This window comes from Roseateles sp. GW835-FHT13E02 (assembly GCF_058794035.1).
In genome coordinates this window covers 57,672-111,404 of sequence record NZ_JBXAGJ010000020.1, presented here as the reverse complement: position 1 = coordinate 111,404, position 53,733 = coordinate 57,672, and the positions used below count along the sequence as shown (strand labels likewise).

At 67.7% G+C, this 53,733-nt stretch carries 53 protein-coding genes and 1 pseudogene (1 of these 54 cut by a window edge); 32 read left to right on the top strand and 22 right to left on the bottom strand.

What is annotated here, in order from left to right:
* Positions 1–22: 22 nt before the first annotated feature.
* The 10 genes and pseudogenes from AC1Q6P_RS18695 to AC1Q6P_RS18650 form a co-directional block, all read left to right on the top strand.
* Positions 23–118 (top strand): annotated as a pseudogene (locus tag AC1Q6P_RS18695) (recombination regulator RecX); the annotation flags it as partial.
* A 162-nt stretch (positions 119–280) separates the two neighbouring features.
* Complete coding sequence (locus tag AC1Q6P_RS18690; protein ID WP_492703289.1) at positions 281–661, top strand: regulatory protein RecX; 381 nt, start codon at positions 281–283, stop codon at positions 659–661.
* Positions 662–871: 210 nt separating this feature from the next.
* Positions 872–1,474 carry a DUF2889 domain-containing protein gene (locus AC1Q6P_RS18685; protein ID WP_492665380.1) on the top strand — a complete coding sequence of 201 codons (603 nt, stop codon included), beginning with the start codon at positions 872–874 and terminating at the stop codon, positions 1,472–1,474.
* A gap of 23 nt (positions 1,475–1,497) precedes the next feature.
* Complete coding sequence (sucC, locus tag AC1Q6P_RS18680) at positions 1,498–2,658, top strand: ADP-forming succinate--CoA ligase subunit beta (protein ID WP_102768587.1); 1,161 nt, start codon at positions 1,498–1,500, stop codon at positions 2,656–2,658.
* 31 nt (positions 2,659–2,689) lie between these two features.
* Positions 2,690–3,583, top strand: coding sequence for a succinate--CoA ligase subunit alpha (gene sucD, locus AC1Q6P_RS18675; protein WP_102768586.1), 894 nt, complete (start codon positions 2,690–2,692; stop codon positions 3,581–3,583).
* Positions 3,584–3,811: 228 nt separating this feature from the next.
* Complete coding sequence (locus AC1Q6P_RS18670; protein WP_102768585.1) at positions 3,812–4,546, top strand: TerC family protein; 735 nt, start codon at positions 3,812–3,814, stop codon at positions 4,544–4,546.
* A 35-nt stretch (positions 4,547–4,581) separates the two neighbouring features.
* Positions 4,582–5,667 (top strand): serine/threonine-protein kinase, encoded by a 1,086-nt coding sequence (locus tag AC1Q6P_RS18665; protein WP_492665381.1) that lies wholly within the window; start codon positions 4,582–4,584, stop codon positions 5,665–5,667.
* Positions 5,664–6,452, top strand: coding sequence for a Stp1/IreP family PP2C-type Ser/Thr phosphatase (locus AC1Q6P_RS18660; protein WP_102768583.1), 789 nt, complete (start codon positions 5,664–5,666; stop codon positions 6,450–6,452). Before AC1Q6P_RS18665 ends, AC1Q6P_RS18660 begins: the two co-directional genes overlap by 4 nt.
* 136 nt (positions 6,453–6,588) lie before the next feature.
* Positions 6,589–7,242 carry an FHA domain-containing protein gene (locus AC1Q6P_RS18655; protein WP_102768582.1) on the top strand — a complete coding sequence of 218 codons (654 nt, stop codon included), beginning with the start codon at positions 6,589–6,591 and terminating at the stop codon, positions 7,240–7,242.
* A gap of 272 nt (positions 7,243–7,514) precedes the next feature.
* Positions 7,515–8,888 carry a GGDEF domain-containing protein gene (locus AC1Q6P_RS18650; protein ID WP_492665382.1) on the top strand — a complete coding sequence of 458 codons (1,374 nt, stop codon included), beginning with the start codon at positions 7,515–7,517 and terminating at the stop codon, positions 8,886–8,888.
* A gap of 30 nt (positions 8,889–8,918) precedes the next feature.
* Here the strand turns inward: AC1Q6P_RS18650 and AC1Q6P_RS18645 are convergent, their stop codons facing one another.
* A complete protein-coding gene (locus AC1Q6P_RS18645; RefSeq protein WP_102768580.1) occupies positions 8,919–9,740 on the bottom strand; it encodes an HDOD domain-containing protein in 822 nt (273 codons plus the stop codon).
* A gap of 68 nt (positions 9,741–9,808) precedes the next feature.
* A complete protein-coding gene (locus tag AC1Q6P_RS18640; RefSeq protein WP_102768579.1) occupies positions 9,809–10,567 on the bottom strand; it encodes a sulfite exporter TauE/SafE family protein in 759 nt (252 codons plus the stop codon).
* A gap of 518 nt (positions 10,568–11,085) precedes the next feature.
* On the opposite strand from AC1Q6P_RS18640, the gene AC1Q6P_RS18635 reads away from it, so the two are divergent.
* Entirely contained in the window at positions 11,086–12,498 is a 1,413-nt protein-coding gene (locus AC1Q6P_RS18635) for a TIGR03790 family protein (protein WP_492665383.1), read from the top strand.
* A 90-nt stretch (positions 12,499–12,588) separates the two neighbouring features.
* Complete coding sequence (locus tag AC1Q6P_RS18630; RefSeq protein ID WP_271007949.1) at positions 12,589–14,514, top strand: B12-binding domain-containing radical SAM protein; 1,926 nt, start codon at positions 12,589–12,591, stop codon at positions 14,512–14,514.
* Here AC1Q6P_RS18630 and AC1Q6P_RS18625 read toward each other — a convergent pair.
* The 3 genes from AC1Q6P_RS18625 to AC1Q6P_RS18615 form a co-directional block, all read right to left on the bottom strand.
* Positions 14,497–15,144, bottom strand: coding sequence for a tRNA-uridine aminocarboxypropyltransferase (locus AC1Q6P_RS18625; protein WP_492665384.1), 648 nt, complete (start codon positions 15,142–15,144; stop codon positions 14,497–14,499). The genes AC1Q6P_RS18630 and AC1Q6P_RS18625 overlap by 18 nt on opposite strands.
* Before the next feature lie 58 nt (positions 15,145–15,202).
* Complete coding sequence (locus tag AC1Q6P_RS18620) at positions 15,203–15,817, bottom strand: hypothetical protein (RefSeq protein ID WP_492665385.1); 615 nt, start codon at positions 15,815–15,817, stop codon at positions 15,203–15,205.
* Positions 15,818–16,006: 189 nt separating this feature from the next.
* Positions 16,007–17,323 (bottom strand): hypothetical protein, encoded by a 1,317-nt coding sequence (locus tag AC1Q6P_RS18615; protein ID WP_492665386.1) that lies wholly within the window; start codon positions 17,321–17,323, stop codon positions 16,007–16,009.
* Positions 17,324–17,403: 80 nt separating this feature from the next.
* On the opposite strand from AC1Q6P_RS18615, the gene AC1Q6P_RS18610 reads away from it, so the two are divergent.
* The gene (locus AC1Q6P_RS18610) at positions 17,404–20,298 is read left to right on the top strand and encodes a DEAD/DEAH box helicase (RefSeq protein WP_492703286.1); all 2,895 of its coding nucleotides are present in this window, start codon (positions 17,404–17,406) and stop codon (positions 20,296–20,298) included.
* 179 nt (positions 20,299–20,477) lie between these two features.
* On the opposite strand, the gene AC1Q6P_RS18605 is transcribed toward AC1Q6P_RS18610, so the two are convergent.
* Positions 20,478–20,642 carry a hypothetical protein gene (locus AC1Q6P_RS18605; RefSeq protein ID WP_165794623.1) on the bottom strand — a complete coding sequence of 55 codons (165 nt, stop codon included), beginning with the start codon at positions 20,640–20,642 and terminating at the stop codon, positions 20,478–20,480.
* A 220-nt stretch (positions 20,643–20,862) separates the two neighbouring features.
* Here AC1Q6P_RS18605 and AC1Q6P_RS18600 point away from each other — a divergent pair, with 220 nt between their 5' ends.
* Together AC1Q6P_RS18600 and AC1Q6P_RS18595 are read left to right on the top strand one after the other, a co-directional pair.
* On the top strand, positions 20,863–21,243 hold the full coding sequence (locus AC1Q6P_RS18600) for a thioredoxin family protein (protein ID WP_492665387.1): 381 nt from the start codon (positions 20,863–20,865) through the stop codon (positions 21,241–21,243).
* Between the two features lie 71 nt (positions 21,244–21,314).
* Positions 21,315–22,700, top strand: a complete 1,386-nt coding sequence (locus AC1Q6P_RS18595) for a leucyl aminopeptidase family protein (RefSeq protein ID WP_492665388.1) — start codon at positions 21,315–21,317, stop codon at positions 22,698–22,700.
* Between the two features lie 15 nt (positions 22,701–22,715).
* On the opposite strand, the gene AC1Q6P_RS18590 is transcribed toward AC1Q6P_RS18595, so the two are convergent.
* Genes AC1Q6P_RS18590 through AC1Q6P_RS18575 form a run of 4 tightly spaced genes read right to left on the bottom strand, consistent with a single transcriptional unit; the run spans position 22,716 to position 26,852 of the window.
* Entirely contained in the window at positions 22,716–24,374 is a 1,659-nt protein-coding gene (locus AC1Q6P_RS18590; RefSeq protein ID WP_492665389.1) for a GMC family oxidoreductase, read from the bottom strand.
* Positions 24,375–24,393: 19 nt separating this feature from the next.
* Positions 24,394–25,035, bottom strand: a complete 642-nt coding sequence (locus AC1Q6P_RS18585; protein WP_102768571.1) for a MarC family protein — start codon at positions 25,033–25,035, stop codon at positions 24,394–24,396.
* A gap of 54 nt (positions 25,036–25,089) precedes the next feature.
* Positions 25,090–25,929, bottom strand: a complete 840-nt coding sequence (locus AC1Q6P_RS18580; RefSeq protein WP_492665444.1) for a helical backbone metal receptor — start codon at positions 25,927–25,929, stop codon at positions 25,090–25,092.
* 2 nt (positions 25,930–25,931) lie between these two features.
* On the bottom strand, positions 25,932–26,852 hold the full coding sequence (locus tag AC1Q6P_RS18575) for a hypothetical protein (protein ID WP_492665390.1): 921 nt from the start codon (positions 26,850–26,852) through the stop codon (positions 25,932–25,934).
* A 251-nt stretch (positions 26,853–27,103) separates the two neighbouring features.
* On the opposite strand from AC1Q6P_RS18575, the gene rbp reads away from it, so the two are divergent.
* On the top strand, positions 27,104–27,574 hold the full coding sequence (gene rbp, locus AC1Q6P_RS18570; RefSeq protein WP_102768568.1) for an RNA-binding regulator: 471 nt from the start codon (positions 27,104–27,106) through the stop codon (positions 27,572–27,574).
* Between the two features lie 179 nt (positions 27,575–27,753).
* On the opposite strand, the gene AC1Q6P_RS18565 is transcribed toward rbp, so the two are convergent.
* The 5 genes from AC1Q6P_RS18565 to AC1Q6P_RS18545 form a co-directional block, all read right to left on the bottom strand.
* Positions 27,754–30,060, bottom strand: coding sequence for a carbohydrate binding family 9 domain-containing protein (locus AC1Q6P_RS18565; protein ID WP_492665391.1), 2,307 nt, complete (start codon positions 30,058–30,060; stop codon positions 27,754–27,756).
* A gap of 182 nt (positions 30,061–30,242) precedes the next feature.
* Positions 30,243–31,016 (bottom strand): SDR family oxidoreductase, encoded by a 774-nt coding sequence (locus tag AC1Q6P_RS18560; protein ID WP_492665392.1) that lies wholly within the window; start codon positions 31,014–31,016, stop codon positions 30,243–30,245.
* On the bottom strand, positions 31,013–31,696 hold the full coding sequence (lptC, locus tag AC1Q6P_RS18555) for an LPS export ABC transporter periplasmic protein LptC (RefSeq protein WP_492665393.1): 684 nt from the start codon (positions 31,694–31,696) through the stop codon (positions 31,013–31,015). Before lptC ends, AC1Q6P_RS18560 begins: the two co-directional genes overlap by 4 nt.
* Positions 31,696–32,289: a KdsC family phosphatase gene (locus AC1Q6P_RS18550; RefSeq protein ID WP_492665394.1), complete on the bottom strand. Its 594-nt coding sequence runs from the start codon at positions 32,287–32,289 to the stop codon at positions 31,696–31,698. Before AC1Q6P_RS18550 ends, lptC begins: the two co-directional genes overlap by 1 nt.
* The gene (locus tag AC1Q6P_RS18545) at positions 32,289–33,278 is read right to left on the bottom strand and encodes a KpsF/GutQ family sugar-phosphate isomerase (protein WP_271007963.1); all 990 of its coding nucleotides are present in this window, start codon (positions 33,276–33,278) and stop codon (positions 32,289–32,291) included. The genes AC1Q6P_RS18550 and AC1Q6P_RS18545 overlap by 1 nt, the downstream gene beginning before the upstream one ends.
* 132 nt (positions 33,279–33,410) lie before the next feature.
* Between AC1Q6P_RS18545 and AC1Q6P_RS18540 the strand changes: the two genes are divergently transcribed.
* Positions 33,411–33,710 carry a YciI family protein gene (locus tag AC1Q6P_RS18540; protein ID WP_271007964.1) on the top strand — a complete coding sequence of 100 codons (300 nt, stop codon included), beginning with the start codon at positions 33,411–33,413 and terminating at the stop codon, positions 33,708–33,710.
* Between the two features lie 156 nt (positions 33,711–33,866).
* Here AC1Q6P_RS18540 and AC1Q6P_RS18535 read toward each other — a convergent pair whose 3' ends face one another.
* Positions 33,867–35,138 (bottom strand): Glu/Leu/Phe/Val family dehydrogenase, encoded by a 1,272-nt coding sequence (locus tag AC1Q6P_RS18535; RefSeq protein ID WP_492665395.1) that lies wholly within the window; start codon positions 35,136–35,138, stop codon positions 33,867–33,869.
* Between the two features lie 420 nt (positions 35,139–35,558).
* Here AC1Q6P_RS18535 and gspG point away from each other — a divergent pair, with 420 nt between their 5' ends.
* The 10 genes from gspG to AC1Q6P_RS18485 all read left to right on the top strand — a co-directional run bounded on the left by gspG (position 35,559) and on the right by AC1Q6P_RS18485 (position 45,225).
* Entirely contained in the window at positions 35,559–36,008 is a 450-nt protein-coding gene (gene gspG, locus AC1Q6P_RS18530) for a type II secretion system major pseudopilin GspG (RefSeq protein WP_171827256.1), read from the top strand.
* Positions 36,009–36,087: 79 nt separating this feature from the next.
* Positions 36,088–37,290, top strand: coding sequence for a type II secretion system F family protein (locus AC1Q6P_RS18525; RefSeq protein WP_492665396.1), 1,203 nt, complete (start codon positions 36,088–36,090; stop codon positions 37,288–37,290).
* Complete coding sequence (locus AC1Q6P_RS18520) at positions 37,287–38,828, top strand: GspE/PulE family protein (protein WP_492665397.1); 1,542 nt, start codon at positions 37,287–37,289, stop codon at positions 38,826–38,828. Before AC1Q6P_RS18525 ends, AC1Q6P_RS18520 begins: the two co-directional genes overlap by 4 nt.
* A complete protein-coding gene (locus AC1Q6P_RS18515; protein ID WP_492665398.1) occupies positions 38,821–40,308 on the top strand; it encodes a hypothetical protein in 1,488 nt (495 codons plus the stop codon). Before AC1Q6P_RS18520 ends, AC1Q6P_RS18515 begins: the two co-directional genes overlap by 8 nt.
* Positions 40,305–40,877, top strand: coding sequence for a hypothetical protein (locus AC1Q6P_RS18510; protein WP_492665399.1), 573 nt, complete (start codon positions 40,305–40,307; stop codon positions 40,875–40,877). The genes AC1Q6P_RS18515 and AC1Q6P_RS18510 overlap by 4 nt, the downstream gene beginning before the upstream one ends.
* On the top strand, positions 40,874–41,473 hold the full coding sequence (locus tag AC1Q6P_RS18505) for a hypothetical protein (RefSeq protein ID WP_492665400.1): 600 nt from the start codon (positions 40,874–40,876) through the stop codon (positions 41,471–41,473). Before AC1Q6P_RS18510 ends, AC1Q6P_RS18505 begins: the two co-directional genes overlap by 4 nt.
* Positions 41,470–43,716 carry a secretin GspD/PilQ domain-containing protein gene (locus AC1Q6P_RS18500; protein WP_171827250.1) on the top strand — a complete coding sequence of 749 codons (2,247 nt, stop codon included), beginning with the start codon at positions 41,470–41,472 and terminating at the stop codon, positions 43,714–43,716. Before AC1Q6P_RS18505 ends, AC1Q6P_RS18500 begins: the two co-directional genes overlap by 4 nt.
* A gap of 41 nt (positions 43,717–43,757) precedes the next feature.
* A complete protein-coding gene (locus AC1Q6P_RS18495) occupies positions 43,758–44,237 on the top strand; it encodes a type II secretion system protein (protein WP_223696689.1) in 480 nt (159 codons plus the stop codon).
* A gap of 12 nt (positions 44,238–44,249) precedes the next feature.
* A complete protein-coding gene (locus AC1Q6P_RS18490) occupies positions 44,250–44,657 on the top strand; it encodes a type II secretion system protein (protein ID WP_102768553.1) in 408 nt (135 codons plus the stop codon).
* A 31-nt stretch (positions 44,658–44,688) separates the two neighbouring features.
* Entirely contained in the window at positions 44,689–45,225 is a 537-nt protein-coding gene (locus AC1Q6P_RS18485; protein WP_492665401.1) for a type II secretion system protein, read from the top strand.
* A 25-nt stretch (positions 45,226–45,250) separates the two neighbouring features.
* Here AC1Q6P_RS18485 and AC1Q6P_RS18480 read toward each other — a convergent pair whose 3' ends face one another.
* Positions 45,251–45,703, bottom strand: coding sequence for a hypothetical protein (locus AC1Q6P_RS18480; protein ID WP_492665402.1), 453 nt, complete (start codon positions 45,701–45,703; stop codon positions 45,251–45,253).
* 75 nt (positions 45,704–45,778) lie between these two features.
* On the opposite strand from AC1Q6P_RS18480, the gene AC1Q6P_RS18475 reads away from it, so the two are divergent.
* On the top strand, positions 45,779–46,345 hold the full coding sequence (locus tag AC1Q6P_RS18475) for a CAP domain-containing protein (protein WP_492665403.1): 567 nt from the start codon (positions 45,779–45,781) through the stop codon (positions 46,343–46,345).
* Between the two features lie 16 nt (positions 46,346–46,361).
* Here the strand turns inward: AC1Q6P_RS18475 and AC1Q6P_RS18470 are convergent, their stop codons facing one another.
* From AC1Q6P_RS18470 to mnmA, 3 genes are all read right to left on the bottom strand, one after another.
* The gene (locus AC1Q6P_RS18470; protein ID WP_102768551.1) at positions 46,362–47,081 is read right to left on the bottom strand and encodes a response regulator; all 720 of its coding nucleotides are present in this window, start codon (positions 47,079–47,081) and stop codon (positions 46,362–46,364) included.
* A complete protein-coding gene (locus tag AC1Q6P_RS18465) occupies positions 47,078–48,388 on the bottom strand; it encodes a sensor histidine kinase (protein ID WP_102768550.1) in 1,311 nt (436 codons plus the stop codon). The genes AC1Q6P_RS18470 and AC1Q6P_RS18465 overlap by 4 nt, the downstream gene beginning before the upstream one ends.
* Positions 48,389–48,501: 113 nt before the next feature.
* The gene (gene mnmA, locus AC1Q6P_RS18460; protein ID WP_492665404.1) at positions 48,502–49,629 is read right to left on the bottom strand and encodes a tRNA 2-thiouridine(34) synthase MnmA; all 1,128 of its coding nucleotides are present in this window, start codon (positions 49,627–49,629) and stop codon (positions 48,502–48,504) included.
* A gap of 189 nt (positions 49,630–49,818) precedes the next feature.
* On the opposite strand from mnmA, the gene AC1Q6P_RS18455 reads away from it, so the two are divergent.
* Positions 49,819–50,694, top strand: coding sequence for a DUF535 family protein (locus AC1Q6P_RS18455; RefSeq protein ID WP_492665405.1), 876 nt, complete (start codon positions 49,819–49,821; stop codon positions 50,692–50,694).
* Positions 50,695–50,729: 35 nt separating this feature from the next.
* Here the strand turns inward: AC1Q6P_RS18455 and AC1Q6P_RS18450 are convergent, their stop codons facing one another.
* Together AC1Q6P_RS18450 and AC1Q6P_RS18445 are read right to left on the bottom strand one after the other, a co-directional pair.
* Positions 50,730–51,134 (bottom strand): hypothetical protein, encoded by a 405-nt coding sequence (locus tag AC1Q6P_RS18450; RefSeq protein WP_102768547.1) that lies wholly within the window; start codon positions 51,132–51,134, stop codon positions 50,730–50,732.
* A 16-nt stretch (positions 51,135–51,150) separates the two neighbouring features.
* Entirely contained in the window at positions 51,151–51,648 is a 498-nt protein-coding gene (locus AC1Q6P_RS18445; protein WP_492665406.1) for an NUDIX hydrolase, read from the bottom strand.
* 115 nt (positions 51,649–51,763) lie between these two features.
* On the opposite strand from AC1Q6P_RS18445, the gene AC1Q6P_RS18440 reads away from it, so the two are divergent.
* The 3 genes in view from AC1Q6P_RS18440 to AC1Q6P_RS18430 are tightly spaced (at most 12 nt apart) and all read left to right on the top strand, a layout consistent with a single transcriptional unit that may run on beyond the window.
* Positions 51,764–52,894 (top strand): Re/Si-specific NAD(P)(+) transhydrogenase subunit alpha, encoded by a 1,131-nt coding sequence (locus AC1Q6P_RS18440; RefSeq protein ID WP_492665407.1) that lies wholly within the window; start codon positions 51,764–51,766, stop codon positions 52,892–52,894.
* A 12-nt stretch (positions 52,895–52,906) separates the two neighbouring features.
* Complete coding sequence (locus AC1Q6P_RS18435; RefSeq protein WP_492665408.1) at positions 52,907–53,239, top strand: NAD(P) transhydrogenase subunit alpha part 2; 333 nt, start codon at positions 52,907–52,909, stop codon at positions 53,237–53,239.
* Positions 53,236–53,733: the start of an NAD(P)(+) transhydrogenase (Re/Si-specific) subunit beta gene (locus AC1Q6P_RS18430; RefSeq protein ID WP_492665409.1), read on the top strand. Its footprint extends 927 nt past the window's final position; only the first 498 of its 1,425 coding nucleotides appear in the window; it begins with the start codon at positions 53,236–53,238; its stop codon lies beyond the right edge, outside the window. The genes AC1Q6P_RS18435 and AC1Q6P_RS18430 overlap by 4 nt, the downstream gene beginning before the upstream one ends.

Genomic DNA, 53,733 nt, shown 5'->3' with positions numbered 1-53,733 from the left:
GCCCCGAACTTCAACTTTTCTCGTGAGTGCTGCCCAGCCCCTCTCTCTGAAGGCCCGGGCCATTGCCCTTTTGGCCCAGCGTGAGCATAGCCGCAGCGAGCTGCGGCGCAAGCTGCTGCGCATCGCCCGCGATCAGCGGGCTGCCGCTGCGCGCCAGTCGGCCTCGGCGAAGGAAAGCCTGTGCGGCGGCCCGGCCTGGTTCGAGCCGCTGTCGCCGGAGTCGCCCGAGCGCTTGAGCGCGCGCGAGCAAGACGAGGGTGGCGCGCGTGATATCTCCGAAGTGGGTGACTCGGAAGAACCCGCTGCCGCCATTGCCGCCGAGGTGGATGCCCTGCTGCTGTGGCTGCAGGAGCGAGGCTATCTCAGTGAGGAGCGCTTCGTCGATGCGCGCATCCATGCGCGGGCACGACGCTTCGGCAGCCAGCGCATCCAGCAGGAGCTGGCGCAGCACGGCGTGCAAATGAGCGCCGAACAGCGGGCCAGCCTCAAGGACAGCGAGCTGGCCCGAGCCCGAGAGGTCTGGCAGCGCAAGTTCGCCGGCCGCTGGCCTGAGGATGCCGCCATGCGCGCCAAGCAGACGCGTTTCCTGATCAGCCGGGGTTTTGGCAGCGAGGTGGTGCGCCGCGTCTTGCGCGGCCCGGCGGACGAGGACGAAAGCTGATCTCGACCGGCCGCCGCACCAGCCCTGCGTCCTTGATCCGGGTCAACCCTGAGTGAATTGTCACCTTGGGCGACCGCCGAACTGGCTGCGCGACAGCTTGGTGAAAGGCTTGGTGCAGTGCGACATGCTACATTCTCGCCCTGCGCAAATGCCCGGCGGGCGGCGGTTTCATGCCGTTAGATGCCGGTTTGCGAAGCCGTTTTGCCACCCATGTCTCTCTCATCCCCCACCTCCGAGCGCCGTTTGCTGCATCGCCGCGCCATCGATGTGCAGGTCTATGCACGCGATGATGGCCTCTATGAGGTCGAGGCTGGGTTGACCGACACCAAGACGCGCGACCTGCCTCTGGCCACGGGTCTGCGCCTGGCCGGTGACCCCATCCACGCCATGCAGCTCCTGCTGACGGTGGATGCCGAACTCAATGTGCTGGCAGCCCGCTCTGCCACCACCTGGATGCCTTACGCCGGCGTGTGCGACGAACATGGCGATGCCTACGGCCGCTTGGTCGGCCTAAACCTCATGAAGGGCTTCCGCCTGGGCCTCAAGGAGCGTCTGGCTGGCGTCAAGGGTTGCACGCACCTGACCGAGCTCTGCCAGATCCTGCCCACCGCCGTCATACAAGCCTTTGCAGGCCTGGTGCTGGATGTGCGTGAAGGCAGTGCTGAGGGCCTGCCGCCCTTCCAACTCGACCGCTGCCACGCCCTGCGACGCGATGGCGAGGTCGTTCGTACCCATTACCCTCGCTGGTACCGCAGTGCCGACGCAGCCTCACCGCTGGCCGCCGTCACCGCGATGCCCGCCTCCACTTCCTGACTTTCCTCACAAGCGAGACCCCTATGAAGATTCACGAGTACCAGGGCAAGGAAATCCTGCGCCAGTTCGGCGTGCCGGTGCCGCGCGGCATCCCGGCTTTCACGGTGCAAGAAGCCGTTGAAGCCGCTCAAAAGCTGGGCGGCCCGGTCTGGGTGGTCAAGGCGCAGATCCACGCCGGTGGCCGTGGCAAGGGCGGCGGCGTCAAGCTGGGCCGTTCGCTGGATGACGTGAAGTCGTTGTCCGAGCAGATCCTGGGCATGCAGCTGATCACGCACCAAACCGGCCCGGAAGGTCAAAAGGTGCGTCGCCTCTACATCGAAGAAGGCGCTGACATCAAGAACGAACTCTACGTCTCGCTGGTCACCGACCGCGGCACGCAGAAGGTGGCCTTCATCGCTTCCAGCGAAGGCGGCATGGACATCGAGGAAGTGGCCCACTCTACCCCCGAGAAGATCCTGACCGAGATGATCGACCCGCTGGTCGGCCTGACGGTCGAGCAAGCCAAGAAGATCGCCGGTGGCATCGGCCTGACGGGCCACTCGGTGGACCAAGCCGTCGACCTGTTCCAGAAGCTCTACAAGTGCTACATGGACACCGACGCGTCGCTGGTGGAAATCAACCCGCTGAACTGCGATTCCAAGGGCAATCTGATCGCCCTGGACGCCAAGTTCAACTTCGACGCCAACGCCCTGTTCCGTCATCCTGAAATCGTGGCCTACCGCGATCTGGACGAAGAAGATCCGGCCGAAGTGGAAGCCTCCAAGTTCGACCTGGCTTACATCAGCCTGGACGGCAATATCGGCTGCCTGGTGAACGGCGCCGGTCTGGCCATGTCGACCATGGACACCATCAAGCTGTTCGGCGGCGAGCCGGCCAACTTCCTGGACGTGGGCGGCGGCGCCACCGCCGAGAAGGTCACCGAAGCCTTCAAGATCATGCTGAAGAACCCTGAAGTGAAGGGCATCCTGGTCAACATCTTCGGCGGCATCATGAAGTGCGACACCATCGCCGAAGGCGTGATCACTGCCTGCAAGGCCGTGAACCTGTCCGTGCCGCTGGTCGTGCGCATGAAGGGCACCAACGAAGAGCTGGGCAAGAAGATGCTGGCCGAATCCGGCCTGCCCATCATCGCCGCCGACACCATGGCCGAAGCCGCGACCAAGATCGTCGCCGCTGTTGCCTGAGTCTGCCTAAGCCCACGCAAGGAAAAAAATCATGTCGATTTACATCAACAAAGACACCAAGGTCATCACCCAGGGCATCACCGGCAAGACCGGCCAGTTCCACACCCTGGGCTGCCAGGCCTATGCCAACGGCAAGAACGCCTTTGTGGCTGGCGTGAACCCCAAGAAGGCCGGCGAGAAGTTCTCGGACATCCCAATCTACGCCACGGTCAAGGAAGCGGCTGCGCAAACCGGCGCCACCGTGTCGGTGATCTATGTGCCGCCCGCAGGCGCCGCTGCTGCCATCTGGGAAGCCGTCGAAGCCGACCTGGACCTGGCCATCTGCATCACGGAAGGCATCCCCGTCCGTGACATGCTGGAAATCCGCAACAAGATGAAGGCCAAGGAAGCGGCCGGCGGCAAGAAGACCTTGCTGCTGGGCCCCAACTGCCCCGGCCTGATCACGCCCGATGAAATCAAGATCGGCATCATGCCCGGCCACATCCACCGCAAGGGCCGCATCGGCGTGGTCTCGCGCTCGGGCACGCTGACGTACGAAGCCGTGGCACAGCTGACCGAAATCGGCCTGGGCCAGTCCAGCGCCGTCGGTATCGGTGGCGATCCGATCAACGGCCTGAAGCACATCGACGTGATGAAGGCCTTCAACGACGATCCGGACACCGACGCCGTCATCATGATCGGTGAAATCGGTGGCCCGGACGAAGCTGAAGCCGCTCGCTGGTGCAAGCTGAACATGAAGAAGCCGGTGGTCGGTTTCATCGCTGGCGTGACCGCCCCTCCGGGCAAGCGCATGGGCCACGCAGGCGCACTGATCGCCGGTGGTGCCGACACGGCCGATGCCAAGCTCGCCATCATGGAAGAGTGCGGTTTCACCGTGACCCGCAACCCGTCGGAAATGGGCAAGCTGCTCAAGGGCCTGCTCTGATTCGCTGAGAGCTGGCCACGGCGGCCGGCCGGTGCCGAATGCGTAATTTCACGCATCGCGCCGGCCTCGCCTGGCACCAGACTGCACGCTCCGCCGTGCAGCCACGCAAAAAGGGGCAGCAGCCCCTTTTTTCATGCCTGCGTGCTTTGAACCATGCCTTCGCTATAGTGGGGCGCGACGCCGATGTCAGGCGTGCGCTCCCGGCAGGCAGCAACTGTTGAAACGAGTATGGACACCTTGACGAGTCCCGAATTCTGGTTGGCCGTCGGCCAGATCATCATGATCGACATCCTGCTGGGTGGCGACAACGCGGTGGTCATCGCCCTGGCTTGCCGCAAGCTGCCCGATGCGCAGCGCACCAAGGGCATCATCTGGGGCACCGCCGGCGCCATCGTGCTGCGCGTGGTGCTGATCTTCTTTGCCCTGACCCTGCTGCAGGTGCCGTACCTGAAGATTGTCGGCGCCGCCTTGCTGCTGTGGATCGGCATCAAGCTGCTGGTGCCGGAAGATGAAGACGAGCACGGCAACATCCAGGCCAGCGACAAGCTCTGGGCCGCCGTCAAGACGGTGATCGTGGCGGATTTCGTCATGAGCCTGGACAACGTGATCGCCATCGCCGGTGCGGCGCAAAGCAGCGGCGGCGACCACCAGATGCCGCTGGTGATCTTTGGTCTGCTGGTGTCCATCCCCATCATCGTCTGGGGCAGCCAACTGGTGATCAAGTTGATGGACCGCTTCCCGGCCGTCATCACCCTAGGCGCCATGCTGCTGGGCTGGATCGCGGGCACCATGGCCGTGGGTGACCCGGCCCTGAGCAGCTGGGTGCCGACCGTACCGGGCGCCAAGGAAGGCAGCAGCCAGGTGATGCCGGCTCTGCACTACGGTGCCGGCGTGGCGGGTGCGCTGCTGGTGTTGGCGCTGGGCCGCTGGATGGCCTCGCGGCAGAAGCCGGCCGAGGCCTGAGCGGCCGCCGCGTGCAAGAACACAGGTGAACGGGCATGGCAGGTTTCTGGAAACGGTGGCTGGGCAAGCCCGACACGGTGGATGGCGAAGCCTCGACGGTGCCCGAGGCCTACCCGACGCTCAGCCCGGCCGGACCGGGCCTGCAAGCCTATGAGCTGCAACGTGAGTTGGGGCGCGGCGCCATGGCCGTGGTGCACCTGGCACGCGAGCGCGCCAGCGGCCAGTTGGTGGCCATCAAGCGCCTGGCGCTGCAGCGCGAATTCGCCGCCGAAGACCTGATCGATGTGCGCCAGCGCTTCATGCGCGAGGCTCGTGCCGCCGGTCATCTGCAGCATCCTGACATCCTGCATGTGCTCGACGCCGGCGAGGCGGGCGCAGATGCCTGGATCGCGATGGAGTATGTCCAGGGCAAGGACCTCAGCCACTTCACCCGGCCGGGTCAGCTCCTGCCCTTGCGTGAGGTGCTGCACTTGGCGCGGCGCCTGGCGCTGGCCCTCGATTACGCGCATGGCCAGGGTGTCGTGCACCGCGACATCAAGCCCGCCAACGTGATGCTGGATCGCGAGCACGATGTCCTCAAGATCATGGACTTTGGCATCGCCCGCATTGCCGACGGCAGCCGCACCCGTACCGGCCTGGTTTTGGGCACGCCGTCCTTCATGTCGCCTGAGCAACTGGCCGGGCTCAAGGTGGACGGGCGCAGCGATCTCTATTCGCTCGGCGTCATGGTCTACCAGCTGCTGACCGGCCACCTGCCGCATCAATCGGATTCCATGGCCAAGCTGATGTACCAGATCGCCAACGAGCCGCCGCCCGATGTGCGCCACCATCGCCCCGGTCTGCCCGAGTCGCTCGCGCTGGTGCTGGCCCTGGCGCTGGAAAAGCGGCCCGAGTTGCGCTATGCCAGCGGCGCGCAGATGGCCCAGGATCTGGAGGCCGTGCTGCAGCAACTGCCGGCCACCGCGCCGGCGGCAGAGGCCGTTTCCGGGACGGAAGCCCCAGTGCCGGTGACGACGAAGCCCGAGTCGGGGACTGTCGACGCTTTTGCACAAACAGTCCGCTTGAATAAGGCGGAAGCAGGGCAAAATCCCCCCGCATCGCAACCAGACACAAAGCCATGACCCTGGAGTTCTTCAGCGCCACCGATGTCGGCCGCGCCCGCGACAACAACGAGGATTCGGTTGCTCTGGATGAGTCCGTGGGTCTGGCGGTGCTGGCCGATGGCATGGGGGGTTACAACGCCGGTGAAGTGGCGAGTCAGATGCTGACCGGCTTCATCCGAGCCGAGCTGGGTCGGTGGCTGAAAGAGGCCGGAGCCACGGCCAGCGTCGGCGATGTGCGTCGCGCCATGGACATCTGCGTGGACAACGCCAACCGCGCCATCTTCAATGCCGCCAACACCAACCCGCGTTATGCCGGCATGGGCACGACCCTGGTGCTGGGTGTGTTCCGGCCCGAGGGCTTGCTGCTGGGGCACGTCGGTGATTCACGCGCCTACCGCTTGCGCGGTGGCCAGCTGACCCAGATCAGCCGCGACCATTCCCTGCTGCAAGAGCAGCTCGACGCTGGCCTGCTGACGCCTGAAGAGGCAGTCTTCTCCAGCAACAAGAATCTGGTCACGCGCGCGGTCGGCGTAGAAGACGCTGTCATGCTGGAGTTGCACCAGCATGAAGTTCAACCTGGGGATCTCTACCTGTTCTGCTCGGACGGTCTGTCCGATATGCTGGACGACGATGCCCTGCGCCAGTTGTTGATAAACCACCCTTCGCTGTCCGAAGCGGCCCAAGCCTTGATAGATGGGGCCAATGACATGGGCGGCCGGGATAATATCGCGCTGGTGCTGGTTCGTGCCGAGGGCCGCGTGCGGTCGGAAGGGCGGGCCTGGTGGCCGTTTGGCAAGCGCTGATGGGCTGGTTTTCGGCCGTGAGGCCTGTCGCGACCGGTCGCCGACTCGGGCATCGTCTGTAGCAGTCACAACTCTTGCGGCGCACAGAGGGCTGCCGCCAACACAAGTAAGAAGACAACAGGATCGAGGTCAAAGCATGGGCAAGCTGGTGGTGTCGCTCGACGGCGTGGTGATCAAGGACGTGCAGATCACAAAGGACAAGACCACGCTCGGGCGCCGGCCCTACAACGATATCGTGATCGACAACCTCGCGGTCAGCGGTGAGCATGCCGTGCTGCAGATGGTGGGCGCCGATGTCTTCATCGAAGACCTCAATTCGACCAACGGCACCTACATCAACGGCAAGGCGATCAAGAAGCAGCTGCTGGCCAACAACGACATCGTCGAGATCGGCAAGTACAAGATCAAGTTCCTGCTCGAGGACAGCGGCGACTACGAAAAGACCATGATCCTGAAGCCTGGCTCGGGTGCGCCCAGCGGCTTCGGTCTGCCATCCAATTTCGGCTCCCTGCCCTCGGCCTCGGCGGCCGCACCAGCCACCATTCGGGTGCTCACCGGTGCCGCAGCCGGTCGTGAGGTCAGTCTGACCAAGGTGGTCACCACCGTCGGCAAGCCTGGCGTGCAGGTGGCCTCCATCACCAAGCGCCCCAGCGGTTATGTGTTCGCCCATGTGGAAGGTGCTGCACGGCCCAATGTCAATGGCGTGCCGCTGACCAGCGAGTCGGTCGCCCTCAAGAGCGGTGATGTGATCGAGTTGGCCGGCACGCAAATGCAGTTCGTGCAGGGCTGATCGCCCCGGCCGTCCCGGTTTCAGGCTTCAGAGCGCCACAAAGTTGGCCTGAATTGCCGGCAAATGGCGCCAAGCTGGGATTAACCCTGCTGTTGCGCCCGCCTTTGTGCGCAATGCGCCGTGCACAATCTGTCACACAGGCAGTCGCATGGGCATGGCACCGCTGCCTGGCCAAGATCATTGACTTGCAAACTGATCGCGTCTGCGCGGGCTGGATGCCGCCTGCGCCACGCCAGCGTATCGGGTGCCGCCCTTGCTTTCGAAAGGCCGCTGTGAGTTTCGATACGTCATCCGCTGCCGATCTGACCTTGCCGCATCGCCAGCCCCCGGGCACGTCCTTGCGGCGCCGCACGGTCTGGGTGGTCCTGCTGCTGAGCGTGTTTCTGGTGGGCGTGACGGATGCCATCCATCTGCGCCATCAGGCCCAGGCGCATGCCGCGGCCTTCGAGGCCGAACTGTTGGCCCTGCCCAAGGTCTACGGTCAAGCCCTCGCCAGCAGCATGGCTGAGCTCAGCGCGGGGGAGCGGCCGGGCGGTGCCACCCAGGTGTTGATCGACAAGCTCAAGGCGCGGCCTGGGGTGTTGTCGGTCGAGCTGAAGACTTCGAGCGGCGCGGTGCTTGCCAGTGGTGATGCCAGCCTGCGTGGTCAGGCCGATGTGCGTCAGATCGATTTCGAGCTCGGCCCGCCGGCCTCGGGCGGTGCCCTGGTGCAGGTGTTGGCGCAAGAAGAAGCGGCGCAACGGGCTTTCATGCGAGAGGCCTTGCCGGCCCTGCTTTTGCGCGATCTGGCGCTGGTGATGTTGTTGAGCCTGAGTCTGATGCTGGTGCTGGATCGCATGATGCTGCGGCCTTTGCGTCGACTGGCCGATCGCGCGGATGAGCTGGATCCGCTTGATGCACCGCAGGCTTTGAGCCATGCGGCCTTGGCCGAACAGCCGGCGGAGCTGGCGCGCGTCTCGCGCTCGCTGGCGCGGGTGCAGCAGGGCCTGTGGCTGCAATGGCAGGACGAAAGCCAGCGCGTCTCCCAATTGCAGCAGCAACTGCAGGCCCAGAGCCAGCAATTGCTGGCGGCACAGCAGGCTTTGGAGCAAAAGAACCGCGAACTGGGCAGTCTCAGCCGATCCGATGCCTTGACCGGTCTGGCCAATCGGCGCGAGTTCGACGAAGCCTTGCGACGCGAGTTCAAGCGCGCCCAGCGGCAGCGCGGCCAGCTGGCGCTGGCGGTGCTCGACCTCGACCATTTCAAGAGCTACAACGAACGCTACGGCGCAGCCGCGGGCGATCTGGTGTTGCAGCGTTTCGCGCAACTGCTCAGCGAGCGCTTCAAGCGTGACACCGATTTCGTGGCCCGCCTGGGTGGGGAAGAGTTTGTGGCCTTGCTGCCCGGCTTCGGCCTGGACGTCACGCAAGAGCTTTTGGAGCAGCTGCGCGAAGAGCTGCGTGCCCTGGCCCTGCCGCATGAGGGCGGTGTGAGTGGCCCGTGGCTGACGGTGAGCATCGGCCTGGCGGCCTACAGCCCGGCGCATCCCTATCTGAGCCCGCAAGCTTTGATGCAAGCGGCCGATGAGGCGCTCTACATCGCCAAGCATGCCGGTCGTGACCGGATCAGCCTGGCTTCATCCAGCAGCTTGGCCGAGCGCGTCTGATTTTCAAAGCCCGCCCCGGGGCTGGCGGGTTCAGCCGCGCTCGTGTTCCTTGGCAGTTTCCAGCTGCTCGGTGATGCGGCGGGCGGCGCGCAGCATCAGGGCTTCGTCCAGCGAGGCCTGAGGTGCGATTTCATGTGCCACGGTTTCCAATTGGGTCACGTCACTCAGCAGCACGCTGGCGATGGTTGAGATGGCACTGATGCCGCGCCGCTGCAGGGTGTCGGGCATTTGCAAGGTGGCTTGCACTTCGACATGGTGGCGCACACTCGCCACGGCCGCTGGCGCCAGGCCCCAGCTTTCGCACAGTGCCGCCCCGAGCGCATCGTGGCTGACGCCGAAGGCGGTGCGCTCCAACTGCACGAGCTCTGCATCAGATCCGGCCGCGCGCAGCATGGCGGGGTAATGCGACGGCGCATGCCGGTAGAGCACGGCCTTGCCGCATTCCTCGAACAAACCCGCGGAATGGGCGGCCCAAGGATCCACGCCCAGCATCTGGCCCATGCGACCCATCATCAGGCCGCGCTCGGCCGCGCGTTGCCAGACCGGTTCCAGCTCCGCAGCGGGCGGGAAAGCCGCGCGCAAGCCCATCTCAAACGTGATGGCGGAGACCTCGCGCAGCCCCAGATAGGTCAGCGCCTGCTGTACGGTTTGCACCCGGCCCCGCAAGCCGTAAAGCGAGGAATTGACCGCTTTGAGCACTGCGGCCGCCAGGGCCATATCGGTCTCCACCAGGGACGAGATGGCGTTCAGATCGATGTCCTCCTCGGACATCAGCATCGACAGCTGCACCAGTACTTCAGGCTGGGTGGGGATCTCGATGTCGAGTGTGCGCAAATTCGGATCGACTGGCATGGTGGGTGGTCCTTCCCTGTTTGGCCCCAATGGTAGCGGGACTGGCGCAGGGGCTGGTTACAAAAAGCTCAGCGAAAGAAGGCGTCCCAGGCCGTTTTCAGGATCAGGGCCGACACCACCAGCACGAACATCGAGCGCACAAAGCCGGCGCCACGCGCCAAGGCCATGCGGGTGCCGAACAGGCTGCCAATCACATTGGCCACGGCCATCACCAGAGCGACCTGCCACCAGATGTGGCCGGTGCTGCCAAACAACATCAAGGCAGCGGCGTTGGTGGCTGTATTCATCAGCTTGGCGGTGGCCGAGGCATGGAGAAAGTCGTAACCCAGCAAGCGCACGAACAGGAAGACGAAGAAGCTGCCGGTGCCAGGGCCGAAAAAGCCGTCATAGAAACCGATCAGCAGGGCAATAGCACCGGCGACCGCGGTTTCGCGCCAGCCCTGGTGCCGAGGCGCATGGTGCCGTCCCATGTCCTTTCGCACCAGGGTGTAGATCAAGACGGCCAACAGGATCACCGGCAAGGCGCGACGCAGGAAGCCGGGGTCAATCTGAGTGACCAGCCAGGCGCCGCCGAAGCCGCCCACCATGGCCAGGGCTGCTGCCGGTAGCAGGGCGGACCAGTTTAGCTGGACACGCTTGGCATATTGAAGCGTGGCCCAGGCAGTGCCCCAGATCGAGGCGCCTTTGTTGGTGCCGAACAAGGTGGCCGGCGCGGTTTGCGGATAAACGCTGAACAGGGCGGGCACCAGCACCAAGCCGCCTCCGCCCACCACCGCATCAATGAATCCAGCCAGGAGCGAGGCAAGGGCGACAGTCAGCAAATCCATGGAGAAGCGTTCGGAGCAGGGCGCGGCGGGGCCAGCGAGCGCGGCCACGAGAGCCGCAAATGAAACGGGCACCTGAAGTGGCTTCAGGTGCCCGTCGATTGTGACTGTGTCACTTTATACGTCGTGCTATCACTACAACTTGAGTTTGTCTCCTCAGCCCCGCCTGGCACCGTCCGTTCGCACGGCCTGTGCATCGAGTGATGCGAATGTAGGCAGCTGGCCCTGTGCACGCACTTGGGGTTTTTACGGGCATTTCGCACCAAGATAGTGAAGTAAGCGTGTGCACACTTTTGATGCCGGTGAGTTTTCACCGTCTCTGGGGCTGCGAATGCATGCCCCGGCCTGGGGCTGCCGGTCCTGCAAATATGGGGGCGCTCGGCACGCCAAAGAGCGCATGTGTGGCATTTCTGCACAGCATGCGGGTCGGCACTTGTAGATCCGGAAGGCGGAAAACGGTTTGCAATTCTTGTCTTCGAACCCGCAAGGCCTGTGAAAACATCCGGCCCATGAACGCTGTCGTGAGTCCACTCTCCAATCTTCTTTCTTGGCTGGGCCGCCGTGTGCGTTTCGGTCTGATGTGCGCCGTGCTGCTGAGCTTGCAAGCCTGTGGAGGAGGGGGCGGCGGCAGTAACAGCACAGGGAGCACACCCACGCCAGCGCCCAGTGCCACCAGCACCTATGGCCTCAGCCTGCCGCGCGCCGGCCTGGTGCCGGCCGATCTGGCCGTTCTGGTGGCTGAAGGCGATGCGCTCGGTGAATCCATTGCGGCCTACTACCTCAGCGCCCGTGGCGTGCCGGCCACCAACTTGATTCGCGTCAAGCTGCCCACCAAATCCGATGCCATTTCGGCCAGTGACTTCGCCACCCTCAAGGCTGAGATCGACGCCAAGCTGCCGTCAGGGATTCAGGCCTTGATGCTGACCTGGACCGCGCCGTCGCGCGTGGTGGGCACTTGTGCCATGGGCATCACCAGCGCTTTGGCGTTCGGCTATGACGCGAAGTCCTGTGTCTCGCCCGCCGGCAGCTGCCTCGCCACCCAGGCCTCGGCCTACTTCGACTCGGATTCCACCCAGCCTTGGACTGACCATCAGGTCCGGCCGGCCATGATGCTGGGCGCCCGCAGCCTGGAGGTCGCCAAGGCGCTGATTGACCGCGGCGTCAAGGCCGATGCCAGCCAGCCCTTGGGCGATGGGTATCTCCTGCGCACCAGTGACAATCTGCGCAGCACCCGTTGGAGTGACTTCAGCGCTTTGCCAGGCCTCTGGTCCGGCCGACTCAAGCTCAATTTCCTGGACAACTCGGCGGGCGGATCGCGTGACAGCGTGCAGGGCAGCAGCGGCGTTCTGTTCTATTTCACCGGCTTGGAGCTGACGCCGGGCTTGGCCACCAACACCTACCAACCCGGGGCGGTCGGAGACTCACTGACCTCGTACGGCGCACTCTTTCCCAACGGCGGGGGGCAAACCTCGGTCCTCGCCTGGCTCGACGCCGGCCTCACCGGCAGTTACGGCACGGTCGAGGAGCCCTGCAATTTCACGCAGAAGTTCTCCAAAGCCTCGGTGTTGATCGACCAGTACTACCGCGGCGCCACCTTGATCGAGGCGTACTGGAAGTCCGTGCAGCAGCCGGGCCAAGGCTTGTTCGTCGGCGAGCCACTGGCGCGACCGTTTGCCGACACCCCCAGCTTCAAGCTGGAGGGCAGCCAATACCTGATCAGCAGCCGCGCCCTGCGCCCGGGCGCGAGCTACAGCCTGGACTACCAGATCGGCGCTGCCGGCAGCTGGATCACCCTGGCCAGCTTCAAGCCCAGCAAGGCCGAAGTGCAGAACCTCAGCGCCCCCTTGCCGCCGGCCACAGCCACGGCCCTGCGCTGGCGCGGCCCCTGCCCGGCCCAGCCCAGCCAGCAATGCACTTTGGCGAGCAGCCCCTGATCCTGTGCTGCCTGCATTGCCTGTGATCGCCTGAGCGTACGGGCGGGAGGCCCGGCTGGCAAAATGGCACACCCTGCCGGCCCTGTCTTCATGTCCTCGACGCCTCCTCTCTCGCCCTCCAGCTTTCGCGTGTTGTCGCTCATCCCGCCGATGACGCAGCTGAACACGCCGTATCCGTCCACGGCTTACCTGACCGGCTTTCTGCGCTCGCGCCAGATCGATGCGGTGCAGGAGGACCTGGCCCTGGCCCTGATGTTGCAGCTGTTTTCGCGCGCCGGCTTGCTGGCCCTGCGCGAGCGCATCCAGGCTCTGGCGCCCGAGCAGCGCACGCCCATGGTCCAGGGCTTTGACGTCTACTTTGACCGTTATCTCTCGACCATCACGCCGACCATCGCGTTTCTGCAGGGGCGCGACCCGACCCTGGCGCACCGCATCAACAGCCGCGCCTTCCTGCCCGAGGGCCCGCGCTTTGATTCGCTCGATGTTTATGTCGACGAGGAAGGCGGCGACCCGCTTGCCTGGGCCTTCGGTGCCTTGGGCCTGCAGGACCGGGCGCGCCACCTGGCCACGCTTTATCTGAACGACCTGGCCGATGTGCTGCGCGAGGCGGTGGACCCACGCTTCGAGTTCGTCCGCTATGCCGAGTCCCTGGCCACCAGCCAGCCCACCTTCGACCCATTGGCTGAGGCTTTGGCCGCGCCGCTGAATCTGGTCGATGAAACCCTGCGCACCCTGGCCCTGGCCGCCGTGTCCAAGCACCAGCCGCAGCTGGTGCTGATCTCGGTGCCCTTCCCGGGCGCGGTCTATGCCGCCTTCCGCATCGCCCAGGCGATCAAGGCCGAGCACCCTGGCGTGGTGCTGGCCCTGGGCGGTGGCTTCGTCAACACCGAGCTGCGCGAGCTCAGCGAGCCGCGCGTGTTCGACTACTTCGACTACCTGACCCTGGACGCCGGCGAGCGCCCCCTGCTGGCGCTGCTGGAGCATCTGCAAGGCCGTCGCTCGCGCCAGCGCCTGGTGCGCACTTTTGTGCGCGAAGACGGCCAGGTCCGCTACATCAACTTCGTCGAGCCCGACATCGCGTTTGCCGAGGTGGGAACGCCCACCTGGGACGGTCTGCCGCTGGACCGCTATCTGTCCCTGCTGGACATGCTCAACCCCATGAACCGGCTCTGGTCCGATGGGCGCTGGAACAAACTGACCGTGGCGCACGGCTGCTACTGGAAGAAGTGCAGCTTCTGCGACGTCAGCCTCGACTACATCTCGCGCTATGAGGGTGCATCGGCCGCGACCCTCGTGGACCGCATCGAGTCCATCGTCGCCGAGACCGGCCAGACCGGTTTCCACTTCGTCGACGAAGCCGCGCCGCCCAAGGCCTTGAAGGCGCTCGCTGCTGAGTTGCAAGCGCGCCAGCTGGGCATCTCCTGGTGGGGCAATATCCGCTTCGAGAAGTCCTTCAGCCCGGAGCTTTGCCAGCAGCTGGCCGACAGCGGCTGCATCGCCATCTCGGGTGGCTTGGAGGTTGCGTCCGACCGATTGCTGAACCTGATGAAAAAAGGCGTCTCGGTCGACCAGGTCGCGCGCGTGACCAAGGCCTTCACCGACGCCGGCATCCTGGTCCATGCCTACCTGATGTACGGCTTTCCGACCCAGACCGTGCAGGACACGGTCGACGCGCTTGAATATGTGCGCCAGTTGTTCGAGAACGGCTGCATCCAGAGCGGCTTTTTCCACCGCTTTGCCTGCACCGTGCACTCGCCCGTGGGCCAGAAGCCGGAAGAGTTCGGCGTGCAACTGCTGCCCCTGCCGCCCAGCCCTTTCGCCAAGAACGATGTCGGCTTTGTCGACCCCACGGGCGTGGATCACGATGTGCTGGGCCAGGCGCTCAAGAAAGCCATTTACAACTACATGCACGGCATCGGCCTGGAGCAGGACGTGCGCAGCTGGTTCAGCATCAAGGTGCCCAAGACCACGGTGGCGCGCCACCGCATTGCCCGCGCCCTAACGCAGGCGCATTGACGGTCGAGGCCGCACGCGCTCCTGCCGCTCGTTCAGCCAGGCGCTGAATGCCTGCAGCAGGGGCTCGTAGCGCTCAGCTTGGGTTTCCAGTGTCTGCAAGGCCAGCACAGCCGCCTCCAGCGTCGAGCGCTGCTCGGCCCGCTCCGCCTTGCGGTGGTCGGCATAGCGGGAGGGTGGCGGGTCTTGCAGGGTCAGCCGCGGCAGGGCTTGCAGGGCCGGGTTGAGCCAGAGCATCTTGCGGCTCTTGCGCCAGGTGGCGTCGATCACGACCAGGCGCAGCGGTCGGTCATCGTTCGTCGTGGGCTCGAACATCGGCTCGGTCTGGCCCGGCGTGGGCGGGTAGAGCAGCAGGGCATGCCGCCCGTCTTGATGCAGGGCGGCCTGCAGCGCGGCCGGGTCGAATTGCTCGCCCACCCACAGGCGGCAGCGGGCCAGGCTCAAGCGCAGCAGACGCGCCGAACCCTTGGCCTGGTGCTGTTCCTGCGGGTGCTGCAGCAGCAAGAGTTCGACCGGGTTGTCGATGGCCTGCGCCCAGCGGCACAGGCAGCTCGGGGTGGGCAGCTCGCAGCGAGGGCAGCGCGGGCGCCCGGCTGGGGGCGGAGACGCTTCAGGCGAAAGATCGGTCGGCATGGCGGCCGTGATCAGAACACAGGCGTGCCGCTGCAGCGGCCTGTGGCGCCGTGCGGGCTCAGGCTGCCTGGCGCGCTGGAGCCCCCGCCAGACCGCGCTGCGGGCGCGAGTCCAGCTCGGAATCGAGGTCGGAGTCCAAGTCCGATTCCAGTTGCGAGCTCAGCTGCGAATTCAGCTGAGATTGCCGTGCCTTGCGCTGCCGACGCAGCCGCGCCGACCAGCGGCCGGCCGAGAGGATGGCCAGCAGCACCGCCACGCCGTTCAGCGAACCCCAGAGCGGCGGCACGGTGGATGAGAGCAGCAGGCCGGTCAGCGAGGGCTGGTAGCCACCGGCGCGGCTGCTGACTTCCAGCACGCCGGCCAGCAAGGCCAGCAACCAGGCCAAGCCCATGCCACCCAGGCACCAGGCCGTGGTCGGGTGGCGGCTGTGGCCGCGCTGCGGCCGCACGGTGTAGAAGGCCCAGACCCAGGCCATGCCGTAGAGCAGCACCGCGATCAACACAGCCTGGGCAAGCTGCAGCGTCCAACTGCCGCTGCCACCCAAAAGGCTTTGCAGACTCAAAGGCCAACGTTGACTGGCCAGGCTGTGAGCCAACCCCAGGGCGCTGAGGTAGAGCAAGGCGCCGGACACAAAGGACCAGATGCGTCTTGCGGTTCTGATTTCGCTGCCCATGGCGATGCGTTGGCTCCGTACGTCTGAGGATGACAAATGCGTCAACTCGATTCTGGGTGCCGCACTGTTGGCCGCCCAGAGGCCGCGCACCCGCAGACCGGGGGACCGCAGCTCGCGTAGATGGCGCAAGCGTTGAATCCGTCACGTTTTTCGGCCCTCGGTCCGCTGTTCAAGGCCGGGTGTTTGCGCTCAAAGCCTGGGAACGTTGGCCCGCTGAAGCAGAGGCAAGGCCGCGATGCGAGACTCGATCTCGGCCATCATCTGCCGGTAGGCGGGCGCATCGATGCCGCCGTAGCGCTGCTGGAAGGCCTCGGCGCTGAGGAACTCGGGCAGGTCGGCCACGCCGGGCATGAAATCCAGCTCGTGCAAACCGACCCGCATCAAGGCTTGCAGGCTGCGCGGGGCGTCCTTGGCCAGCAGGCCGAAGCGGGTGCCGGCCCGGTCGGCGGCGATGTCGTTGAAACTGAAGCCGCTGCCGCCGCGCGAATCCGCCACTTCCTTGTAGACCCCGATGGCATCGGCCAGCGGCCCGCTGCCTTCCAGCGCCAGCACGGCCGAGACCAGGAAATGCTGGGGGAAATCATCGCGCCCTGCCAGGGTCACCATGCGCGGCAGCGGCTGCGGCCAGGCGCGGGCGCTGGGCAGCAGCTTGCTCCAGCGTTGGCCGGTGGAAAACAGGGCCAGGGTCAGCAAGGCGGCGCGGTTCTCGGCCACGGGGTCGGCGTCCGGGGCTTCGCTGCGGGCGCGGGCCAGCTCGAAGATGGGCGGCATCAGGAGTGCCAGGGAAACTGAGCTGCCCGGCGGGTAGGCTGCACTGATCTCGACCAGGCGCCGGTTGTAGGCTTGGGCTCGCTCCTGTTCGTCCGGGGTCCAGAAGGCGCCCAGCACATGATCCAGGCTGTCGGCTTGCCAGTGGTAGCCGAGCAGCAGCTCCTGGGGATTGAAGCGCAGGGACTCCACCAGTTCGCCGGCCCGTTGGGCCTGAACCGACAAGGCCAGATGGCCCAGCCCCCGCCGCAAGGCCGCTTCCGCCAGCCAGGCTGGCAAGGGCAGGTGGCCCAGGCGCAGTTCTTCCACCTGGGGCAGGGCAAGTGTCTGGCTCAGCCGGGCCTCCAGATTCAGCCAGACCCCCAGCGCCGGCATCTGCAAGCTGGCTTGCAGTCGGGCCGTGCCCGCCTGCAGCTGGATCTGCGCAGCCCCGCGGCCTTGGCCGTAGCGCTGGGCCAGTTGCATGAGCATCAGATTGAGCTGGCGCTCCTCGATGCGCAGCAGGCGATGCGGGCTGGCTTGGAGGCGGCGCGGGTCATTGCGGCGCAGAAAGTCCTTGGTGCTCTGGATCTCTTCGGGTTTCAGGCCGCCGTCGATAGGCTCGACAAGGGGCCGGCTTTGCACGGCCAGTGTGGCGGCGATTGCGATCAGAAGCAGGGGGCTGAGCAAGAGCCAGGGCCAGAGCCGGCGCGAGCGGCGAGGCGAGACGGAGGCGGGGTCGAGAGACGCAAACTTCATGGCAGTCAGTCTGCCAGCAAAGCCGCGCTCCGACCGTTCGTCAGCCGCCGCGTCTTCGCCCGCCCCCGACAATGCGCGCCATGTTGGAGACTTCTGCCGCATCAGCCGCCCCCCCAGGCCCTTTGGCCCCGCGCATCTGGCCGCCCACGGCCGAGGTCCTGGCGCGCCTGTTCGAGCGTGGCCGGCTGCAGCGCGCGCGCCAGTTGCAGGGCCAGATCCTGGAGCTCCGTTCCGACGGCCAGGGCGCCAGTGCCCGGGTGCGCGGTGCACGCGAGCAGGTCTTCGAGCTCGATTTGCAAGGTGTGGCCGATGCCTCCGGCCAGCCGCGCTACAGCGCCCTGTGCAGCTGCCGCACCCAGCGCTTTTGCGAGCATGCCGCGGCGGTGTTGCTGCGCTTGCAGACCGAGGCCGATGCGCCGCTGCGCGAGGCCCTGCTGCAGCAATGGGTGCAGGCGCTGCGCCGCAAGGCCAGCCGCGAGGAGCTCAAACGCCTGCCGCCGCTGCCCGAGGCCGATGCGGCGCGCTTGATGGATTTGCTGCTGCGGGGAGATGAGGAGGAGCAAGCGCCGGGGGCCTCAGCTGCGGCCGATCTGCCTGCGCCGCCTGCCGAGCCTGACCTGGGCGTCGAGCCCGCGCGCTTCCAGCCCGAGCTGCGCCTGATGACCCTGGGCCGCGGCGACGGCCTGCTGGGTCTGGCCCCTGGTGGCCGGCTCGGGCCGCGCGGTGACCATGTCAGCGTCGCCCAGTTGCACTGGGTCTACCGATTCGAGGATGGCTGCCGCTGGCAGACCGAGGCGCCACGCTCGCTCTTGAACAGCCGACCGCCCGCCCAGCAGCGGGTGGACACCTCCAGCGGCCCGCGTCGCCTGGCCCGCGATCTGCTGGCCGAGGCCGAGGCGCGCGATCAGCTCTGGGCCAGCGGCCTGGTCCCGCTCGCGCCCGAGCAGCTGCAGTGGCGTCACCCCAGCGCCGCCCAGGGCCTGGAAGCCTTGTGGACGCTCAGCCAGGAGGAGTTCTTCGCCGCCTTCTGGCTGGAGCGGGTGCCGGCGCTGCAGGCGGCGGGCTGGAAGGTGGAGGTGCGCCCCGGCTTTGCCCACCGGCCCGCCCCGGCCGAGGCCTGGCAGCTCAAGATCGAGAAGCTGGGCTTGCCGGGCAGAAAGGGCTCCTGGCTGCTCAGCCTCGGGGTCGAGGTGGACGGCGAAACCCTGGACCTGGCGCCCATGATCGCCGACCTGCTGCGCCGCGATGCGCGCTGGTTCGATGCCGAGGCCATTGCCGGCATCGATGACGCGGCCCTGATCCTGCTGCACGCGCCGGGCGGCCGCCGTATCGAAGCGCCGGGCTCCATCCTCAAGCCCATCATCGGCGCCATGGTGGATCTGCTCAGCGACCCCAAGCGGGCCGAAGGTCCGATCCCGCTCAGCGATTGGGACGCCGGCCGCCTGCTGGCGCTGGACACGCGCAGCGGCTGGCAGTTCCAGGGCGACGCCGATTTGCGCCGCCTGGCCCAGCGCCTGCAGCAGGCCGGCAGCCCGCAACCGGTGGCGCCGCCGCAGGGCCTGGCGCTGACGCTGCGACCGTACCAGCGCAGCGGCCTGGCCTGGCTGCAATACCTGCGCGAGCAGGGCCTGGCCGGCATCTTGGCCGATGACATGGGCCTGGGCAAGACCGCCCAGGCGCTGGCCCATCTGCTGCTCGAAAAAGAAGCAGGTCGCCTGGACCGGCCGGCCCTGGCCGTGCTGCCCAGCTCCCTGCTGTTCAACTGGCTGGCCGAGGCTCGCCGGGTGGCGCCGGGCCTGCGCGTGCTGCTCTTGCAAGGGCCGGAGCGGGCGCGCGACTTTGCCTGTCTGGGCGAGTTCGACCTGGTGCTGTCCACCTACCCGCTGCTGTGGCGCGATATCGCGGCCTTGGCGGCCCAGCCCTGGCATCTCTTGATCCTGGACGAGGCGCAGACGGTCAAGAACGCGGCCAGCCGGGCGGCGCAAGCGGTGCGCCGCCTGAACGCGCGCCACCGGCTCTGCCTGACCGGCACGCCGCTGGAGAACCATCTGGGCGAGCTCTGGGCGCAGTTCGATTTCCTGATGCCCGGCTTCCTGGGCGATGCACGGAGTTTCGCCCGCTTGTGGCGCAAACCCATCGAGGAAAACGGCGAAACCTTGCGCGCCCAGCTGCTGGCCCAACGCGTGCGGCCTTTCATCCTGCGCCGGCGCAAGGACCAGGTGGCGGCCGAGCTGCCGCCCCTGACCGAGGTGACGCGGCGGGTGCAGCTCTACGGCGCCCAGCGTGATCTCTACGAGAGCGTGCGCGTGGCGGCCGACACCCAGGTGCGGCGCGTGCTGGCCCGGCGCGGCTTTGCCGGCGCACAGATTTCGGTGCTGGATGCCTTGCTCAAGCTGCGCCAGGTCTGCTGCGACCCGGCCCTGGTCAAGGGTGTGGATTTGGCTGCAGACATGGGCCGGGCGAAGCTGGAGCTGCTGGAGCAGATGTTGCCCGAGCTGCTGGCCGAGGGGCGGCGGGTGCTGGTGTTCTCCCAGTTCACCGAGATGCTGGGCTTGATCGAAGCGCTGCTACGGCAGCTGGCGCTGCCCAGCCTGACGCTCAGCGGCGACACGCCCATTGGCCAACGCGGCGAGATCGTGCGGCGCTTCCAGGCCGAGGAAATACCGCTGCTGCTGGTCAGCCTCAAGGCGGGCGGGGTGGGATTGAACCTGACGGCGGCCGACACGGTCATCCATGTCGACCCCTGGTGGAACCCGGCGGTCGAAGCCCAGGCCAGCGCGCGGGCGCACCGCATCGGCCAGGACAAGCCGGTGTTTGTCTACAAACTGGTGGTGGGCGGCAGCATCGAGGAGCGGATGCTGGAGCTGCAGGCCCGCAAACTGGCCCTGGCGCAGGGCGTGCTGGGCGAGGACGGGGCCGATGCAGCCAAGTTCAGCGCCGAGGATTTGGCGCTGTTGCTGGCGCCGCTGGGCTGAGGCTGAAGGGAATCGTGTTCTTGTGCGAGCGAGGACTCAGTGGCTCGAAGCCTCGTGAGTTTTCGTCGCGAGCCGTCGCCAGGCTAGGCGGACGGAGCGCAGGGACCGGAACGTACTTCCTGTACGTGAGGATCCCGAGCAGCCGGCCAACAACGCCTGGCGGCGGCGCAGCAGAAAACTCAGCGCTTGCGGTCGAAGCGGAGTGCGCGGGCCAGGCTGCGGCGATCGCAGGCGAAGTTGCCGGATTCAAAAGCCTCGTGCTTGCGGCCCTTGTTGTCCAGCGATGCCCAGTCGGGGCAGGGCATGCGACGCGGTTGTTGTTCGGGGTGCTGCTGAGTTTTCATGGCGATTCAGAGGCCTTGCGGCTGCTGCTACGACGGTAGCGACGGCTTGCAGGAGATCTGCCTTGGCTGTCGCTTGCTGGGTCAACGCGACAGGAAAACCCTCGGTTGACAGTGCCGGCAAGATTTTTTGCAGAGCTTTGCTGGGCCGGGCGTCGCCAGTTCGCAACGGCTTGACCTTGGATCAACGTCGGTGAATGCTTTGTCGCTAAGCTTCGCCACCATGCCCAGCCCTGTCGTGTCTGCCCTTCCGTCTTCGCCCGATGCCGCCCTCCAGCCCATGCTGGTGGCCTGCTTGTGCGCGGCCTGGTGCCGCACCTGCGACAGCTACCACGAGGTGGTGGCCGCGCTGCGTGAGCAGTTCCCGCAGCACCGCTTCATCTGGGTGGACATCGAGGATGACGAGGAGCTGGTGGGCGATCTGGAGGTGGAAACCTTCCCGACCCTGCTGATCGGTTCGGGCGCGCAGCTGCGCTTCATCGGCCCGGTCACGCCCCATCTGAGCACGGCTCAGCGCCTGCTGGCCACCGCGGCGGATCTGCCGGTGCAGGCCGGGCAGCCGGCCGCCCAGGCTTTGTTGATGCGTTTGCAGCGCAGCTGCTGAACCTGCGCGCGCCAAAAGCGGACAATCGCCGCTTTTGATTGCTCAGCCGCCCACGAGGCGCACCCCGCACCATGACAGTTCACCTGAAAGCCAAGGCGCCCAGCGGCGCCGTTGCCATCACCGTGGTCGACCGCGCCGCCTTCCAGGCCCTGGTGACCGAGCTGCCGGCGCCGACGCGCCACTGGCTGGCCACCCTGGGGTTCAAGGGCGCTGCCGACAGCTACGCCCTGGTGCCGGGCGCCGATGGCAAGCTGGGCCAGGTGTTCGCCGGTGTCGAGCACGCCGCCCATCCCTTCGCCCTGTCGGCCCTGCCGCAAGCCCTGCCCGAGGGTGACTATGTGCTGTCCGAGCAGGGCCTGCAGCTGCGGCCTGAGCAGGCCGCCCTGTCCTGGGAGCTCGGCGCCTACCAGTTCGACCTCTACAAGCCGCGCCGCCGCGCCCCGGCCGCGCTTTACCTGCCGGCCGACGCCAGCGCCCAGCGCGGCATCGCCCTGGCCACGGCCATCTCGGCCACGCGCGATCTGGTCAACACCCCGGCCGAGCACATGGGCCCCGAGGAGCTGGCGCAAGCGGCCCAGCTGATTGCCAAGCAGCATGGCGCCAAGTTCAAGCAGATCGTCGGTGACGCGCTCTTGAAGCAGAACTTCCCGGCCATCCACGCCGTCGGCCGTGCCAGCACGCGTGCCCCGCGCCTGATCGAGCTGAACTGGGGCAGCCCGAAAGCCCCGCTGCTGAGCATCGTCGGCAAGGGCGTCTGCTTCGACACCGGCGGCCTCGATATCAAGCCGGCCGATGGCATGCGTCAGATGAAGAAGGACATGGGCGGCGCCGCCAATGCCCTGGGCCTGGCCGCCCTGGTCATGGCCTTCAAGCTGCCGGTGCGCCTGCAGGTGCTGATCCCGGCGGTTGAGAACTCGATCTCGGGCAATGCCTACCGCCCCGGCGATGTGATCAAGACCCGCCAGGGCCTGCACATCGAGATCGGCAACACCGATGCCGAAGGCCGCGTGGTGCTCAGCGATGCGCTGGCCTATGCCTCCGAGCACAAGCCCGAGCTGATCATCGACCTGGCCACCCTGACCGGCGCCGCCCGCGTGGCCCTGGGCGCCCAGCTGCCGGCCCTGTTCAGCAAGCATTTCGACACCGCGCGTGACCTGGTCGACCTGGGCCTGAAGCTGGAAGACCCGATGTGGCACATGCCGCTGTGGGCGCCCTACAAAGAGGGCATCGCCAGCAGCATCGGTGACATCGTCAACACCGGCCGCAATGCCCTGGGCGGCGCCATCAACGCGGCGCTCTTCCTCGAGTACTTCGTGCCCGAGCACCAGGACTGGCTGCACATCGACCTGTTCGCCTGGAACGATGTGGCCCGCGCCGGCCGACCGGTGGGCGGCGAGGCGCAGACCATCCGCACCCTGCTGGCCTATCTGGAGCAGCGTTTCAGCACCAAGAGCTGAGGGCGGCAGGGGCCGTCAGGCCCCGGCCAGGATCCAGGCCGCGGCCTTCTCCGCAATCATCAGCGTCGGTGAATTGGTGTTGCCGCTGGTGATGTTGGGCATGACGCTGGCATCGACCACGCGCAGCCCGGCCACGCCACGCACGCGCAGCCGGCTGTCCACCACGGCCATGGCGTCTTCGGCGCGGCCCATCTTGCAGGTGCCCACCGGGTGGAAGATGGTGGTGCCGATGTCGCCCGCAGCGCGCGCCAGCTCTTCTTCGCTTTCCAGCTGTGGGCCGGGCTTGATCTCTTCGGGCCGGTGGGCGGCCAGGGCTGGCTGGGCCACGATCTGGCGCGTCAGGCGCAGGGCGGCGGCGGCCACGCGCCGGTCGTGCTCGGTGGCGAGGTAGTTGGGCTGGATGCGCGGTGCCTCACTCGCATCGGGCGAGCGGATCTGCACCGTGCCGCGACTTGTCGGGTTCAGCTGGCAGACGCTGGCGGTGAAGGCATTGAAGGGGTGCAGAGGCTGGCCGAAGGCCTCCAGCGAGAGCGGCTGCACGTGGTACTCCAGATCCGGCCCGTCCGGATCGAGGCCGCTGCGCGCAAACGCGCCCAGCTGCGAGGGCGCCATGCTCATGGGCCCGCTGCGCTTGAGCAGGTATTCGAGCCCGATCTTGGCCTTGCCCCACCAGCTTTGCGTCAAGGTGTTGAGGGTGCGCGCGCCCTCGACCTTGTAGATGCTGCGGATCTGCAGATGGTCTTGCAGATTGGCGCCGACCCCGGGCAGGTCCTGCTGCACGGTAATGCCCAAGCTTTGAAGCAAGGCCGCCGGCCCCAGGCCTGAGAGCTGCAAAAGCTGCGGCGAGCCGATGGCGCCGGCCGCCAGGATCAGCTCGCCACCGGGGTTCAGCGCGACGCTTTCCTGGCCACGCGGCGTGCGCACTTCGGCGCCTTCGCACTGCAGCCCACCGCTCTCCGCGCGCGCCAGCGTCAGGCGCTGCACGGCCGCACCGGTCCAGAGTTCGAAGTTGGGCCGGGCATAGCAGGTCGGGCGCAGAAAGGCCTTGGCCGTGTTCCAGCGCAGGCCGGCGCGCTGGTTGACCTCGAAATAGCCCACGCCCTCGTTGCTGCCGGCGTTGAAGTCATCGCTGGCTGGGATGCCGGCCTGCACGGCGGCCGCGGCAAAGGCATCGAGGATGTCCCAGCGCAGGCGCTGGCGCTCGACCCGCCATTCGCCGCCGTGGCCATGGGCGGCCTTGAAGCCGGGGCTGGCGGGGCTGGCGCGGGTGGCTGTGTCGTCCAGGCGCCAGTGGTCTTCGTGCTTGATGAAATCGGGCAGGCAGGCCTGCCATCGCCAGGCCGGGTCGCCGGTGGCCGCCGCCCAGGCCTCGTAGTCGCGCGCCTGGCCGCGCATGTAAATCATGCCGTTGATGCTGGAGCAGCCGCCCAGCACCTTGCCACGCGGGTAGCGAAGGCTGCGGCCGTTGAGGCCGGGCTCCGCCTCGGTCTGGAACAGCCAGTCGGTGCGCGGGTTGCCAATGCAGTGCAGATAGCCGACCGGGATGTGGATCCAGTGGTAATCGTCCCGGCCGCCGGCCTCCAGCAGCAGCACGCGCTTGCTCGGGTCGGCCGAGAGCCGGTTGGCCAGCAGGCAGCCGGCCGTGCCGGCGCCCACGATGATGTAGTCGAACATGGCGGCGGCGCAGCGGGCTTCAGCGTGCCAGATGCGAGGCCAGCACCGGGAAGAGCTTGATCAGGCCGTCGGCCAGCAGCTCCACCGCCAGCGCGGCCAGGATCAGACCCATCAGCCGGGTCATGATGTTGATGCCGGTCTGGCCCAGCACGCGGGCGATGCGGCCGGCGGTCGAGAACACGCCGAAGGTCACCAGGCCCACCACCACGCCGTAGCCCACCAGAATGGCCAGCTCCCACCAGTGGCGGGTCTTTTCGGCGTAGATCACCATGGTGGAAATGGTGGCCGGGCCGGTCAGCAGGGGGATGGTCAGGGGCACGACGGCAATGCTGGCACCGGCGCTGAGCTTGCTGGAGCCTTCGCTGAGGTCTTCCTTGCGCGACTCGGCCGGCTGCGCGTTCAGCATCTGGATGGAGCTGATCAGGAGCAAGGTGCCCCCGCCGACCTGGAAGGAGGCCAGCGAGATGCCGAAGAACTCGATCACCTTGAGGCCGAACAGCGCGCTGATGCTGATGACCAGAAAAGCGCTGAAGCTGCTGACGCGGATGGTGTGCTGGCGCTGCTGGCGGTTGAAACCGGTCGTGAAATGAATGAAGAAGGGGATCACGCCGATCGGGTTGACGATGGCGAGCAGGGCAACGAGAGGCTTGTAGATGTCCATGGTCTTGATTGTGGGCCGGGCGGGCCGGCGACCAGGCCCTGGCGTGCTCCCGAATTACCCGCTCTTTCCGACCTCGGTGTGGATCCGCGGGGCGGCTTGCACCGAAGCGCGCTCCGTCGCGAGCGCGCGCAGCAGATCCAGCCCCTCGCTGGCGCGCGGGCCGTACCAGCTGATCAGCTCGCCATCGATCAGCTGCACCTGCGCCTGCGGGCACAGGGCCCGGGCCAGGGGCAGGTGGCTGGCGTCAAAGCGGTAGGGTTCCGAGCTGAGCAGCACCCGGTCGACCTGCTGCAGCCAGGGCTCATCGCCGCGCAGCTGCGGGTAGCGGGCCGCGCCGGTGTCGCCGCCGCGTTGGTTGGGCCAGGTCTGCCAGCCCACCTCGACCAGCATGCGGGCGATGTAGGTGTCGCGGGCCACCGTCATCCAGGGTTCGCGCCAGATCAGGTAGAGCACCCGCTCGCCCGGCCAGCCCTGTTGCCGGCAGGCTTGCAGGCTGTGGCTCAGGCGCTCGCTCAGGGCCTGGGCGCGCTCGCGAACGCCGGGCAGGTGGCCGAAGTGGTGCAGCATCTGCGCCAGCAGGGCTAGGTTGTCCTCGGGCCCCTGGGGATGGGAGACGATCAGCTCGGGCACGAACTGGCGCAGCGCCTCCGCCGTGTCCAGGCGGTTCTCGTCGGGATTGAGCAGCACATGGCTGGGTGCGAGGCGGCGCAGCTTGTCCAGATTCACATCCTTGGTGCCGCCGACTTTGGGGATGGCCGCCACCTGCTCGGCCGGATGGATGCAGAAACCTGTGCGCGCCACCATCCAGGGCCCCAGGCCCAGGGCCAGCAGCAGCTCGGTGAGGCTGGGCACCAGGCTGGCGATGCGCGGCGCGTTCGGATCGAAGGCCGGCATGTTCACAGGGCCGCGTCGTCGCTGGGCGCGTCCTGCAGGGCCAGGTAGACCGCGCAGCAGCCACGCAGATACACCAGGGTCGGCAGCACCAGGGCCACCGCAAAGACCACGCCGCCGCCGGTCTGTGCCGCCACGGCCAGCGGGTGGGTGGCCACCGGCGCGCCATTCGCGCCCAGGGTGCGCAGGCCGTAGCCGAACAGGCCGGCCATCAGCTGCTGGGCCGGCACGTCGATGCCGATCAACCAGACCATCAAGAGCGCCAGCACCCGGCCGCCGCTGATCACCACAAAGCTGACCGCCGCGCTGACCAGGGCCGTCACCAGAAACACGGCCATCATCAAGGCACCCGCTTCCAAGGGGCCGCGGCGCAGCTGGTGCGCCAGCATGCGGGCGGTTTGCAGCGGGCTCTTGCCCGACCAGATCGAGGGGCCGGTCAGCGGCCCGATCAACATCACGCCACTGAAGGCCATCACCCCCAGCGCCGTCACACTGACCGGCACCAGCAGGGCGAACAGCGCTGGCCCGACGCTGGGCAGGCGAGCGCTGTACAGCAGCCCGATCAAGCCGGCCGACACCAGGCCCAGCGTGCCCAGCACCAGCAGCAGGGTCAGCAGCACTTTGGGGGCAGTGCGCAGGGCGTCATGGAATGCATCGGCCACCTCGCGCACCTCGCGTCCGCGCGCCTGATCCATCAGCAGCAGGCCCGTGGTGTTGACGCCGAGAAATGCGGTGATCAGCCCGCCCACGGCCCAGATCACCCCCAAGGTGGTGTCGGCCTTGGCCAGGGCCGACTCGGCCGAAGCCAGCATCAGGCCAGCCAGGCAGAAGGCCGAGAGCAGGGCGTAAAGGGCGCGCCCATTGCGCGGCGCATCAATACTGGACAGCACGCGGTTGAGCGCGTGCAAGGACAGGGTTTGGGACATGGAGCTCATCATAGCCAGCGGTCTTGACGCCCCGATTTGCTGAAAAACAGCAGTTCGGTCCGCCCAGCGCCCGTCAAAACCCGAGGGTTTCTTCTATCAGCCGAAAAACAACACTTGCGGTGGGCCCCGTGTTTGCGGCTGGACCCATCAACCATAATCGTTTACCTGTGTATGGACGCCGCACCTTCGCTTGAATGGTTCACGATGGGTTGAAGCTCCACATGGTTTCTTGGTATTGAAAGGGCTTCCCCATGGGAAACAAGCTTTACGTCGGCAATCTTGCCTACAGCGTGCGTGATGAGTCTCTGCACGAAGCGTTCGCGCAATTTGGTTCGGTGACCTCCGCAAAGGTCATGATGGATCGTGACACAGGTCGTTCCAAGGGCTTCGGCTTTGTGGAAATGGGTTCGGATGCCGAAGCGCAATCGGCCATCAACGGCATGAACGGTCAAGACCTCGACGGCCGCGCCGTCGTGGTGAACGAGGCTCGTCCTCGTGAAGAGCGTCCCGGCGGCTTCGGCGGCGGTCGCTCGGGTGGCGGCGGCTTCGGCGGCGGTCGTTCGGGTGGTGGCGGCTTCGGTGGCGGCGGCGGCTACGGTGGTGGCGGCGGCGGTGGCGGTTACGGCGGTGGCCGTTCCGGCGGCGGCGGCTTCGGCGGTGGCGGCGGTGGCCGCTCCGGCGGTGGCGGCGGCTACGGCGGTGGCCGTTCCGGCGGTTACTGATCCAGCCTCAGGCCGTTCTGCGGAGCGGCTTGAAACGGATGCAAGAAAAAAGCAGCTTCGGCTGCTTTTTTCGTTTCTGGAAGGGGCTGGACTGGCCGTGATGCTGTGGCGCCCGGCCCTGCGGGGCGCTGACTGCCCACGCGACCCGCCGCGTGAGTGGCGTCAGCCCTGGCCGGCGCTCAGGGCTGCCAGGCCACCTGGGCCTTGGCAAACAGCTCGGTGCTGCGACGCCCGCCCGGGCTGTCGTTGAAACGGGTCAGGCCCAGGCTCAGCACGCGGGACAGACCAACCCGGTGCTGGTACATCAGCGAGGTGTGGCGGGTGTGCGAGGCATCGGCCGCCAGGCCCAGCTCTTCGCGGCGCTGGAAATGGGTGGCCTGGGCGATCAGGCGCAGCGAGTCGCGCGGGCTCCAGTGCAGCACCGCCAGGGTCTGGCGGAAGTTGTCGGTGAAGCTGCGGCCCGGCTGGGCACCGTGCACATAGCCCTCGCTCCATTGCTGCTCCACCTCCAGCCCCAGGCCGGTGGGCATGGGCACGCGCAGCTTGGCCAGCAGCCAGACATTGCCACCGCGCCCGAGTCGGTCGGCGTCCACGTCGAGGCGGCGTCCCCATTCCATCTCGGCGGTGATGAAGGCCAGGATGGGGTGGGGGTTGGATTCAAAACCCAGGGTCAGGGTGCGCGGTTCATGCAGGCGGCCGCCGGTCTTGGCGCGCAGCTGGTCCAGGCCCAGATGGCCCCAGATGCCGGTGTTGCGCGCGGTGGCGATCCAGAAGCCGGGTTGCACGCGGCGCTCGATCAGCTCGCCGCCGGGCACGCCGTGCAGCGCATCCTGCACGCTGCGGGTTTCGGCCAGACGCAGCTCGGCTTCCAGCTCGTAGGTCGGGAAGCGTGACCATTCACCCAGCGGTGCCAGGCTTTCTTCATTGAAGCGCCGGGCCAGCTTGAGTGTGCCGCGCCGGTAGCCGGACTGGCTGACGAAGCCGTTGTCGTTGGCAAAGCGCGGCGACACATCTTCCAGATTGAAGAGGGTGTTCCACTGCTCGGTGCGGCGGCGCCAGCCCAGCCAGAGGTGGTGGCCGTTCTCGCTGCCCGGGCGCAGGTCGGGCGTGGCGGGGTCGAGCTGGCTGCGCGTGCTGGACAGCAGCAGGTGGCCGCGCAGCAGATCCACATCGCTGGCGGCCCAGGAGAAGTCGCTGCCGCCGACGCGGTTGTACTGGCCATGGCCGTAGTTGCGGTCCGAGGCCAGCAGGCCAAGGTTCAGCGCGTCGATTTGCATGCGGCCGCGGGCGAAGCTGGCCTGCGAGTCGCGCGGCTGCACAAAGCTGTCGGTGCCGTAGGCATGGGGACGCAAGACCTGGCCCCCGCCGGCATCGCGCAGGCTCAGCAGGGTGGCGTCCGCCGAGGCGCCGCGCCAGGTGCTGCGCAGGCCCCAGTCGGGGTCGGTGATGGCGCGCGAGTAGAAGGCCGCCAGGCTGCGGTTCTGGCCTTCTTCGTCGGCCTTGGTCTGGCCGACCACATCGGCGCTTTCCAGAAAGAAGGGGCGCTTCTCCGGCAGGCTCAGGGCGAAACGAGTGTTGCCCGAGAGCTGGGGTGCGTCCAGCTCGACCTGGGAGAAATCGGGGTTGAGCACCGCATCGATCACCCAGTCGGCGCGCGGCCGCCACTTGAGTTCGCCGCCGAGATTGGATTCGCGCTTGCGGCTGTCGGGTCGGCCCTCGGCCTGGTCCTCGCGGCGGCGCAGCGTCAGCTCGGGGCGCACGCTCAGAAAGCTGCGCTCGCGCACCTGCTCGACCAGGTCACTCAAACCCTCGATGGGCTGCAGCTCGGCAATGAAGCTCAGCGCGTCCTTGGTCAGCGGGGCGCTGACATTGAGGGTGTTGGCCTCCTGACGCGGGATGTTGCGCACCACCATCAGGCGCCAGGGCAGGCCGCCGCTGTAGGGGTAGCGCAGCGAGGCCAGCGGCCAGCGCAGCTCGATGCTGTAGCCGTCGGGCAGGCGCTGGGCGGCGGCTTCGAGCTCGAAATCGGGCGCGAAATCCTCGCCATCGTCGGCGGCGGTGAACATGCCGTCGCCGATCACGCCGGCCGCGCTGACGCGGGCGAACTGGGCCGAGCGGCGCAGGCCGACCGGGTCCAGCACCACCGAGATGAAATCCTGGTCGCGCGCCACCGTGTCGCGGCGCTTGAGCGGCGCGCGGATCAGATCCGGCGCAGGGTCATAGGCGCGAATGCCGAAGACCAGCGCGTCCTGGGTGACCAGGATCTGCACCGTGGTGCGCCAGGCCGCCGGCTTCTTGTCCTCGGGTTGGAACTGCATGAAGCGGTCGTACACCGGGGCGCGTTGCCAATGGGCTTCGTCCAGCTGGCCATCGACGCGCAGCGGCGCGCTGTCTTCGCTCAGGCGCAGGGCTTGAGGGTGGGCGGTGCTGCTGGCCTGGGCGCAGGCGGTGGACAGCGACAGCAAGCTCAGGAGCAGGAATCTCATCGGCGGCGAAGGCATCAAAGGCTGGCAGCAGATCGCGCCCGGCCGGTTCGGCCGTCGCGAGGCGAGGTGATGGGCAGAGCAGCCCCGGCGCAGTGTAGGCGGGCGCGCCACAGGCCCGACCTGTCAGAACTACCAGCCTGTCCCGGGGCTGCAACTGTTTCCCACCTCAGTGGGCTTGACATTCACTCGCCCTGGCGATGCTTGCGGGGGCGACCGGCCAGCAGCCGATCGAACAGGGCGTTAGGCAGCAGGCGCAGCAGGCGCGCCACCCAGCCCATCTGCCAGGGGATGACGCGGAAGCTGGCACCCGCCTCGATGGTGGCGTAGGCGCGCGCCGCGAAATCCTCGGGCTGCATCAGGAAGGGCATGCTGTAGCGGTTCTCGCGCGTCAGCGGCGTGTCGATATAGCCCGGGGCGATGGTCACCACCTGGACGCCGAAGGGGCGGCACTCGCCGCGCAGGCTCTCGCAGTAGCTGATGACGGCGGCCTTGCTGGAGCAATACGCCGCGTGGCCGGGCAGGCCGCGGATGCCGGCCACGCTGGCCACGCCAACCAGGCGGCCGCTGCCGCGCGTGCGCATGGCCGCGATGAAGGGCTGGAAGGTGGCGGCCAGGCCGAGGTTGTTGGTGGCGTAGACGCGCTGCATCACCGCCAAGTCTTCAAAGATGGCGCTGTCGATACCGACGCTGATGCCGGCATTGGCGATCACCACATCGGGCAGGCCCTGGGCGGCGATGCAGGCGCGGCCGGCGGCGGTGATGGATGCGATGTCGCAGACATCGGCGCCGTAGATCGCATACTGCGCGGGTTTCAGGCCTTGGGCTTCGGCCCAGCTCTGCAGCTCGGCCGTGCGCCGCGCCACCAGGGCCATGCGCCAGCCGGCCCGCGCGTACTGCAGGGCCAGGGCCTGGCCGATGCCGCTGGAGGCGCCGGTGATGTAGACGAGACGGCTCATGGCGTGGCCTTGGCTTTTTTCTGGGCACCGGGCGCTGCCAGGCTGGCCGCGGTGCGGCCCTGGAAGCTCAGGCGGGCGTTGAGGTGGTCGTATTCGAAACTTGCGGCCTGCACCGTGGTGCCGCCGTGGCGCAGCTGCACCGGCAGGTGGCTGCGCAGCTGCTCGCGATTGACAAAGGCCTGCAGGAACTCGCCGCGGATGTCCAGCTTGGCCTCGGACGGCGTTGCGCCATCTTTGGCGGCCTCATAACGTTTCACTTCCACATCGCCGTACAGCTGGATCTCGCTGGCATCGGCATTGGCCACGGCGCGGCGGGCGCGGGCCAGGACCCAGCTGCCATCGGCCGAATAGCTGCGCAGGTGGATCTGGTCGATTTCGAGCGTGTCGGTGTCCGGGTAATGGCGCAGGGCCGCGCCCTCGATGCGGGCGCGCAGGCGGCCGTCGCCGCCCATGCGCTGCAGCTCGAAATTGCGCATCTGGTAATCGGGCTCGTGGCGCGGTGGCGGGGCCTGGGTGGCCTCTTCGGGCACGGGCGTGTGCTTGACCAGCCACCAGGTGCCGCTGGCCAGCATGGCCATCAGCAGCAGGGGCAGGTAGTTGGAGACCAGCTGCTGCAGCCGCCACAGCCAGCTCTGGCTCGGGCGGGCGCGGCCGCTCGGAGGCGGCGCCAGCGTGGCCATCAGGGATGGCCTCCGTCCAGGGTGTCGAGATGGCCGTTCAGCAGCTGCTGGTAGCGGCCATTGGCTTGCAGCATCAGGTCGCAGCATTCGCGCGCGGCGCCATGGCCGCCAGCGGCCGTGGTGATGTAGTGGGCCACGGCCTTGACTTCGGCATGCGCTTGCGCCGGCGCACAGGCAAAACCGACGCGGGTCAGCAGGGGCAGGTCGGGCCAGTCGTCGCCCATGGCGGCCACATCGTCCCATTGCAGGCCCAACTGGTCGAGCAGAGGCCGGGCCACGGCGTACTTGTCCTTGGCACCGTAGACGGCGTGTTGCAGGCCCAGATCGGCGACACGGCGGCGCACGGCCGGCGAATCGCGGCCGGTGATGATGATGGGCGTGATGCCGCCCTGGGCGAGCAGCTTGAGGCCATGGCCGTCCAGGGTGGAGAAGGCCTTGAAGCTCTCGCCCTGTTCGCCGATGTAGATGCGGCCGTCGGTCAGCACGCCGTCGACATCGAAGATGGCGGCCTTCAGCCCGAGGGCACGCCCCTGAGCCTTGAGCAGCAGTTCGGGCGGAAAGCGCAGCGCGGCTTGCAGCGGGGTGGTGCCCATCAGATCACCTTGGCCCGCATCAGGTCGTTGATGGTGATGGCGCCTTGGAGCGTGCCGTCGGCCGCCACCACGAGCACCACGGTGATGCGTGCTTCTTCCATCAGATCGGCCGCGTCCACGGCCAAGGCTTCAGCGCTGACGGTGCGGGGGTTCTTGGAGGCTACGGTGGCGGCCGTGAGGCTGCGCAAGTCCTGACCCTTTTCCACCAGGCGGCGCAGATCGCCGTCGGTGAAGATGCCTTGCACCCGGTCGCTCGCGTCGACCACGATGGCCACGCCCAGGGCCTTGGCCGACATCTCGCGCATCATGTCGGTGAAGGGCGTGTCCGGCGCCACGCGCGGCAGATCGGCGCCGCTGCGCATCAGGTCGCGCACATGGGTCAGCAGCTTGCGGCCCAGCGCGCCGCCTGGGTGGGAGCGGGCGAAGTCTTCCGGCTTGAAACCGCGCGCATCGAGCAGGGCCACGGCCAGGGCGTCGCCCAGGGCGATCTGGGCCGTGGTGCTGGCCGTGGGGGCCAGGTTCAAGGGGCAGGCCTCTTCGGCCACAAAGCTGTCGAGCACCAGGCTGGCATGGCGCGCCAGGCTGGATTCAGCGCGGCCGGTCATGGCGATGATGGTCACGCCCAGGCGCTTGAGCACGGGCAGCACGGCGTTGAGCTCGTCGCTCTCACCCGAGTTGGACAGGGCCAGCACCACGTCCTTGGCGGTGACCATACCGAGGTCGCCATGGCTGGCCTCGGCCGGGTGCACAAACAGGGCCGGCGTGCCGGTGGAGGCCAGGGTGGCGGCAATCTTGCGGCCGACATGGCCACTCTTGCCCATGCCCATCACCGCGACACGGCCCTGGCAGGCCAGCACCACCTGCACCGCCCGCACAAACGATTCACCCAGGCGCGGCACCATGGCCTGGATGCCGGCGGCTTCGATCTGCAGGGCCTGCCGGCCTCTTTGCAGGGCGAGATCGGGGTCAAAGGGCGGGACTGTACTCATAGCCGGGCAGTGTAGCGGCGTCATACCCGGCTGTTACCCCGCTCTGAGTCACCTGGGGCCGCGCTGCCGCGTGTTTGAATGGCCGGCTGCGAAAGCAGCGAATGACAGCCCCAGATTGGAAATGAGGAAAACATGCCATTGTTCGTCGCCCTGTTCACAGACAAGAAGGATCATGGACATGTCCGTGAGGCAGCCTTGCAAGCCCACATCGAGTGGCTGGAGCAAAACAAGGACGTGATCCCTGTCGGTGGGTCGCTGAGATCGGAGCCGGATCAAACACCCCGCGGGGGGATGTGGATTGCAAGAGCGGCCTCCAAGGAGGCGCTCGACTTGCTCATCAGGTCAGATCCGTTCTATGCCGCCGGGCTCAGAGAGAGTTACGAAATTCTCTACTGGTCGAAGGCAAACGCGGGGCGGATGGAGCTGATTTGAGGAGCCGGCCCGGCCGTTGGCTGGCGGCCGAACCTTCGATGGGCGGCAGGCAGTCCGCAGGGACCCACCTCGCTCCAGCCTCAGCCCGGCCGCAGGCAGGCGGCCGGTCCTTCGATGGGCGTCAGGCAGCCCGCAGGGGCTGCCTTCGGTCCCATCTCAGGGATACAGGCCGCGTTCTTCGCGGGCTTCGAGCACGCGGGTGCAGGCCACCACGAAGGCGGCAGTGCGCAGCGAGATCTTGTGGTGCTCGCTGGTGTCCCAGATGTGCTTGAAGGCGCCGGTGATGATCTTGTCCAGGCGGACATTGATCTCGTCTTCGGTCCAGAAGAAGGAGCTGAAGTCCTGCACCCATTCGAAGTAGGACACGGTCACGCCGCCCGAGTTGGCGATCACGTCCGGCACCACGACGATGCCGCGGTCGGCCAGCACGGCGTCGCCGTCCGGGGTGGTCGGGCCGTTGGCGCCTTCCAACACCAGGCGGGTTTGCAGGCCTTCGGCGCGCTCCTTGTTGATCTGGCCTTCCAGGGCGGCCGGGATCAGCACATCGCTCTTGACCTTCCAGAAGTCCTCGTTGGCTGTTGCGTCACCGCCTGAGAAGCCGGCCACGCCGCCGGTTTGGGCGACGTGGTCGAGCAGGTTCTGCATGTCGAAGCCACGCTCGTTCAGGATGGTGCCGGTGTGGTCTTGCACAGCCACGATCTGGGCGCCGGCGGCGGCGAAGAGCTTGGCGGCGATCGAGCCGACATTGCCGAAGCCCTGCACGGCGATGCGCGCACCTTCCATGCTGATGCCGAGGCGGCGCATGGCTTCACGGCCGATCACGAAGACGCCGCGGCCGGTGGCCTGCACGCGACCCAGCGAGCCGCCCAGGGCAATCGGCTTGCCGGTGACCACGCCGGTGGCGGTGGCGCCGACGTTCATCGAGTAGGTGTCCATCATCCAGGCCATGATCTGGCCGTTGGTGTTCACGTCCGGCGCCGGAATGTCCTGCTGCGGGCCGATGATGATGCCGATCTCGCTGGTGTAACGGCGCGTAACCCGCTCCAGTTCCTTCTTGGACAAGACCTTGGGGTCGAGGCGGATGCCGCCCTTGGCGCCGCCGTAGGGTAGGTTGACGGCCGCGTTCTTGATCGTCATCCAGGCCGACAGGGCCATCACTTCTTCCAGCGTCACATCGGGGTGGTAGCGCACGCCGCCCTTGCCCGGGCCGCGGGTCAGGCTGTGCTGGACGCGGTAGCCCTCGTAGTGGGCGATGGTGCCGTTGTCGAGCTCGATCGGCACGTCCACGATCAGGGCGCGCTTGGGCCGGCGCAGGGTCTCCACCCAGCGGGCCAGATGGCCCAGATAGGGCTCCACAGCATCGATCTGCGAGAGGTAGGTGCCCCAGGGGCTGTTGCGCGTCGGCGCCACGAAAGAGAGGTTGGACATTTGGTAATGCTCCGTAACTTTTTTGGACGGGGCGAACGGTAACGCGAAGTCGATACGGCGCCGGGCTGCGCCCAAAGCCGAGTGCACATGCAACTATGCGGCTTGTGCATAAACAAAGGCTCGCGCATGTTTTCGCTAAAACAATGCCTCTCTGCGCGAGAAATCAGCGAGCGCCCGCGGCGGCCTGCCCAGCGCCCGGGCTGACCTCAAGCCTTCATATGGAGCCGTTACAGTGCAGGGCTGCCCAGGGGGCCAGGGCTGGATTCACTCGAACGTGGGGGGGTCAAGTCCCAATGGCTGACGCCCGCGGCAGCTGTCACAGTTCAGGGCCAGCTGCGGCCCGGCTGTGAGTGAGCATGTGCCGACCTGTCCGAGGGTCGGGGCCGCAAAAGATCAAGGTTTTCGAGGGTTTTAGACAAGATGCCGTTCCACATCCAATCCCAGCGCCAAGCGCCTGCCGCCCGCCGATCCGGCCGCGGTTTCACCCTGCTGGAGCTGCTGGTGGTGATGGTCATCATCGGCCTGCTGGCCGGTTACGTCGGCCCCAAGTTCTTTGGCCAGATCGGCAAATCCGAGGTCAAGGCCACGCGGGCGCAGATCGATGGGCTGCAAAAGGCGCTCGATCAGTACCGCCTTGATGTCGGCCGCTACCCCAGCACCGAGCAGGGCCTGGCCGTGTTGGTCACCAAGCCCAGTGATGAACCGCGCTGGGCCGGCCCCTATCTGAGCAAGGCGCTGCCCCAGGACCCCTGGCGCAACGACTACCAGTACCGTTCGCCCGGCGAGCACGGCGAGTACGACCTGTTCTCCTACGGCCGCGACGGCCGCCCGGGCGGTGAGGGCGAGGACGCCGATCTGACCAGCTGGTGAGATCGCCGCGGCAGCCCCGAGCTGGTGCTGCCGCGGTCCGACGCCTCGCCTTCTGCCCGCCCATTCCTGAGCCCGCCTCATGCCCAGCTACCAGGTCCGCGTCTTTCACCCCGAGGGGGTGAGGAGCGTGCGCGTCGATGCGCTGGACGCGCATGCCGTGGCCGGCGCCCTGGGCGTGCCGCCCCAGCATGTGCTGGAGGTGCAGGAGCTGGGCGCGTCCAGCGCCCCGTCGGCCAGCGCGGCGCGCCGTTCGGCCGGGCGCTTCCCCCTGCAACTGTTCAGCCAGGAGCTGGCGGTGCTGCTGGATGCCGGCATCGCCTTGCTGGAAGCGCTGAACACCTTGCGCGAAAAAGAAAACCAGGCCTCGGTGCGCCAGGCGCTGGATGCGGTGGTCAGCCAGGTCGAGCAGGGGCAGCCGGTGTCGGTCGCCCTGCGCCAGCAGCCGCAGGCTTTTGACGAGCTGATCTGCGCCATCGTCGCCGCCAACGAGCGCACCGGCCAGCTCAGCACGGCCCTGGCTCAGCATGCCAAGTACCTGGCCTGGGTGGACAACCTGCGCTCACGCCTGATCGCTGCCTGTGTCTACCCGGTCATGCTGCTGGCCGTGGGCAGCGCCGTGATCCTGTTCCTGCTGCTCTTCGTGCTGCCGCGCTTTGCCGGCATCCTCGATGGCCTGGGCAATGAGCTGCCCTGGGCTTCGGTGCTCTTGATGCGTTTTGGCCAGACGGCCGGCGCCCACCCGATGTGGGTGCTCGCCGGGCTGGGCGCGTTGGCGCTGGGCGCCGTGGGCCTGTGGCGCCACCCGGGCCTGCGCGAGCGGCTGCAGGCCTCGCTCTGGACCCTGCCGGGCCTGGGCCCGCGCCTGCGTGTGCTGGCCCTGGCGAGGCTGTACCGCAGCCTGTCCATGCTGCTGGCCTCGGGTGTGCCGGTGCTGGCCAGCTTGCGCATCGTCGAGGATGTGGTGGCCTTGCCCTGGCGGCCTGCCGTGGCCGCTGCGGCCCAGCAGATCGAGCGTGGCGAGCGCCTGTCCGAAGCCCTCGAATCGCAGGATCTGGCCACGCCTGTCGCGCGCCGCATGGTGCGCGTGGGTGAGCGCAGCGGCGAGGTGGCTGCCATGCTCGAGCGCGCCGCCGCTTTTCACGACGAAGAAGCCGTGCGCCTGACCGAGCTGCTGACCCGGGCCATCAACCCCGCCCTGATGCTGGTGATGGGCGTGCTCATCGGCGGCATCATCGTCCTGATGTACATGCCCATCTTTCAACTGGTGGAACAAGTCCAATGACCGTCGAGGCCTCTTCTTTTTCCCTGGCCTCGGTCTTGCCCGCCGAGCACGGCCCCTGGACCCTCGATTTCGAGCATTGGCCGCAGGCCCAGGCGCAGCGCTGGCGTGCGGTGCTGGCCGTGGGCGCCGGTGGCCGCAAGATGCTGCTGGGCGAGCGGGCGGCCGATGAGCTGCTGCTGCAAAGCGTCGAGGCCCGCCTGCAGGCGCCCGTGCGCTGGCTGCAATGCGAGCCGGCCGCCATCAGCCATTGGCTGGGCGCCGGTGAGGCCGATTTCCGGGCGCTCAGCGATGTCGAGGAGTCGGTCATCGATGCCGAGGCCGGCGGCGCCACCGAGGAGCTCAGCGCCCTGGTCATGTCCGAGCAGGCCAGCCCGGTGGTGCGCCTGCTCAACGCCACGCTGTATGACGCGCTGCAGGACGGCGCCAGCGATGTGCACATCGAATGCACGGCGCGCGGCGCGGTGATCCGCTTCCGCGTCGACGGCGTCATGTCCATGGTGCGCAGTGTGGACGGTGCGGCCACGGCAGAGCAGCTGGTGTCGCGGCTCAAGGTCATGTCCGAGCTGGACATCGGCGAGCGCCGCCTGCCGCAGGACGGCCGCTTCAAGCTGCGCGTGCAGGGCCGCGAGGTCGACTTCCGCCTGTCCATCATGCCCAGCGTCTTCGGGGAAGACGCCGTGGTGCGGGTGCTGGACCGCGCTCGCATCGAACAGACCGGTGGCAGCCTGACGCTCGATGCGCTCGGCTTCGACGCCGAGGAGCGCGCCGCCATCCGCCACCAGGCACGCCAGCCCCACGGCATGTTGCTGGTCACCGGCCCCACCGGCAGCGGCAAGACCACCACGCTCTACGCCACCCTGGCCGAGATCCACACCGGCGACGACAAGATCATCACCATCGAAGACCCGGTCGAGTACCAGCTGCCCGGCGTGGTGCAGATCCCGGTCAACGAGAAAAAAGGCCTGACCTTCTCGCGCGGCTTGCGCTCCATCCTGCGCCACGACCCCGACCGGGTGATGGTCGGCGAAATCCGTGACGCCGAAACGGCGCAGATCGCGGTGCAGGCGGCCTTGACCGGCCATCTGGTCTTTTCGACCGTGCACGCCAATAACGCCTTCGACGTGATCGGCCGCTTCATGCACATGGGCTTGGACCTCTACAACGTGGTCTCGGCCTTGAATGCCGTGCTGGCCCAGCGCCTGGTGCGCCTGACCTGCAAGCATTGCGCGCGCCCCTTCGAGCCCGATGCCGCCACCTTGGCGCGTTATGGCTTGCGCGCGGGCGAGCACAGTTTCCTGAAGGGCGAGGGCTGCGGCCACTGCCGTGGCACCGGCTACCGTGGCCGCCGCGCCGTGGCCGAGCTGCTCAAGCTCGACGATGGCCTGCGCGACCTGATTGCCGCGCGTTCGCCCATGTCGCAGATCAAGGAGGCCGCCCGTGCCCGCGGCATGAAGCCGCTGCGCGCCCTGGCCCTGCAGGCCGTGTGCCGTGGCGACACCACCTTTGAAGAGCTGGAACGAGTGACTCTGGATGAATAACAGCCCTTCGCCCTCTTGGCTGGGCCGCCTGCAGCGGCGCTTGCGCGCCCGCCTGGCCCGGCCCCAGCCCCTGTTCCTCGGCGTCGACGGTGTGCAGGGCGCCGCGCTGAGCCGGCCCGAGGCCTGGGCCGACTGGTGCCGCGCCCATGCCGGCAGCGCCGTGCGCCTGAGCCTGTCCAGCCGCTTGCTGCATGAGCTGGTCTGCCAGCCGGGCCTGCCGCTGGACGACGAATCCGCCTTGCTGGGCTACGCGCGCCAGCAGTTCGGGCAGTATTTCGGCGCCGCGGCCAAGACCTGGTCGTTGGCCAGCTGGCGCCTGGAGGCCGAGCCGCAAGCCGGCCTGGGCGAGCAATGCGGCGCCATCGCCCTGCATGGCTCGGCTGCCCAAGGCTGGCGCGAAGTCGCGGCCGAGCACGGCGTGCGCCTGGCCCAGGTGCAGCCGGCCTGGGCGCTGGCCATGCAGCGTCTGGCCCAGGAAGAGCCGGAATGGCGCTCGGCCGAGCAGGCCGCCCTGGCCTGGCTGGAGGGTCAGGTCTTGACTTGGCTGACTTTGTCCTCGGGCCGTTTGGCCAGCCTGCGCCAGCTGCGCTTGCGTGAGGCCACCCCTGAGGCACTGGCTGAGCTGCTGCAAGAGTTGTTGCAAGCCCAGCCCGGCCTGCCCGCCGCCCAGGTGCACGTGATGGGCTACGGTCTGCAGGGCACCGGCACGGCGCTGAATCTGGGCCCAGCTCTGCGTCTGCATGGCCGCCTCGATGCCACAGCGCCCGATCTCGCGCAGCTGGAACCGGGCCCCGCCGCGCCCTCGCGGCGCCTGCCCCGCCCCGATTTCCTCGGCGCGCCGCGCGAGCGCTCGCCCCTGGCTTGGCCGCTGGCCGCCACGGCCGCCCTGGTGCTGGCCACGGCCGGTTGGAGCGCCTGGCAGGCCTTCACCGATCGCCTTCAGCAGCAAACCCAAGTGGCCCGCCTGAAAGCCACGCAAGCGGCGGCGCCGCGTGCCAAAGCCCAAACGACCCCTTTGGCTGCGGTGGCCGTGACCGCCCGCAGCCGTGATGCCGGCAAGACCGTGCCCGATGCCAGCCGCCCGGCGCAGGAGGTGCAGGCCTTGCTGCGCCAGCCCTGGGAGGCCGTGCTGGTGCAGGTGGAGCAGGCCGGCGCGGCGCTCAAGCCGGCGCCCCTGGCCTGGCTGTCCATGGATGTGAACGGCTCGCGCCAGGAGCTGCGCCTGGAAGGCCTGGCCAGCGACAAGCTGCTGCCCCTGCAGCTGGTGGACCGCTTGGCGGCCGAGGCCGGCTGGCGCGATGTCATGCTCAGCCGCCTGCAGAACGCCGAACAAGGGCTGACGGGCCAGCGTTTCGAGCTGACGGCCAAGTTCCGCGGGGATCTGCTGCGCCGCCCTGTGGCGGCAGCGCCCGAATCGCCCGATGCCGCCGCCTCGGCAACGGCCCCGGCCAAGCGCAAGGCTGGGGAGGCCCGCCGATGAAGTACTCTGCCCTGAAATCACAGCTGCGCGCTCTCGGCGCGCCCGGCCTGTTCGCCGCGCTGGCGCTTGTGCTGGCCGCCGGCCTGGCCTGGCAGGGCCAGCGCTGGGAGCGCGAAGCCGCGGCCGACGCCGCCCGGGCTGACCGCCTGCGTGCCGAGCTGCGCCTGCAGCGCGCCCTGGCCCCGGCCAGCGCGGCCTCGGCCGCCGAGCTGCCCAGCACGCCCGAGCAATGGCGCGAAACCCTGCCACCCGCCAGCGAGCGCCAGCAGCGCCTGGCCGATCTGCTGGAGATGGGTTTGCGCCTGGGTCTGGTCAGCACCCGCACCGAGCACCGCCTGACGGTGGACGCGGCCAGCGGCCTGGAGCGCCTGCGCATCACCATGCCGCTGAGCGGCGGCTATGCCCAGCTGCGCCAGTACATCGAAGCGGCGCTGCGCCACGACCCGGCGCTGAGCCTGGACAGCCTCAAGCTGCGCCGCGCCAACCCGCAAGCGGCCGAGTTGGAGGCCGAACTGCAGTGGTCGCTGCACGGCCGTATGGACACCAGCCCGGGAGGGGCCACCCGATGAGCCGCAGCCCTGTTGTCAGCGCAGCCAGCCCACAGGCGCTGAGCCCGCGCCACTATGTCCTGGCCGCGGGCCTGGCGCTGAGCATCGCGGCCGCCCTCTGGGCCGCTCAGATCGAGCCCGAGGCGGCCGATCTGGCCCAGCCGGTGGCGTCGCAGCGCCGCGCGCCGGTCTCCTTGGGGGCGGCCGCCTCAGCCGGCTCGGCCGCCAAGCCGGGCGTGGCCGCCGCAGCGCTGTCTGCGCCACTCGCGGCACCCAATTGGGCCCCCGCCGAACGCGGGGCCTGGGCCCCGGCGGCCGAGAGCCAGTTCGCCGCCTGGGCGCCGCCCGCCCCACCGCCTCCACCGCCCGCGCCGCCGCCACCGCCCCCGGCCGAGCCGGTGGCGCCACCGTTTCCTTACCAATTGATTGGCCGCCTGGTCGAGGCCGAGGGCGCCATGGCCCTGCTGTCCAGCCCGGCCAAGACCCTGGCCGTCAAGACCGGCGAGGTGATCGATGGCCAGTGGCGCGTCGATCAAATCCATGAACGCGGGCTGAACCTGACCTGGCTGCCCGCCAAGCTCACGCAGAGCGTCAACTTCCGAGCCGCAACCCCATGAAGCTGCAAGTCTCCACCTCTTCTCTGCCGTTCACGCGCCGCGCGTGGCCGCAGCCGGCGCTCCTGGCCTTGGGCGTGGCACTTCTGCTCGCGGGCTGCGCCCACCCGGCTCTGCGCGAGGCCGATGAGCTCAGCCGCGCCAACCAACTGACCCAGGCTTATGCCGTGCTCGACGCCGCCGCGCAGAAGGAGCCGAAGGACCACGCCCTGCGTGCGGCCCAGATCCGCGTCCGTACCCAGCTGAGCAACCGGCTGCTGATGCAGATCGAGGGCCTGCGTGCCAGCAGCCGCTGGGCCGAGGCGCAGACGGCCATGCAGAGCCTGCGCGAGATCGACCCCAAGCACCCGCGTCTGGCCTTTTTCGAAAGCGAGCTGCAACGCGGCCAGAAGCAGGAAGCCACCTTGCTGACCGCGCGCAGCCTGCTGCGCGAGGGCAAGCTGGAGCGGGTGGAAGCGATGGCGCGCGAGATCCTGTCTGAATCACCCCAGCACCCCGGCGCTCGCCTGCTGCTCAGCCAGGTCGCGCAGGCGCGGCCGCTGGAGCAGGGCAGCCTGGAACTGGGGCCGGGCTTTCAGAAGCCCGTCACGCTGGAGTTCCGCGATGCGCCCCTGCGCCAGGTCTTCGAAGCGCTGTCGCGCAGCTCCAATATCAATTTCGTGTTCGACAAGGATGTGCGCTCGGACAGCCGCATCACCATCTTCCTGCGCAATGTGACCCTGGACGAGGCCATGCGCGTGGTGCTCAACACCCAGCAGCTGGATCGCAAGCTGCTCAACGACAGCTCGGTGCTGATCTTCCCCAACACCAGCGCCAAGCAGCGTGAGCACCAGGAGCTGATCACCCGCACGCTTTATCTGGCTAACGCCGATGTCAAGCAGGTGCAGGCCATGGTGCGCACCATTGCCAAGGTGCGCGATATCCATGTCGACGAGCGCCTGAACCTGATGGTGGTGCGTGACACGCCCGAGGTGTTGCGCCTGGTGGAGCGACTGATTGCCTCGGTCGATCTGCCCGAGCCCGAGGTCATGCTCGATGTCGAGGTGATGGAACTGGCCACCGACCGTGTCGATGAGCTGGGCCTCAAATGGCCCGAGCAGCTCAGCTTCGGCCTGCCGGGCGCGACCGGCGGCCTGGCCACCGGCCAGGTGCCGATCGGCCAGCACAACGAGTTCCGCGGCTTCGTCGCCAACCCCGGCGTGGTGGCCAATCTGCGCGGCAGCAGCGGCAATGTGAACCTGCTGGCCAATCCGAAGATCCGTGTGCGCAACCGCGAGAAGGCCAAGGTCCACATCGGCCAGAAGCTGCCGGTCTTCACCACCACCACCAACTTCACCGGACAGACCTCGGTGGCGGCCTCGGTGTCCTACCTGGACATCGGCCTGAAGCTGGATGTCGAGCCCACCATCCAGCTCGACAACGATGTGGTCATCAAGGTCGGCCTGGAGGTCAGCAACTTGATCCGTCAGGTCACCGGCCCGGGTGGCACCACGGCCTACGAGATCGGCCAGCGCACCACCTCCACCACCTTGCGCCTGAACGATGGCGAGACCCAGGTGCTGGCCGGTCTGATCAATGATGAAGACCGGCGCACGGCCAGCGGCATTCCGGGTCTTTCGGGCATCCCGGTGCTGGGCAGCCTGTTCGGCTCGCGCAATGACACACGTGCCAAGACCGAGGTCGTGCTCCTGATCACGCCGCGCATCGTGCGCAATCTGGCCCTGCCCGAGGCCAGCCTGACCCGCACGCCCGGCGGCACCGATGCCTCGCCGGGTGCCTTCAGCGGCCTGTTGCGCTCCAGCGCCAAGGTCGGGGTCGGCCCCAGCGGTGGTGGTGGTGCCGCGCCCGCCTTGGCCGCACCGCGCGATGTCCAGGCCGCAGCAGCGGCGCCAGCGGCAGCTCCTTCGGCCGAAGCCACGGTGCGGCTGGAGGTCACACCCCAGGTCACGCCCGGCGGCACCATCTCGGTGACGCTGCGCAATGAGTCGGGCTTCAGCATCCGTGGCGAGATCGAGTACGACGCCAATCTGCTGCAGTCCATGCAGGGTGGCATGACGCCGGGTCGGGTGCCGGTGGAGCTGCCCGCGCGCGGCGACAAGGTGCTGGTGATGCGCGCGCTGCCCGCCTCGACCGGCAAGGTCGTCTCCATCGAACTGGGCAGCGTGCAAGCCACCGGCCCGAATGGCGAGAGCAGCTCGGTGCGCCTGGAAGGCTCGGGCCTGGTGACGGTGGAGGCCGCGCGCTGAGCGTGCGAGCCTCGTTGACTCGAGTCCCTGCGGTGAACACCTTGCGCACATGCCCAAACGCTCGCGGCTTCACGCTGATCGAGATGCTGGTGGTGCTGGCCATGCTGGCCGTGCTGGCCACGGCGGCGCGGCCTCTGCTGGAGATGTCGGTGCAGCGCGCACGCGAGCATGAGTTGCGTTCCGGCCTGCGCCAGCTGCGCGGCGCGCTCGATGCCTACAAGAAGGCAGTCGAAGGCGGGCAGATCCGCAGCAGCCCTGAGGACAGCGGTTATCCGCCCGATCTGGAGTCCTTGGTCAAGGGCGTGGTGGATGTCAAAACCCCGGACAGCCGCAAGCTCTACTTTTTGCGCCGTCTGCCGCGTGATCCCTTTGCCGACCCGGCCCTGCCTGCCGCCGACACCTGGGGCCTGCGCGCCGCCGACAGCCCGCCCGACGAACCGCGCTCGGGCAAGGATGTGTTCGATGTCTATTCCCGCTCCGACCGTCGCGCACTCGACGGCACGCGCTTGCGTGATTGGTGAGGAGCCGCCGATATGAACGCCCCCCGTCACACCTCCGCCCGAGGCCGCCCCCGTGGCTTCACCCTGATCGAGTTGATCGTGGTCATGGCCATCGTCGCCCTGCTGGCTTCCATCGCAGCGCCGCGTTACTTCAACAGCTTGCAGAAGTCGCGCGAGACGGCGCTGCGCAGCTCGCTCCATGTGATGCGCGATGCCATCGACCAGTTTGCCGCCGACAAAGGGCGTTATCCCGATTCGCTGGAAGAGCTGGCCACGGCCCGCTACATCCGCGAGATCCCCGAAGACCCGCTGACCGGCAGTCGCGATGCCTGGGTCACCCTGCCGCCGCCCGGCGATATGCAGGCCAATGGCCAACTCTACGATGTGCGCAGCGGTGCCGCCGGCCGAGCCAGCGATGGCCGGCTGTTTGCGGATTGGTGAACCGGGTGGCTGGCTGGGAAGGATCTTGCTGATGCGTCGCCTCGCTCGCCAGCGTGCTTCGCGCGGCTTCACCTACCTGGGGCTGCTGTTCTTTGTTGCTCTGACAGCGGCGGCCCTGGCCGCTTTGGGTCAGGCCTGGAGCACGGCGGCACAGCGCGAACGCGAGCGCGAGCTTCAGTTTCGCGGCGAGGAGATTGCGCGCGCCATCCAGAGCTACCTCAAGGTCACGGGCGGCAACTCGCCGCAGTACCCGCGCACGATCGAGGATCTGCTGGTCGACCGGCGTGGCGTCAAACCTCTCCATCATCTGCGTCGCGCCTATGCGGACCCCTTCACCGGCAAGCCCGATTGGGTGCTGGTGCCCGAGCCCAGCCAGCCCGAGCGATTCCATGCGGTGCACAGCCGTTCGGAGCGCGCCTTGTTGATGGAGAGTCGGCCCGACGGCATGCCTCTGGACAAGGCCAGCGATTGGCTCTTTGTGGGGCGCCCGCAAGGGGCGGCAGCGTCCAGCCCGGATCCGGCGGCCAGCGAGCCCCCGGTGGATCGCAACGGCCTGCCTTTGCGCTGACTGCCTGCGGGCCGGCCGGGTGCGTTTACCGGGCGCTTGCTCCGGCCGCCGCGCGCGGGCGCAGGGTGCAGCGCCCGGCCTGGCAGCGCGCACCCGGGTCGGCTTCGAGGGCGCAGTTGGACATCATGCCGCTCTGGCTTTGTTCGGCCCGGCGCGCCGCGGCCTGTTGATCGGCCAGGGCCTGGAGCTTCTTGCCGTCGCCGCTGTGCTGGCTGGACCAGGCGAGGTAGCCCTCGGGCCCGCCGCAGGCCTTGGCGCCCACGGCCAGGCTGTGGCATTGGGCATCGCTGCTGCAGCGCGCTTCGCCGATCTCGGCCTCCAGCGATTTCAGCAGGCGCTGGCTTTCAGGCGTGTTGCTGGCGGGCGCACAGCTGCAGGCGCCGGCCAGCAGCGCCAGGGGCAGTGCGATCAGCAGGGCCAGCGGCCGGGCGCGCGGCCAGCTGGGGGTGAGGGGGGCGAACGACCGAGGGTGTTTCATCGCGGGCTCCGAGCTGAGGAGCTGCCAGCTTAGTCCTTCGAGGCGGCCCTGGGATTGGGTAGGATGCGCTCGCCCATGAAACGCCCGCATTTTTACTTTTCCCGCGCACGCAGCGCCTGGCGCTTGCTGGGGCGATGGAGCTTGGCCTTGCCAATGGCAGGCCTGTACTTGGCCTTGGCCCAGGCGGCCGAAGCGGGGGCGGCGAAATCCTGCCCCAGCGAGGCCGAGCTTCGCGCCGAGCTGGCGCGGCTCAATGCCTTCCGTGCCCTGCCTCAGTCTTGCGGCGCCCACCGCCTGCCGGCTGCGCCGGCCCTGCGTTGGGATGCCCGGCTGGAGGCTTCGGCCCTGGCCTTTGCCAGCGAGCTCTCGCACGGCGACCAGATCAGCCATCGCGGGCTCAAGGGCAGCAGCCTGCGCCAGCGCTTTCATCAAAGCGGTTATGTGATGCGCCGCGCCGGTGAAAACCTGGCAGCCGGCCAGGAAAGTTTGGACGAGGTGCTGGCCACCTGGACCCTGAGCGCCAGCCACTGCGAAAACCTGATGCAGGCCGAGTTCATTGACGCCGGCCTGGCCTGTGTGGTCGGCCCGGGGCGGTATGACCGCTACTGGGTCCTCCATCTCGGCCGGCCTGTCGAGCCTTAGCGGCAGGCCCGGCGCTTCAGATCCAACCCAGGTCGATCGCACGCAAGACCGCCTGCGTGCGGTCGCGCACGCCCATCTTGGAGAAGATGGCCGAGCAGTGGTTCTTGATCACGCCCTCGCTATTGCCCAGCAGGGCGGCGATCTCGGTGTTGCTGCGGCCGCTGGCGACCAGGCGCAGCACCTGCAGCTCCTTGGGCGAGAGCGGGTCGGGCTGTTCGGTGGCCAGGAAGGCGCGTTCGGCCGTGCTGGCCGGGCGCTCCATGCGGGTGGTCAGCGAGGGGCGCAGGGCGGTGCCGCCTTCGGCCACATCGCGCAGGGCCTGCACCAGGGTGTCGGTGCTGATGGCCTTGAGCAGAAAACCGCGGGCGCCGGCGCGCACGGCCTCGTCGAACACGGCCGCGTCGTCAAAAGTGGTGAGCAACACCACGGGGATGCTGAGCGCCCGCGCGGCCAGGGCGCGGATCAGGCCCAGGCCGTCCAGGCGCGGCATGCGCATGTCGGAGAGGATCAAGTCCGGCGGCTCGCCGCCCAGGCGGGCGATCTGTTCCAAGGCATCGGCGCCGTCGTTGGCTTCACCGACGATCTGGATGTCCTCATGCAGGGCCAGCAGGCCTTTGAGGCCATCGCGCACCAGCTGCTGGTCTTCCACCAGCAAGAGGCGAATGCTGCCCTTGGCCGCGGCTTGGGCGGCGCTGCTGGGCTTGAGTTGAGGAAGAGGGGGGATGGGGTTGTTCATGCTGTCCTTGGACACCGCAATTCAATTCGGAAACCGGGCTGGCTGCGCTGCACCTCCATGCGCCCGCCCAGCTCGCTCATGCGCTCGGCCATGCCTTGCAGACCGTTGCCCGGCTTGAGGTGGGTGGCACCCAGGCCGTTGTCGTCAATGCTGACGCGGACTTCTCCTTGTGGCAAGACGTCCGTGCCAAGACTCGTTTCGTGGGACTCAATGGCCACTTCGATGCTCACCCGCGAGGCGCGGGCGTGACGAACACTGTTGGTCACCGCCTCCTGCACGCAGCGCAGCAGGGCATGGGCCACGCGCGGGCTCAGGTCGCGAGCGGTGGGGGCGATGGTCAGTTCGATATGGGTACTGGCAATGCCGTCGACCAGAGCCTGCAAGGCGGTGCTGAGGTCGATGCGCTGCGAGCTGCGCTGCTGGCTGACGGCCTGGCGCACATCAGCCAGCAGATTGGCCGCACTCTGCCTCGCCTTGTCCACGGCCAGGGCGGCGCCCTCGCCATCGGCGCGCTGCAGCAGGGCGCTGCTCAGCTGCAGTTGCAGGTTCAGCGCGGTCAGGTGGTGGCCGACCACATCGTGCAGCTCGCGTGCCATCAGGGTGCGCTCGTTGTAGCGCAGCTGCTCGGCCTGTAACTGCTCGGCGCTCAGGCGCTCGGCCAGCATGGCTTGCAGCCAGCGGCGTTTTTCGGATTCGGCGGCGGCCATGCGGCCCAGGCCGAAGGCCATGCCATGCAGGGCCACCATGGCCATCAGCAAGCCCATATTGTCCAGCCAGTTGGGCACGCCGCTGCTGCCCGGCGTCACCACCTCGGCCAGGGGCAGCAGCCAGTTCATGGCCAGGTTGATGCCGATCTGGGCCAGAGCGAAGAGGAAGGCGGTGCGCGCGCGCAGCAAGACAGCGGCCAGGGCCGTGACCAAAAAGGGCAGGCCCGGCGTCACGGCGATGGCCAGCAGATCGATCAGCACCAGGCGCAGCAGGGTGTTCGGGGGCGGCTGGTCGGCGCGGCCTTCACGGGCCAATCGCCAATAACCCCAGGCGAACAGCAGCACCAGGCTGAAGCAGCCGATCAGGAGGATGGGGTCGTTGCTGCTGCCGCCCCAACGCAGGTAGAGGGCCGGCACGGCGCCGTCGTAGGCGTCGGTGCGGTAGCCCAGCAGGCCGGCGATGGCCGCAGCCAGCTCCAGCAGGCAGATCGACAGGGCGGCCACCCGCAGCACCACATTGGGTTGCGCCACGCGGGCCAGGATGCGGTCCAGTTGCTGGTCCAGCAAGCGCAGCGGAGAGGTGTTCAGCGGATTCTGCAAGGGGACACTTTGTTCAGCGAGTCGGCAGGGTGCCACAGCGGGGTCGCTTCTGGCATGTGTGTTTGGTCATGCAGGCGCCCCGGGGTACCGAAGCAGGGGGCGGGAGGGGCGGCTCAGCCTGCGGCTGGCGCGGCGATGGCCTCGGCAATCACGCCGCCGCCCAGGCAGACCTCCCCGTCGTAGAGCACCAGGCTCTGGCCCGGGGTGACGGCCCATTGCGGCTGGGCAAAGTCCACGCGGCAGTGGCCTGCGGCCGGCGTGTCGGGGTGGAAGGCGCAGGCGGCATCGGCCTGCCGATAGCGGGTCTTGGCGCCGAAACCGCCAAAAGCGGGCTGGGTATCGGTCCAGGACAGGTCGTCGGCGACCAGGGCCTGGCTCAGCAGCAGCGGGTGCTGGTGGCCTTGAACGACGATCAAGGTGTTCTTCTCCATGTCTTTGCGCGCCACGAACCAGGGCTCATGTTCGCCACCGCCGCGCGGCGTCCCTTTCTCCTTCACGCCGCCGATGCCCAGGCCCTGGCGCTGGCCCAGGGTGTAGAAGGACAGGCCGACATGCTCGCCCAGCTTGCGGCCGCGCTCGTCCTTGATCGGGCCGGGCTGGTGCGCCAGGTAGCGGTTCAGGAACTCGCGGAAGGGCCGCTCGCCGATGAAGCAGATGCCGGTCGAGTCCTTCTTCTTGGCGTTCGGCAGGCCGATCTCCTCGGCGATGCGGCGCACCTCGGTCTTGTGCAGCTCGCCGACCGGGAACAGGGTCTTGGCCAGCTGGGCCTGGTTCAGGCGGTGCAGGAAGTAGCTCTGGTCCTTGCTGTTGTCCACGCCCTTGAGCAATTCCGTCCGGCCGTCGCGTTGGCGCACGCGAGCGTAATGGCCGGTGGCGATTTTCTCGGCGCCCAGGCGCATGGCGTGGTCGAGAAAGGCCTTGAACTTGATCTCGGCATTGCAGAGCACATCGGGGTTGGGCGTGCGGCCGGCCTGGTACTCGCGCAGGAAGGCGGCGAATACGCGGTCCTTGTAGTCGGCGGCGAAGTTGACATGCTCGATCTCGATGCCGATCACATCGGCCACCGCGGCCGCGTCGACGAAGTCGATGTTGGAGGAACAGTACTCGCTGTTGTCATCGTCCTCCCAGTTCTTCATGAAGATGCCCACGACTTCGTGGCCGGCCTTTTTCAGCAGGTAGGCGGTGACGGCGGAATCGACGCCGCCGGACAGGCCGACGACGATGCGTTGCTTGGAGTTCATGGCCGCGATTGTCCCGCAAGGTCCGCGCACCCCGCCCTGGTGCCGGCTTTCGCACCGGCTTGGGGCGGTGCTTGACACCCGCAAATGCGGGGCAAGTCGTCATTAACAGAACTTTACAATCCGCGCCGATCTGTGGTTTCCCTGTTTTTCCTTGAATCGGCGGCGTTCTGCGCCCCGCGAGCGCCGGCCATGAAGCTGCATCCTTTTCGAATCACCCCTCACTGCGAACGCATCAGCGCCAAAGATCGCTTCAAGATCTACCTGGGCGCCTTGCTGCATCCGACCCAAACGCAACGCTGGCTGAACTTTGTCAGCGCCCACCCGGTGCTGATGGGGGCAGTGCGCGAGCACCCCAAGCTGCTGAGCAAGATCTACCGCCCGTATTTTTCGCGTCGCCTCGGTTGCGCACGCCGGGTGGAGCTGCTGATGGATCACTACGGTTTCATGCTCGAGCAGGGCCTGGAGCCGGTGTTGGCCCGGGCGGCACGCGAGAACCTGGTGCTCTGTGAGCTGAGTGGCAAGTCGGGTGCGACCTTCCAGGTCGAGCTCTCGGCCATTCACGAAGGCCACCGCGAGGGGGATCTCTGCCTGCGCCTGATGCTGGACGGCGAGATGGTGTTCAGCGCCTCCTTTGTCTTCATGCGCCGCCAGGGCAAGCCTTGCGTGGCCATCGGCCGCCTGCAGGGCGGGCGCTGCGAGGGCTCGCGTGAGCTGGTGCGCCGCGCCACCAAGGACTTCTACGGCTGCCGCCCCGGCGTGGTGCTGGTGCAGGCGGTGCGGCAGATCGGCGCCTCGCTCGGCTGCGAGCGCCTGATCCTGATCAGCAACCGCGATCGTGTGGCGCTCAACCCCTGGCGCCGCCGCAAGATCAGCTCCAACTACGACGCCTTGTGGGGCGAGATCGGTGCGCGACCCAGCGAGTGCGGCAGTTTCGAGCTGCGCTGCGACGAGGTGCCTCAGCCGGCTCTGGAAGAGGTGCCTTCGCGCAAGCGTACCGAGGTCAAGCGCAAGTTCGCCATGCTGGATGCCATGTACGCGGGCTTGCGGCTGCAACCGCCGGCCTGAGCTGGTACACCGCCTTGCTCGGAGCCGAAGGTCTCTCAGGCGAGGTTCAGTTGCTGGTGCAGCCAGGCGCGCGCCTCAGCGTCCTGTTTGTGCAAGGACAGCGGCAAGCCGGTGGAGGCGAACACACGGCGAAATTGCGCCTCCACGATCCACAGCGAGCTCGGGTCTGGCCCACTCAGGGCCAGGGCGCACAGGCCGCTTTGCAGCAGGCCCGGCGCAGCGGCCTGCAAGGCCAGCTCGGCCTCCGGCGTCATCAAGGCGTCGTCGCGAGCCAGTTGCACCAGGGCGGTCCAGGATCGGCCCTGGAGTGGGGCTACATGCCCGGCCAGTTCGCGCATCACCCGGTTGATCTCCTCGACATTGGCCGTGGCTTGCGGCGCAAAAACAAGCAAGCGGTCGTCGCGGCTGATGCGGGTGTCGCCGTGGGGTTTGAAGTGCATGGCGGAAGGGTCCAGCTCAGAGTTTCTGCAAGGGTGCGAACAGTGAGGCATCGTTGTACACCGCTTCCAGCGGCAGGCGCCGGCCCGCGGCATGGTCCTCGCAGCAGCGCAGCACCAGGGGGCTGCGGTGGCGCGCGGCGGTGGCGCGCAGCTCGTCCAGGCTGAGCCAGAGCGTGCGCACGATGCCCTGGTCCAGCGCTCGGCCCGCGATTTCTTCTCCGACCGTACCGCCAAAAGCCAGGCGCAGGTAGGTGACATCCTCCTGCCACGCCGGCCGCTGGAAGCGGGCCAGATAGCAGCCCAGGAAGGACTCGGGTGTGAAGGCTCGCGCCGTTTCCTCCAGCGCCTCGCGCACCACCGCCTGCAGCGGCGTCTCGCCCGGGTCGAGATGGCCGGCCGGGTTGTTCAGCATCAGGCCCTCGGGCGTCTCTTCCTCGACCAGCAGGTAGCGGCCATCGCGCTCAACCACGGCTGCGACCGTGACCGAAGGCTTCCAGCGTTCGTGATTTGTCATCTGTCGTTTGCTCCGCGCTTCCAGGGGTGTCTACGGGGGTGGAGTGTCACCTCGATTGTGTAAGCTCGACGCAAGCTGAACAGTCATATGGTTTGTTTGACCCGAGGAGGGACTCATGCAGATAGGTGTTCCGCGCGAGCGCGCGGCCGGAGAGACGCGGGTGGCTGCCACCCCGGAGACGGTCAAGAAGCTGAAGGCGCAAGGCCACAGCGTGCTGGTCGAGCGCGAGGCCGGCGTGGCGGCCAGCATCACCGATGAGGCTTACCTGGCCGCCGGCGCCGACATCGTCGAGCAGGCCGCCGCCCTGAGCGCCGACCTGGTGCTCAAGGTGCGCCGGCCCGAGGCCGAGGAGCTGGCCTTGATGAAATCGGGCGCCACCCTGGTCGGCATGCTGGACCCCTTCGACCGCGCCGGCCTGCAAGCCCTGGCCGCGGCCGGCCTGACCAGCTTTGCGCTGGAAGCCGCGCCGCGCACCTCACGTGCCCAGAGCATGGACGTGCTCTCCAGCCAGGCCAATATCGCCGGCTACAAGGCGGTGATGATGGCGGCCGAGCGCTACCAGCGCTTCTTCCCCATGCTGATGACGGCGGCCGGCACGGTCAAGGCGGCGCGCGTCGTCATCCTCGGCGTCGGCGTGGCCGGCTTGCAGGCGATTGCCACGGCCAAGCGCCTGGGCGCGGTGATCGAGGCCTCGGATGTGCGGCCGGCCGTCAAGGAACAGGTCGAGTCGCTCGGCGCCAAGTTCATCGACGTGCCTTACGAAACCCAGGAAGAGCGTGAAGCGGCCGAGGGCGTGGGCGGTTATGCCCGGCCCATGCCACCGAGCTGGCTGGACCGCCAGCGTGCCGAGGTGGCCAAGCGCGTGGCCCAGGCCGATGTGGTGATCAGCACCGCTCTGATCCCGGGCCGCGCCGCACCGCAGCTGATCAGCGAGGACATGGTGCGCAGCATGAAGCCGGGCTCGGTCATCGTCGACCTGGCCGCCGGCCGTGGCGCCGATGGCGTGGGCGGCAACTGCCCGCTGACCGAGGCCGGCCGCACGGTGGTCAAACATGGCGTCGCCCTGGTCGGCGAGACCAATCTGCCCGCCCTGGTGGCAGCCGACGCTTCGGCCCTGTATGCCCGCAATGTGCTGGACTTCCTCAAGCTCGTCCTCGCCAAGGACGGCACGCTCAGCGTGCCCCTCGATGACGACATCGTCGCCGCCTGCCTGGTCAGCCAGGGCGGTGAGGTCAAGCGCAGCTAACCCGAGATTGCCATGGAACTCGTCAGCCCCACCCTCACCAATCTGATCATCTTCGTGCTGGCCATCTACGTGGGCTACCACGTGGTCTGGACGGTCACGCCGGCCTTGCACACGCCGCTGATGGCGGTGACTAACGCCATCTCGGCCATCGTCATCGTCGGCGCCATGCTGGCGGCGGCCCTGACCGAGACCGACGCCGGCAAGCTCATGGGCACCCTGGCCGTGGCCCTGGCGGCGGTCAATGTCTTCGGCGGCTTCCTGGTCACGCGCCGGATGCTGGAGATGTTCAAGAAGAAGGCGCCCAAGCCCGCCGACACGAGCAACAAGGCGGAGGCGCGCTCATGAGTCTGAACCTCGTCACCTTCCTGTATCTGGTCGCCAGCGTCTGCTTCATTCAGGCGCTCAAAGGGCTTTCGCACCCGACCACCTCGATCCGCGGCAACCTCTTCGGCATGGTCGGCATGGCGATTGCCGCCCTGACCACGGTGGCCCTGATCCTCAAGCTGGCCGGCGGACAGAGCCTGGGACTGGCCTATGTGCTGGCCGGTCTGGTGGTCGGCGGCGGCATCGGCGCTTACATGGCGCAAAAGGTCGAGATGACCAAGATGCCGGAGTTGGTCGCCTTCATGCACAGCATGATCGGCTTGGCAGCCGTCTTCATCGCCGCCACCGCCGTGCTGGAACCCTGGGCTTTTGCCATCACGGCCAAGGGCGATCCGATTCCGGGCGGCAACCGCATCGAGCTGGCGCTGGGCGCCTTCATCGGCGCGGTCACCTTCAGCGGCTCGGTCATTGCCTTCGGCAAGCTCTCGGGTAAGTACAAATTCCGCCTCTTCCAG

What these genes read in the sequence shown, in the direction of transcription:
- AC1Q6P_RS18455 (WP_492665405.1), top strand. Translation starts at nt 49,819, where the DNA reads ATGAAGCTGCATCCTTTTCGAATCACCCCTCACTGCGAACGCATCAGC.
- AC1Q6P_RS18450 (WP_102768547.1), bottom strand. Translation starts at nt 51,134, where the DNA reads ATGCACTTCAAACCCCACGGCGACACCCGCATCAGCCGCGACGACCGC.
- AC1Q6P_RS18655 (WP_102768582.1), top strand. Translation starts at nt 6,589, where the DNA reads ATGGGCAAGCTGGTGGTGTCGCTCGACGGCGTGGTGATCAAGGACGTG.
- gspG (WP_171827256.1), top strand. Translation starts at nt 35,559, where the DNA reads ATGCCGTTCCACATCCAATCCCAGCGCCAAGCGCCTGCCGCCCGCCGA.
- lptC (WP_492665393.1), bottom strand. Translation starts at nt 31,696, where the DNA reads ATGGCCACGCTGGCGCCGCCTCCGAGCGGCCGCGCCCGCCCGAGCCAG.
- AC1Q6P_RS18505 (WP_492665400.1), top strand. Translation starts at nt 40,874, where the DNA reads ATGAGCCGCAGCCCTGTTGTCAGCGCAGCCAGCCCACAGGCGCTGAGC.
- AC1Q6P_RS18545 (WP_271007963.1), bottom strand. Translation starts at nt 33,278, where the DNA reads ATGAGTACAGTCCCGCCCTTTGACCCCGATCTCGCCCTGCAAAGAGGC.
- AC1Q6P_RS18480 (WP_492665402.1), bottom strand. Translation starts at nt 45,703, where the DNA reads ATGAAACACCCTCGGTCGTTCGCCCCCCTCACCCCCAGCTGGCCGCGC.
- AC1Q6P_RS18625 (WP_492665384.1), bottom strand. Translation starts at nt 15,144, where the DNA reads ATGCCGACCGATCTTTCGCCTGAAGCGTCTCCGCCCCCAGCCGGGCGC.
- AC1Q6P_RS18685 (WP_492665380.1), top strand. Translation starts at nt 872, where the DNA reads ATGTCTCTCTCATCCCCCACCTCCGAGCGCCGTTTGCTGCATCGCCGC.
- AC1Q6P_RS18500 (WP_171827250.1), top strand. Translation starts at nt 41,470, where the DNA reads ATGAAGCTGCAAGTCTCCACCTCTTCTCTGCCGTTCACGCGCCGCGCG.
- rbp (WP_102768568.1), top strand. Translation starts at nt 27,104, where the DNA reads ATGGGAAACAAGCTTTACGTCGGCAATCTTGCCTACAGCGTGCGTGAT.
- AC1Q6P_RS18585 (WP_102768571.1), bottom strand. Translation starts at nt 25,035, where the DNA reads ATGGACATCTACAAGCCTCTCGTTGCCCTGCTCGCCATCGTCAACCCG.
- AC1Q6P_RS18510 (WP_492665399.1), top strand. Translation starts at nt 40,305, where the DNA reads ATGAAGTACTCTGCCCTGAAATCACAGCTGCGCGCTCTCGGCGCGCCC.
- AC1Q6P_RS18670 (WP_102768585.1), top strand. Translation starts at nt 3,812, where the DNA reads ATGGACACCTTGACGAGTCCCGAATTCTGGTTGGCCGTCGGCCAGATC.
- AC1Q6P_RS18535 (WP_492665395.1), bottom strand. Translation starts at nt 35,138, where the DNA reads ATGTCCAACCTCTCTTTCGTGGCGCCGACGCGCAACAGCCCCTGGGGC.
- AC1Q6P_RS18525 (WP_492665396.1), top strand. Translation starts at nt 36,088, where the DNA reads ATGCCCAGCTACCAGGTCCGCGTCTTTCACCCCGAGGGGGTGAGGAGC.
- AC1Q6P_RS18620 (WP_492665385.1), bottom strand. Translation starts at nt 15,817, where the DNA reads ATGGGCAGCGAAATCAGAACCGCAAGACGCATCTGGTCCTTTGTGTCC.
- sucC (WP_102768587.1), top strand. Translation starts at nt 1,498, where the DNA reads ATGAAGATTCACGAGTACCAGGGCAAGGAAATCCTGCGCCAGTTCGGC.
- AC1Q6P_RS18485 (WP_492665401.1), top strand. Translation starts at nt 44,689, where the DNA reads ATGCGTCGCCTCGCTCGCCAGCGTGCTTCGCGCGGCTTCACCTACCTG.
- AC1Q6P_RS18475 (WP_492665403.1), top strand. Translation starts at nt 45,779, where the DNA reads ATGAAACGCCCGCATTTTTACTTTTCCCGCGCACGCAGCGCCTGGCGC.
- AC1Q6P_RS18440 (WP_492665407.1), top strand. Translation starts at nt 51,764, where the DNA reads ATGCAGATAGGTGTTCCGCGCGAGCGCGCGGCCGGAGAGACGCGGGTG.
- AC1Q6P_RS18470 (WP_102768551.1), bottom strand. Translation starts at nt 47,081, where the DNA reads ATGAACAACCCCATCCCCCCTCTTCCTCAACTCAAGCCCAGCAGCGCC.
- AC1Q6P_RS18515 (WP_492665398.1), top strand. Translation starts at nt 38,821, where the DNA reads ATGAATAACAGCCCTTCGCCCTCTTGGCTGGGCCGCCTGCAGCGGCGC.
- AC1Q6P_RS18540 (WP_271007964.1), top strand. Translation starts at nt 33,411, where the DNA reads ATGCCATTGTTCGTCGCCCTGTTCACAGACAAGAAGGATCATGGACAT.
- AC1Q6P_RS18595 (WP_492665388.1), top strand. Translation starts at nt 21,315, where the DNA reads ATGACAGTTCACCTGAAAGCCAAGGCGCCCAGCGGCGCCGTTGCCATC.
- AC1Q6P_RS18665 (WP_492665381.1), top strand. Translation starts at nt 4,582, where the DNA reads ATGGCAGGTTTCTGGAAACGGTGGCTGGGCAAGCCCGACACGGTGGAT.
- AC1Q6P_RS18580 (WP_492665444.1), bottom strand. Translation starts at nt 25,929, where the DNA reads ATGCCGGCCTTCGATCCGAACGCGCCGCGCATCGCCAGCCTGGTGCCC.
- mnmA (WP_492665404.1), bottom strand. Translation starts at nt 49,629, where the DNA reads ATGAACTCCAAGCAACGCATCGTCGTCGGCCTGTCCGGCGGCGTCGAT.
- AC1Q6P_RS18600 (WP_492665387.1), top strand. Translation starts at nt 20,863, where the DNA reads ATGCCCAGCCCTGTCGTGTCTGCCCTTCCGTCTTCGCCCGATGCCGCC.
- AC1Q6P_RS18445 (WP_492665406.1), bottom strand. Translation starts at nt 51,648, where the DNA reads ATGACAAATCACGAACGCTGGAAGCCTTCGGTCACGGTCGCAGCCGTG.
- AC1Q6P_RS18610 (WP_492703286.1), top strand. Translation starts at nt 17,404, where the DNA reads ATGTTGGAGACTTCTGCCGCATCAGCCGCCCCCCCAGGCCCTTTGGCC.
- AC1Q6P_RS18550 (WP_492665394.1), bottom strand. Translation starts at nt 32,289, where the DNA reads ATGGGCACCACCCCGCTGCAAGCCGCGCTGCGCTTTCCGCCCGAACTG.
- AC1Q6P_RS18630 (WP_271007949.1), top strand. Translation starts at nt 12,589, where the DNA reads ATGTCCTCGACGCCTCCTCTCTCGCCCTCCAGCTTTCGCGTGTTGTCG.
- AC1Q6P_RS18640 (WP_102768579.1), bottom strand. Translation starts at nt 10,567, where the DNA reads ATGGATTTGCTGACTGTCGCCCTTGCCTCGCTCCTGGCTGGATTCATT.
- AC1Q6P_RS18660 (WP_102768583.1), top strand. Translation starts at nt 5,664, where the DNA reads ATGACCCTGGAGTTCTTCAGCGCCACCGATGTCGGCCGCGCCCGCGAC.
- AC1Q6P_RS18590 (WP_492665389.1), bottom strand. Translation starts at nt 24,374, where the DNA reads ATGTTCGACTACATCATCGTGGGCGCCGGCACGGCCGGCTGCCTGCTG.
- sucD (WP_102768586.1), top strand. Translation starts at nt 2,690, where the DNA reads ATGTCGATTTACATCAACAAAGACACCAAGGTCATCACCCAGGGCATC.
- AC1Q6P_RS18560 (WP_492665392.1), bottom strand. Translation starts at nt 31,016, where the DNA reads ATGAGCCGTCTCGTCTACATCACCGGCGCCTCCAGCGGCATCGGCCAG.
- AC1Q6P_RS18615 (WP_492665386.1), bottom strand. Translation starts at nt 17,323, where the DNA reads ATGAAGTTTGCGTCTCTCGACCCCGCCTCCGTCTCGCCTCGCCGCTCG.
- AC1Q6P_RS18490 (WP_102768553.1), top strand. Translation starts at nt 44,250, where the DNA reads ATGAACGCCCCCCGTCACACCTCCGCCCGAGGCCGCCCCCGTGGCTTC.
- AC1Q6P_RS18565 (WP_492665391.1), bottom strand. Translation starts at nt 30,060, where the DNA reads ATGAGATTCCTGCTCCTGAGCTTGCTGTCGCTGTCCACCGCCTGCGCC.
- AC1Q6P_RS18520 (WP_492665397.1), top strand. Translation starts at nt 37,287, where the DNA reads ATGACCGTCGAGGCCTCTTCTTTTTCCCTGGCCTCGGTCTTGCCCGCC.
- AC1Q6P_RS18605 (WP_165794623.1), bottom strand. Translation starts at nt 20,642, where the DNA reads ATGAAAACTCAGCAGCACCCCGAACAACAACCGCGTCGCATGCCCTGC.
- AC1Q6P_RS18575 (WP_492665390.1), bottom strand. Translation starts at nt 26,852, where the DNA reads ATGTCCCAAACCCTGTCCTTGCACGCGCTCAACCGCGTGCTGTCCAGT.
- AC1Q6P_RS18435 (WP_492665408.1), top strand. Translation starts at nt 52,907, where the DNA reads ATGGAACTCGTCAGCCCCACCCTCACCAATCTGATCATCTTCGTGCTG.
- AC1Q6P_RS18645 (WP_102768580.1), bottom strand. Translation starts at nt 9,740, where the DNA reads ATGCCAGTCGATCCGAATTTGCGCACACTCGACATCGAGATCCCCACC.